The organism is Pseudomonas sp. DWRC2-2 (genome assembly GCF_049897885.1).
Taxonomy (GTDB): Bacteria; Pseudomonadota; Gammaproteobacteria; order Pseudomonadales; family Pseudomonadaceae; genus Aquipseudomonas; species Aquipseudomonas azotoformans_A.
In genome coordinates, this window is record NZ_JAFCXD010000006.1 from 228,219 (window position 1) to 285,642 (window position 57,424).

At 62.1% G+C, this 57,424-nt stretch carries 51 protein-coding genes (2 of these 51 only partly in view); 34 read left to right on the forward strand and 17 right to left on the reverse strand.

The window, feature by feature from the left end:
* Positions 1-316 carry the beginning of a tartrate dehydrogenase gene (locus ACP7EW_RS24880; RefSeq protein WP_426220579.1) on the reverse strand. The gene continues 740 nt to the left of window position 1, outside the view, so only the first 316 of its 1,056 coding nucleotides appear in the window; it begins with the start codon at positions 314-316; its stop codon lies beyond the left edge, outside the window.
* A 137-nt stretch (positions 317-453) separates the two neighbouring features.
* On the opposite strand from ACP7EW_RS24880, the gene ACP7EW_RS24885 reads away from it, so the two are divergent.
* Positions 454-1,374, forward strand: coding sequence for a LysR family transcriptional regulator (locus ACP7EW_RS24885; protein ID WP_426220582.1), 921 nt, complete (start codon positions 454-456; stop codon positions 1,372-1,374).
* 6 nt (positions 1,375-1,380) lie between these two features.
* Here ACP7EW_RS24885 and ACP7EW_RS24890 read toward each other — a convergent pair whose 3' ends face one another.
* Positions 1,381-2,763, reverse strand: a complete 1,383-nt coding sequence (locus ACP7EW_RS24890; RefSeq protein ID WP_426220585.1) for an APC family permease — start codon at positions 2,761-2,763, stop codon at positions 1,381-1,383.
* 139 nt (positions 2,764-2,902) lie between these two features.
* Between ACP7EW_RS24890 and ACP7EW_RS24895 the strand changes: the two genes are divergently transcribed.
* Both ACP7EW_RS24895 and ACP7EW_RS24900 read left to right on the forward strand, forming a co-directional pair.
* Positions 2,903-3,661 carry a helix-turn-helix transcriptional regulator gene (locus tag ACP7EW_RS24895; protein ID WP_426220588.1) on the forward strand — a complete coding sequence of 253 codons (759 nt, stop codon included), beginning with the start codon at positions 2,903-2,905 and terminating at the stop codon, positions 3,659-3,661.
* 81 nt (positions 3,662-3,742) lie between these two features.
* Positions 3,743-4,633, forward strand: a complete 891-nt coding sequence (locus ACP7EW_RS24900) for a proline iminopeptidase-family hydrolase (protein WP_426220590.1) — start codon at positions 3,743-3,745, stop codon at positions 4,631-4,633.
* Positions 4,634-4,666: 33 nt separating this feature from the next.
* Here the strand turns inward: ACP7EW_RS24900 and ACP7EW_RS24905 are convergent, their stop codons facing one another.
* Positions 4,667-5,887 (reverse strand): MFS transporter, encoded by a 1,221-nt coding sequence (locus ACP7EW_RS24905; RefSeq protein WP_426220592.1) that lies wholly within the window; start codon positions 5,885-5,887, stop codon positions 4,667-4,669.
* Positions 5,884-6,558 (reverse strand): RraA family protein, encoded by a 675-nt coding sequence (locus tag ACP7EW_RS24910; RefSeq protein ID WP_177114722.1) that lies wholly within the window; start codon positions 6,556-6,558, stop codon positions 5,884-5,886. Before ACP7EW_RS24910 ends, ACP7EW_RS24905 begins: the two co-directional genes overlap by 4 nt.
* A 276-nt stretch (positions 6,559-6,834) precedes the next feature.
* Between ACP7EW_RS24910 and ACP7EW_RS24915 the strand changes: the two genes are divergently transcribed.
* From ACP7EW_RS24915 to ACP7EW_RS24935, 5 genes are all read left to right on the forward strand, one after another.
* Positions 6,835-7,803, forward strand: a complete 969-nt coding sequence (locus ACP7EW_RS24915) for a hydroxyacid dehydrogenase (RefSeq protein WP_426220594.1) — start codon at positions 6,835-6,837, stop codon at positions 7,801-7,803.
* Positions 7,804-7,866: 63 nt separating this feature from the next.
* Positions 7,867-9,195, forward strand: coding sequence for an MFS transporter (locus ACP7EW_RS24920; RefSeq protein ID WP_426220596.1), 1,329 nt, complete (start codon positions 7,867-7,869; stop codon positions 9,193-9,195).
* A gap of 189 nt (positions 9,196-9,384) precedes the next feature.
* On the forward strand, positions 9,385-10,125 hold the full coding sequence (locus ACP7EW_RS24925) for an IclR family transcriptional regulator (protein WP_177074334.1): 741 nt from the start codon (positions 9,385-9,387) through the stop codon (positions 10,123-10,125).
* A gap of 178 nt (positions 10,126-10,303) precedes the next feature.
* Positions 10,304-12,712, forward strand: a complete 2,409-nt coding sequence (locus ACP7EW_RS24930; protein WP_426220598.1) for a glucose/quinate/shikimate family membrane-bound PQQ-dependent dehydrogenase — start codon at positions 10,304-10,306, stop codon at positions 12,710-12,712.
* Positions 12,713-12,768: 56 nt separating this feature from the next.
* Positions 12,769-14,034: a carbohydrate porin gene (locus ACP7EW_RS24935; protein ID WP_426220600.1), complete on the forward strand. Its 1,266-nt coding sequence runs from the start codon at positions 12,769-12,771 to the stop codon at positions 14,032-14,034.
* A 6-nt stretch (positions 14,035-14,040) separates the two neighbouring features.
* On the opposite strand, the gene rpiB is transcribed toward ACP7EW_RS24935, so the two are convergent.
* Positions 14,041-14,523 carry a ribose 5-phosphate isomerase B gene (rpiB, locus tag ACP7EW_RS24940; protein WP_426220602.1) on the reverse strand — a complete coding sequence of 161 codons (483 nt, stop codon included), beginning with the start codon at positions 14,521-14,523 and terminating at the stop codon, positions 14,041-14,043.
* Between the two features lie 256 nt (positions 14,524-14,779).
* Here rpiB and ACP7EW_RS24945 point away from each other — a divergent pair, with 256 nt between their 5' ends.
* The 5 genes from ACP7EW_RS24945 to dhaL are packed head-to-tail and all read left to right on the forward strand — an operon-like array spanning position 14,780 to position 19,703.
* Entirely contained in the window at positions 14,780-16,267 is a 1,488-nt protein-coding gene (locus ACP7EW_RS24945) for a sugar ABC transporter ATP-binding protein (protein WP_177074331.1), read from the forward strand.
* The gene (locus tag ACP7EW_RS24950; protein WP_071494913.1) at positions 16,264-17,241 is read left to right on the forward strand and encodes an ABC transporter permease; all 978 of its coding nucleotides are present in this window, start codon (positions 16,264-16,266) and stop codon (positions 17,239-17,241) included. Before ACP7EW_RS24945 ends, ACP7EW_RS24950 begins: the two co-directional genes overlap by 4 nt.
* A 14-nt stretch (positions 17,242-17,255) precedes the next feature.
* Complete coding sequence (locus ACP7EW_RS24955; RefSeq protein WP_269133650.1) at positions 17,256-18,014, forward strand: SDR family oxidoreductase; 759 nt, start codon at positions 17,256-17,258, stop codon at positions 18,012-18,014.
* 36 nt (positions 18,015-18,050) lie between these two features.
* Entirely contained in the window at positions 18,051-19,052 is a 1,002-nt protein-coding gene (locus ACP7EW_RS24960) for a dihydroxyacetone kinase subunit DhaK (RefSeq protein ID WP_426220605.1), read from the forward strand.
* A gap of 3 nt (positions 19,053-19,055) precedes the next feature.
* A complete protein-coding gene (gene dhaL, locus ACP7EW_RS24965; protein WP_033903114.1) occupies positions 19,056-19,703 on the forward strand; it encodes a dihydroxyacetone kinase subunit DhaL in 648 nt (215 codons plus the stop codon).
* Between the two features lie 71 nt (positions 19,704-19,774).
* Here the strand turns inward: dhaL and ACP7EW_RS24970 are convergent, their stop codons facing one another.
* Together ACP7EW_RS24970 and ACP7EW_RS24975 are read right to left on the reverse strand one after the other, a co-directional pair.
* Positions 19,775-20,752, reverse strand: a complete 978-nt coding sequence (locus ACP7EW_RS24970) for a sugar-binding transcriptional regulator (protein ID WP_033903113.1) — start codon at positions 20,750-20,752, stop codon at positions 19,775-19,777.
* Between the two features lie 88 nt (positions 20,753-20,840).
* On the reverse strand, positions 20,841-22,013 hold the full coding sequence (locus ACP7EW_RS24975; RefSeq protein ID WP_426220608.1) for a XylR family transcriptional regulator: 1,173 nt from the start codon (positions 22,011-22,013) through the stop codon (positions 20,841-20,843).
* Between the two features lie 139 nt (positions 22,014-22,152).
* Between ACP7EW_RS24975 and xylA the strand changes: the two genes are divergently transcribed.
* The 4 genes from xylA to ACP7EW_RS24995 all read left to right on the forward strand — a co-directional run bounded on the left by xylA (position 22,153) and on the right by ACP7EW_RS24995 (position 27,262).
* Positions 22,153-23,469, forward strand: a complete 1,317-nt coding sequence (xylA, locus tag ACP7EW_RS24980) for a xylose isomerase (RefSeq protein WP_426220610.1) — start codon at positions 22,153-22,155, stop codon at positions 23,467-23,469.
* 101 nt (positions 23,470-23,570) lie between these two features.
* Entirely contained in the window at positions 23,571-24,572 is a 1,002-nt protein-coding gene (gene xylF / locus ACP7EW_RS24985; RefSeq protein ID WP_426220612.1) for a D-xylose ABC transporter substrate-binding protein, read from the forward strand.
* Between the two features lie 5 nt (positions 24,573-24,577).
* A complete protein-coding gene (xylG, locus tag ACP7EW_RS24990) occupies positions 24,578-26,125 on the forward strand; it encodes a D-xylose ABC transporter ATP-binding protein (RefSeq protein WP_426220614.1) in 1,548 nt (515 codons plus the stop codon).
* Positions 26,126-27,262, forward strand: a complete 1,137-nt coding sequence (locus tag ACP7EW_RS24995) for a sugar ABC transporter permease (protein ID WP_177061257.1) — start codon at positions 26,126-26,128, stop codon at positions 27,260-27,262.
* Between the two features lie 5 nt (positions 27,263-27,267).
* Here the strand turns inward: ACP7EW_RS24995 and soxR are convergent, their stop codons facing one another.
* Positions 27,268-27,720 (reverse strand): redox-sensitive transcriptional activator SoxR, encoded by a 453-nt coding sequence (soxR, locus tag ACP7EW_RS25000; protein WP_426220617.1) that lies wholly within the window; start codon positions 27,718-27,720, stop codon positions 27,268-27,270.
* Between the two features lie 88 nt (positions 27,721-27,808).
* Between soxR and ACP7EW_RS25005 the strand changes: the two genes are divergently transcribed.
* Positions 27,809-29,224: an MFS transporter gene (locus ACP7EW_RS25005; RefSeq protein WP_426220619.1), complete on the forward strand. Its 1,416-nt coding sequence runs from the start codon at positions 27,809-27,811 to the stop codon at positions 29,222-29,224.
* A 24-nt stretch (positions 29,225-29,248) separates the two neighbouring features.
* Here the strand turns inward: ACP7EW_RS25005 and ACP7EW_RS25010 are convergent, their stop codons facing one another.
* A complete protein-coding gene (locus ACP7EW_RS25010) occupies positions 29,249-29,581 on the reverse strand; it encodes a hypothetical protein (protein WP_426220621.1) in 333 nt (110 codons plus the stop codon).
* A gap of 344 nt (positions 29,582-29,925) precedes the next feature.
* Positions 29,926-31,425, reverse strand: coding sequence for a CoA-acylating methylmalonate-semialdehyde dehydrogenase (locus tag ACP7EW_RS25015; RefSeq protein WP_038844213.1), 1,500 nt, complete (start codon positions 31,423-31,425; stop codon positions 29,926-29,928).
* A 109-nt stretch (positions 31,426-31,534) separates the two neighbouring features.
* Between ACP7EW_RS25015 and ACP7EW_RS25020 the strand changes: the two genes are divergently transcribed.
* From ACP7EW_RS25020 to ACP7EW_RS25035, 4 genes are all read left to right on the forward strand, one after another.
* Positions 31,535-32,473, forward strand: a complete 939-nt coding sequence (locus ACP7EW_RS25020; protein ID WP_426220623.1) for a LysR family transcriptional regulator — start codon at positions 31,535-31,537, stop codon at positions 32,471-32,473.
* Between the two features lie 68 nt (positions 32,474-32,541).
* Positions 32,542-33,486, forward strand: coding sequence for an ornithine cyclodeaminase family protein (locus ACP7EW_RS25025; protein WP_426220625.1), 945 nt, complete (start codon positions 32,542-32,544; stop codon positions 33,484-33,486).
* On the forward strand, positions 33,483-34,616 hold the full coding sequence (locus tag ACP7EW_RS25030; RefSeq protein ID WP_426220627.1) for an NAD(P)/FAD-dependent oxidoreductase: 1,134 nt from the start codon (positions 33,483-33,485) through the stop codon (positions 34,614-34,616). Before ACP7EW_RS25025 ends, ACP7EW_RS25030 begins: the two co-directional genes overlap by 4 nt.
* On the forward strand, positions 34,616-35,242 hold the full coding sequence (locus ACP7EW_RS25035; protein WP_016978348.1) for a helix-turn-helix transcriptional regulator: 627 nt from the start codon (positions 34,616-34,618) through the stop codon (positions 35,240-35,242). Before ACP7EW_RS25030 ends, ACP7EW_RS25035 begins: the two co-directional genes overlap by 1 nt.
* A 77-nt stretch (positions 35,243-35,319) precedes the next feature.
* On the opposite strand, the gene ACP7EW_RS25040 is transcribed toward ACP7EW_RS25035, so the two are convergent.
* A complete protein-coding gene (locus ACP7EW_RS25040; protein WP_426220630.1) occupies positions 35,320-36,096 on the reverse strand; it encodes an ABC transporter substrate-binding protein in 777 nt (258 codons plus the stop codon).
* A gap of 273 nt (positions 36,097-36,369) precedes the next feature.
* Between ACP7EW_RS25040 and ACP7EW_RS25045 the strand changes: the two genes are divergently transcribed.
* On the forward strand, positions 36,370-38,052 hold the full coding sequence (locus ACP7EW_RS25045) for an AMP-binding protein (protein ID WP_426220632.1): 1,683 nt from the start codon (positions 36,370-36,372) through the stop codon (positions 38,050-38,052).
* Positions 38,053-38,056: 4 nt separating this feature from the next.
* Here ACP7EW_RS25045 and ACP7EW_RS25050 read toward each other — a convergent pair whose 3' ends face one another.
* Entirely contained in the window at positions 38,057-40,222 is a 2,166-nt protein-coding gene (locus ACP7EW_RS25050; protein ID WP_426220634.1) for a TonB-dependent receptor, read from the reverse strand.
* Between the two features lie 104 nt (positions 40,223-40,326).
* On the opposite strand from ACP7EW_RS25050, the gene ACP7EW_RS25055 reads away from it, so the two are divergent.
* The 8 genes from ACP7EW_RS25055 (at position 40,327) to ACP7EW_RS25090 (ending at position 49,038) form a co-directional block, all read left to right on the forward strand.
* Positions 40,327-41,499 carry an MFS transporter gene (locus ACP7EW_RS25055; protein WP_426220636.1) on the forward strand — a complete coding sequence of 391 codons (1,173 nt, stop codon included), beginning with the start codon at positions 40,327-40,329 and terminating at the stop codon, positions 41,497-41,499.
* Between the two features lie 36 nt (positions 41,500-41,535).
* Positions 41,536-42,051, forward strand: coding sequence for a sigma-70 family RNA polymerase sigma factor (locus tag ACP7EW_RS25060; protein WP_061436200.1), 516 nt, complete (start codon positions 41,536-41,538; stop codon positions 42,049-42,051).
* Entirely contained in the window at positions 42,052-43,020 is a 969-nt protein-coding gene (locus ACP7EW_RS25065; protein ID WP_177061246.1) for a FecR domain-containing protein, read from the forward strand.
* A 102-nt stretch (positions 43,021-43,122) separates the two neighbouring features.
* Entirely contained in the window at positions 43,123-45,477 is a 2,355-nt protein-coding gene (locus tag ACP7EW_RS25070; protein WP_426220638.1) for a TonB-dependent siderophore receptor, read from the forward strand.
* A 20-nt stretch (positions 45,478-45,497) separates the two neighbouring features.
* Positions 45,498-46,631, forward strand: coding sequence for an ABC transporter substrate-binding protein (locus tag ACP7EW_RS25075; RefSeq protein ID WP_426220640.1), 1,134 nt, complete (start codon positions 45,498-45,500; stop codon positions 46,629-46,631).
* Positions 46,628-47,656 (forward strand): FecCD family ABC transporter permease, encoded by a 1,029-nt coding sequence (locus ACP7EW_RS25080; RefSeq protein WP_426220642.1) that lies wholly within the window; start codon positions 46,628-46,630, stop codon positions 47,654-47,656. The genes ACP7EW_RS25075 and ACP7EW_RS25080 overlap by 4 nt, the downstream gene beginning before the upstream one ends.
* Positions 47,650-48,405 (forward strand): ABC transporter ATP-binding protein, encoded by a 756-nt coding sequence (locus tag ACP7EW_RS25085; protein WP_426220644.1) that lies wholly within the window; start codon positions 47,650-47,652, stop codon positions 48,403-48,405. Before ACP7EW_RS25080 ends, ACP7EW_RS25085 begins: the two co-directional genes overlap by 7 nt.
* A 336-nt stretch (positions 48,406-48,741) precedes the next feature.
* The gene (locus tag ACP7EW_RS25090) at positions 48,742-49,038 is read left to right on the forward strand and encodes a DUF6124 family protein (protein WP_016978361.1); all 297 of its coding nucleotides are present in this window, start codon (positions 48,742-48,744) and stop codon (positions 49,036-49,038) included.
* An 80-nt stretch (positions 49,039-49,118) separates the two neighbouring features.
* Here the strand turns inward: ACP7EW_RS25090 and ACP7EW_RS25095 are convergent, their stop codons facing one another.
* Genes ACP7EW_RS25095 through ACP7EW_RS25105 form a run of 3 tightly spaced genes read right to left on the reverse strand, consistent with a single transcriptional unit; the run spans position 49,119 to position 50,725 of the window.
* Positions 49,119-49,712 carry a LysE family translocator gene (locus tag ACP7EW_RS25095; RefSeq protein WP_426220646.1) on the reverse strand — a complete coding sequence of 198 codons (594 nt, stop codon included), beginning with the start codon at positions 49,710-49,712 and terminating at the stop codon, positions 49,119-49,121.
* The gene (locus ACP7EW_RS25100; protein ID WP_426220648.1) at positions 49,713-49,880 is read right to left on the reverse strand and encodes a rubredoxin; all 168 of its coding nucleotides are present in this window, start codon (positions 49,878-49,880) and stop codon (positions 49,713-49,715) included.
* A gap of 17 nt (positions 49,881-49,897) precedes the next feature.
* Positions 49,898-50,725 carry an iron-containing redox enzyme family protein gene (locus tag ACP7EW_RS25105; RefSeq protein ID WP_426220650.1) on the reverse strand — a complete coding sequence of 276 codons (828 nt, stop codon included), beginning with the start codon at positions 50,723-50,725 and terminating at the stop codon, positions 49,898-49,900.
* A 667-nt stretch (positions 50,726-51,392) separates the two neighbouring features.
* Here ACP7EW_RS25105 and ACP7EW_RS25110 point away from each other — a divergent pair.
* Genes ACP7EW_RS25110 through ACP7EW_RS25120 form a run of 3 tightly spaced genes read left to right on the forward strand, consistent with a single transcriptional unit; the run spans position 51,393 to position 55,427 of the window.
* Positions 51,393-51,848 (forward strand): (2Fe-2S)-binding protein, encoded by a 456-nt coding sequence (locus tag ACP7EW_RS25110; protein ID WP_033903091.1) that lies wholly within the window; start codon positions 51,393-51,395, stop codon positions 51,846-51,848.
* Positions 51,848-54,067: a molybdopterin cofactor-binding domain-containing protein gene (locus tag ACP7EW_RS25115; RefSeq protein ID WP_426220652.1), complete on the forward strand. Its 2,220-nt coding sequence runs from the start codon at positions 51,848-51,850 to the stop codon at positions 54,065-54,067. Before ACP7EW_RS25110 ends, ACP7EW_RS25115 begins: the two co-directional genes overlap by 1 nt.
* Before the next feature lie 16 nt (positions 54,068-54,083).
* Positions 54,084-55,427: a c-type cytochrome gene (locus ACP7EW_RS25120; protein WP_426220654.1), complete on the forward strand. Its 1,344-nt coding sequence runs from the start codon at positions 54,084-54,086 to the stop codon at positions 55,425-55,427.
* Positions 55,428-55,429: 2 nt separating this feature from the next.
* On the opposite strand, the gene ACP7EW_RS25125 is transcribed toward ACP7EW_RS25120, so the two are convergent.
* Together ACP7EW_RS25125 and gabP are read right to left on the reverse strand one after the other, a co-directional pair.
* A complete protein-coding gene (locus ACP7EW_RS25125; RefSeq protein ID WP_426220656.1) occupies positions 55,430-56,506 on the reverse strand; it encodes a GlxA family transcriptional regulator in 1,077 nt (358 codons plus the stop codon).
* Positions 56,503-57,424: the 3' portion of a GABA permease gene (gene gabP, locus ACP7EW_RS25130; protein WP_426220659.1), read on the reverse strand. Its footprint extends 488 nt past the window's final position; only the last 922 of its 1,410 coding nucleotides appear in the window; the start codon falls outside the window, past its right edge; its stop codon occupies positions 56,503-56,505. Before gabP ends, ACP7EW_RS25125 begins: the two co-directional genes overlap by 4 nt.

Genomic DNA, 57,424 nt, shown 5'->3' on the forward strand with positions numbered 1-57,424 from the left:
CCGGGCGCACGTTGGCGTATTGGTCGAAGCCTTGGCAGATCGGCAGACGCAGTCCCCACAGCGAGATGTGGTCCGGTACATTCAGCGCGCCCACGGCGCCGAAGAAGATCGCATCGAAGGTTTTCAGTTCGGCCAGGCCGCCTTCGGGAATGTAGTAGCCATTCTTCAGGTAATTGTCGGAGTTCCAGTCAAAATGCTTGAAGTGCAAGGCGAAACCGGCTTTTTGCGCCAGGCTTTGCAGCACTTCGACACCCGCCGCGATTACTTCCACACCAATGCCGTCACCCGGGATTGCTGCAATGTTGTATGCGCTCATTCGATCACTCCACTTCGTCACGTTGTTGTTTTTGCCGTTGGACGAGGCTGTCCAAACGGGGTGTGATCGGAGTATATGTAGCGATCCAAGCCGCATGATCGACTCGAAATCACTACATAATTAACTTTGAGTTATGAATGAGCCAGACTCTGGATTTGTCGTTTTTCTACCTGCTGGCCAATAAAGGCAGCCTGGTCGCCACCGCCCGCGAATTGGGCGTGACCCCACCGGCAGTGAGCAAACGCCTGACGGCGCTGGAGGCGCGCCTGGGCATCCGGCTGGTCAACCGCACCACCCGCTCCATGAGCCTGACCACCGAGGGCGAACTGTATTTCAGCCAGGCGGCGCGCATCCTCACCCAGATCGACGAACTGGAGCAGCAGCTCAGCAGCAGCCGCGCCACGCCCAAGGGCCTGATCCGGGTGAATGCATCCCTGGGCTTTGGTCGCCGGCATATCGGCCCGGCCCTCGCCGCGTTTTTTGCGCAGTACCCGGAGGTGGAGATCCAGCTGGAAATCAGCGACCACCCGCTGGACCTGACCACCCACGGCTTCGACCTGGGCATTCGCTTCGGCAGCCTGCCGGATGCGACCTTCCATGCACGCAAGATCGCCTCCAACCGCCGCTTGCTGTGCGCATCGCCGCTGTACCTGGACAAATACGGCACGCCGCAGAAACTCGCCGACCTGCACCAGCACAACTGCATTTTCATCCGCCAGAACGAATCGCCCTATGGCGTGTGGTCGTTCACCCACGGCGGTCACACCGAGAACATCAAGGTGCAAGGCGCACTGGGCTGCAACGACGGCGAAGTGGCCCTGAACTGGGCGCTGGAGGGCTACGGGATTTTGCTGCGCGCCGAATGGGACATCGCCCGCTACGTGCGCAGCGGACGCCTGCGCCTGGTGCTGGAAGACAAGACGCCGACCCGCGCCGATGTGTATGCGGTGTACCCGCAGCAATTGCACCTGTCGGCGCGGGTGCGCAGCCTGATCGACTTTCTGATCGAGCGTTTCAAGCACCTGGATAAGGTGGATGACGCGCTGATGCCTGACTGAGGTGCGTCAGCCCACGGAGGCATCCACCTTGAGTTCCGTCGAACGCCCGGTGGCCTTGAAAAACACCAGCACGGCAATCCCCAGCGCAATCCAGCACGTGCCGCCGACCTTGGCATAGCTGTCGGAGTTGACCAGCACGTAGCTGATGATCACAAAGCCGATCAGTGGCACCAGCCCGTGCAACAGTCGGCGACCGGCGCTGCGGTAGTGCCAGGCCACGGCCACATGGAGCAGCAAAAACGCGGTCAGCGCACCAAAGTTGCACATCGACGCCAGCAGGTTGATCTGCCCCACGAAGAACAGACCCAGCACCAGGCTCAAGCCCGCAACCAGCAATGTCGCGCGCTGCGGCACGCCGGTGACGGGGTGCACCTGGCTGAGAAACTGCGGCAATTGGCGGTCCCGCGCCATGGCGAATAACAAGCGCGAAGTGGCGGCCTGAGCCACCAGGGAGTTAGCGATCGCTGCGCCGATCGCTACGGCCAGGGCGATCACCACCTGCAACCAGGGCCCGGCCACCAGGCGGCCGATTTCATAGAAGGCGTTGTTCGACGCATCGGCATCCGGGTACTGCACCAGATTGGGCTGCAACAGCGCCGCCAGCCAGGTCTGCACCATGAACAACGCCGCCACCAGCGCCAGTGCCCATAAGGTCGCACGTCCCACCGCTCGGCTGCCGCCACGGGTTTCTTCCGACAAGGTGGAGATCGCATCGAAGCCCAGGAACGACAGCACCGCCACCGACAACGCGCTGAAGATCAGCGGCAGGGAAAACTCCTCCGGGTTGTACAGCGGCTTCATGGTCCAGCTGGCGCCATTCACGCCGTTGCTGATCGCGATACTCGCCAGCACCACGAACACCACCAGCACCACCAGTTGCCCGTAGAGGAACAAGCGGTTGGCGCGGGCGGTGGTCTGGATACCGCGCAGGTTGACCAGGGTGTTGAGCACCACGAAAAACACGATCCACAGCGGCTGAGGCACGGCGGGGATCACGTTGGCCATGGCGTTGGCGCCGATCACGTAGAGCAAGGTGGGCACCAGCAGGTAGTCGAGCAGGATCGCCCAGCCCGCCAGGAACCCCAACTGGCTGTTCAGCCCACGCCCGACGTAGGCATACACCGAACCCGCCACCGGGAACGCATGGGACATCTGCTGGTAACTGATGGCGGTAAACAGCATGGCGACAAAGCCGATCAGGTAGGTCAGCGGGACCATGCCGTGGCTGGCGTCAAACACCCCGCCAAAGATCGAGAACGGCGCCAGCGGCACCATGAACACCATGCCGTAGATCAGCAGGTCACCCAGGCTGAGCTGGCGCTTGAGTTGTTGGGTATATCCGAAACGCGCCAGCTGCGCGCTGTCACCGGGGGTGGAAGGATCGATCATGATGACGCTCCGCAAGGGTTGAACAGAAGCCTCACTCTAGGGCGGTACAGGCTGGCAGCTCTATCCTGAAAAATACTAGGTTTTGGCCTTGGCAGACTGTTTGCTTGAAAAACCGCGCAACCCCACGCCCGGAGGCGCCATGCACACCGACCTGATGCGATTCAGCGAGCAACTCGCCCACACCACGACGCTGGATGCGTGCCTGGCCGAGGTTCAGGCCGCCACTAACTCACTGGGTTTCAAGACGCTGATCTACGACTATGCCCCCGTGCCAGTCAGCCATGAAGGCGCGCTGATCACGCCGTCAGTGTTCAAGACGCTGAATGCCCCGACGGACATGCACGCCCTGTGGTGCGAGCGCGGCTATTACCAGATCGATCCGGTGCAGCAATGCGCGGCACGCCGCACCACGCCATTTGTCTGGTCATTTGGCACGGACACGCACTGGAACGGCGCCCTCACCGAGGCCCATCGCCCGGTGGCCCACTACATTCGCGACTATGGCCTGAGCACTGGCTTGACCGTGCCGCTGCACTTGCCCGATGGCGGCTTCGCCACGCTGACGGCGATTGTCGACGGCACGCCCAACGGCGCCGAGCAGCAAGCCCAGCACAACCTTGGTGAGATGCTGGTGCTGGCCCACGCCTTCCAGGCCAGGGCCAGCGAGTTACTGGCGCCGGCCGAGCGCTGCTGCACGCACATCCACCTCACCCGCCGCGAACGCGAGTGCCTGCAACATTCGGCCAAGGGGCTGACCGCCAAAGGCATTGCCGCCACCCTCAACCGCTCCCAGGCGACGGTCAACCTGCACCTGGTCGGCGCCGCGCGCAAACTGGGCGCGCGCAACCGTGTGGAAGCGGTCGTGCGCGGCCTGCATTACCGGCTGGTGGAAGTCTGAGAACCTAGCATTTTTGCCAGTGCCGCTGACGGCACGCTTTGGCTAGCCTGTACCTCATTGATCCCCAAGGAGGTACACAGCATGCAGGTTCGCGAAGGTTATGCCGATTTCCGTGGACATCGGACATGGTTCCGAGTCACCGGCGATCTGGACTCGGGGCGCCTGCCCCTGATCGTCGCCCATGGCGGCCCCGGCTGCACCCACGACTACGTCGACAGTTTCAAGGATTTGGCGGCCACCGGCCGGGCGGTGGTGCACTACGACCAGATCGGCAATGGCCGCTCGACTCACCTGCCGGATGCCCCCAGCGAATACTGGGTGGTCGACCTGTTCCTCGCTGAACTGAACAACCTGATCGCCCACTTGGGCATCCGCGATTACGCCCTGCTCGGCCAATCCTGGGGCGGCATCCTCGGCGCCGAGCATGCGGTACGCCAGCCGGCCGGCCTCAAGGCGCTAATCATCGCCAACTCGCCGGCGTCCATGGCGTTGTGGTCCGAGGCGGCGAATGAATTGCGCCAGGCGTTGCCCGCCGAGGTGCAGGCCATGTTGCTGCAACATGAGAGAGCAGGCACTACCGACAGCGCCGAATACCGCGCAGCCTCGGACGTGTTCTACGCGCGCCATGTATGCCGCGTCCAACCGATGCCCGCCGAAGTCGCGCGTACCTTCGCCGCCATCGACGCCGACCCCACGGTGTATCACGCCATGAACGGCCCCACCGAATTCCATGTGATCGGCAGCATGCGTGACTGGACGATCATCGATCGCCTGTCACGCATCCAAGTGCCGACGCTGTTGATTTCCGGCCGCTACGATGAGGCCACGCCCGCGACGGTGCAGCCGTTCGCCGACGGCATTGCGGATGTGCAGTGGCAGATTTTCGAGCATTCCAGCCACATGCCCCACGTGGAAGAGCGTGACGCGTGCATGGCGTGTGTGGCGCGGTTTCTGGAACAGCGACTGAGCTAGCAGGCCGGGTCAAGCCGCGGGCCGTCGGTGCTTTCAACCGCGCCGGCGGCTGATCTGCCAACTCGCCAGCTGATAAAACCCGAGCAAACCGCCCGCCAGCAGCAGGGTCCATTGCACGTTCAGCGCCGCCGCCAACAGACCGGCAAGTAACCCGCCGATGGCTTCAAAACCGAAGCGCATGGCGATGTAGAACGCGATCACCCTGCCCCGCAAGGCTTCGGGCGCGGCGCTTTGCAGCGTCATGTTGCTGCTGACATTGCTCACCGTGATACCAAAACCCAACCCGGCCAGCGCAACCAAGGTAAACCACAGCGGCGGGTTGGCCGCCACCGCACACAACGACACCGCACACACCACCGCGCCCATGGCGATGATACGGCTCAACCGCGAGGTGCTGCCCGCGAACGCAAGAAAGATCGTGGCCACAAAAGCCCCCGCGCCCGCAGCGCCCCAGAGCCAGCCCAGGGTCTGTGCATCGCCGCTGAACGTGTGCTTGGCCAGGATCGGCAGCAGCACCGTGTAGCAGGAGGCAAGCAGGTTCACCATCACCACGCTGATCAGCAAGCGCCGGATGGACAATGTGCCCCACAGGTAGCGCAGGCCTTCGCGGAAGATCTCCGCGGTAGAGCCCTTGGCGCGCACTTGTGCGCGACTCTTCACCTGACCCAGCCCGATCAGCAACATGCCGAAGGCGATGGCGGTGAGCAGGAAGCAACCGGCCTCGCCGCTCCAATTGATCAGCAAACCGGCCAGCGGCGGGCCGATAAAGCGCGCGGCGTTGATCAGCATCGCATTGAGTACGAGGGCATTGGGCAGGTCGTTGGGGTCATCGACGAAACTGGCGATCAAGGCTTGGCGTAGGGGCGTTTCCAGCGCATTGAGCAAGCCCAGCAGCAGCGCCATGGCGATGATGACCTCGCGGCCCATCCACTGCTGCCAGGTGAGCACGGCGAGCGCCACCGATTGCACTGCCAGTATGGCCTGCACCGCCATCAGCAGGCGGCGCTTGTCGTGGCGGTCGGACCAGGCGCCCGCCAGCGGCCCGACCAACAGCTGCGGCAACAGCGTCAGAAACGCAATCGCGCCCAGCAGTACGGCCGAGCCCGTCAGGTGGTAGGCCAGCCACGACAGCGCGACCTGTTGCACCCATTTGCCCAGAGTGGAGAGGCCCTGGCCAACAAAGTAGATCTGGAAATTACGATGGCGCAACGCGCGGATGGGCGCGGGCCATCGGGGGGTAGACGCAGGATTCAAATAAACTCGCAGCCCTTTTGTGTCAGGGATTTAAGGACCCAGGAACGGTCGTTTTCGCCCAGTGCAATCTGTTCCAGCTGCTTCTGTTCGGCGGCATGTTTGGCATAGGCGCGATCATACACCTCGCCGACCTGCTCGAACGGCACGCAGAGCAAACCGTCCTCATCCCCGATCACCAGGTCGCCCGGTTCGATCACCATGCCGGCCAGGGCAATCGGCACGTTCACCTCGCCAGGGCCATCCTTGTAAGGGCCACGATGGGTGATACCGGCGGCGAACACCGGGAACTCCCCGGCGCCGATGCTGGCGGCGTCGCGAATCGCGCCGTTGATCACAATACCCGCCACGCCCTTCTTGATCGCGTAGGCCACCATCATCTCGCCAATCAGCGCGTTGCTCAGGTCACCGCCGGCATCCACCACGATCACGTCGCCAGGCTCGGCGATGTCCAGCGCGTGATGCAGCATCAGGTTGTCCCCCGGCCGTGCCTTCACGGTCAGCGCCGGCCCGACCAATACGCCCGTGCGGTGCATCGGTTGCAGGCTGGCGCCACCGGCGGTCATGCGGTGCATGGAGTCGCTGATGTTGGCGACGGGCACGGTGCGGTAACGCTCGACCCACTCGGCAGCGACCTTGCGTTGCTGCTTGAGCACTCTGAATCCGATGGACATGGGGCATTCCTCTGATGATTTTTGTTTGTTTTGAAACGTCGTTTCGAAATTAACATCGCAAATTCAAATCAACAAGACCCAAACCCGAGTCATCCGCCAAATGACGAGCGGCAAACCCCCGCAGAAACAATTTAAACCCCTGATAAAACGAGGCCAAGCCTCAAATACAGCTCGATTTTAAGCGGCCACTGAAAAATTTATTTATTGCAACGACGTTTCATTATGCTAATTTCCAGCCACTACCGCACACCGACAAAAACACCAAGGTGCACAGAAATGACCCGAACCCTCCTGCTGACCGGCCCGGAATTGACCGCCGACGCCATGGCCCACGCTGCCTCCCACGGCGTGCGCATCATCCCCACCACGCCCTACGCACCGGCCGATGAACTCATCGCGATCATTGCCCGCGAACAACCGGACGCGATCATCGTGCGCCAGGGCCAACTGACCCGCGAGATGATCAACGCCTCCGCCGCACTGAAAATCATCGCCAAGCACGGCGTGGGCTACGACACCATCGACATCGCCGCCGCCGCCGAGCGCCAGATCCCGGTGACCATCGCCCTGGGCGCCAACGCGCAATCGGTGGCCGAACACGCCTTGGCATTGATGTTCAGCGTGGTGCGCCAGACCGCCCTGCTCGACGCGCGGATGCGTGACGGGCATTGGGACAAGGCCACTTCGGTGGGTATCGAACTGTCCGGCAAGACCCTGGGCCTGGTGGGCCTTGGCGCCATCGGACGGATCCTGATGGAACTGGTGGCGCCACTGCGCATGACCATCAAAGTGTTTGACCCCTACCTGGCGGACCTGCCGAACGTGGAGCGCGTCGACACCATTGATGACCTGCTGGCGAGCTGCGATATCATCAGCCTGCATTGCCCGCTGACCGAGCAAAACCGCAACCTGTTTGGCGCCGCGCAGTTCAAGCGCATGCGCCCAGGCAGCATTCTGATCAACACGGCACGCGGGGAGCTGATCGATACCGAAGCCTTGGTCCACGCCCTGAGCACCGGGCAGATTGCCGGCGCCGGGCTCGACACCTTCAACCCCGAACCGCCACCCGCCGACTCGGCGCTGTGGGGCTTGCCGACCCTGGTGGCCACCCCTCACGTGGGCGCCAATACCGCCGAAGCACGGGACCGCGTGGGCCTGCTGGCCCTGCAACACATCATCGATTTCTGGGACGGCATCGCGCCGCCGCCGCGTGCGGTGGTCAACCGCCATCTCTACGCACACTGACATCGCCCGCCAATTACGCGGGCTCATCACGCTTCTCCAAAAAAAACAACACGGGAGAGAGTCATGCCTATCAGTTCTACCGACATCAGCGCCCTTGAGCGCTCAACCATGCGCAAGGTGGCGTGGCGACTGCTGCCATTCCTGATCCTGTGCTACCTGCTGGCGATCATCGACCGTGGCAACATCGGCATGGCCTCGTTGCAAATGAACCAGGACCTGGGGCTGACCCCGGCAATCTTCGGCTTTGCCAGCAGCCTGTTCTTTGTCTCGTACTTCCTGGTGGAAGTGCCGAGCAACCTGGCCCTGCAGCGCTTCGGCGCGAGGGTGTGGATTGCGCGGATCATGATCACCTGGGGCCTGATTTCCGCCGGCACCGCGTTTGTCACGGGCGCCAACTCGCTGTATGTGATGCGCTTCCTGTTGGGTGCGGCCGAGGCCGGCTTCTTTCCGGGCGTGCTGTTGTACCTCACCTACTGGCTGCCAGCGGCGTACCGTGGGCGCATGGTCGCTATTTTCATGGTGGCGATTCCCGGTGCCAACTTCATCGGCTCGCCGCTGTCCGGCTTGTTGTTGAGCCTGGACGGCTGGTTCGGCATGCGCGGTTGGCACTGGCTGTTCATCATCGAAGGCATTCCCGCTGTACTGCTGGGCATCGCCTGCCTGTTCGTGCTGACCGATCGCCCGGAACACGCCAAATGGCTGAGCCACGAGCAACGCCACTGGCTCACCAGTCGACTCGACGAAGAACGCAGCCGCAAGACCGCTATCGGGCATATCTCATTGTGGAAACTGCTGCGCCACAAACACATCTGGGTGCTGGCACTGATCTACTCCGGCGCCTCGGCGGCCGGCAGCACCATGAGCGTGTGGGCGCCGCAACTGCTCAAGACCTTTGGCTTGAACAACCTGGAAATCGGCCTGGTCAACGCGATCCCCTACGGGCTGGCATCGATCCTGATGATCCTGTGGGGCCGAAGCTCGGATAAAACCGGCGAACGCCGCTGGCACACCGCGACCACCTTGTTGCTGATCACGGGCGGCCTGCTCTTGGCACTGGTCACCTCATCCCTGGTGGCGACGGTGATCATGCTGTCGATGGTGCTGATCGGTGCTTACTCCATGAAAGGACCGTTCTGGGCACTGGTCTCCACCTGGCTCTCCTCCTCGACCGCCGCCGCTGGCTTGGCGGCGGTGGGCGCGATGGCCAACCTGATTGGCGGCGGGATCATGGTTAACGTGTACGGCACGATTCATCATGCTACGGGCAGTTACGCGATTGCGCTGCTGCCATTGGCGGCGCTGTGTGCGGCAGGTGCGGTGATGGTGTTGTTGATGGGGCGCAAGCAGATGAAGGAAACCGTGGAATTCAATAAAGCCGCCAACGCCAACTGAAATCCTAATGCCACCCACCTGTGGCGAGGGCGCTTGCTCCCGTTGGATCGCGAAGCGGCCCCAGACAATGGGACTGCTACGCAGTCCAACGGGAGCAAGCTCCCTCGCCACAGGTACAGTGCTCAGTCAAGATTGCCCCCACCCGCCAATACCAGTATTTTGCAGCCTACCCCCAACAAGGAGCACCCCATGGTAAAAACCCGCCCACGCCCCGCAGTCACCGGGGTGGCCTCGGCCGATCGGGTGCTCACCGTGCTCACTGCCTTCCGTATGGGGGATACCGCCCTGGAGCTGGCCGAACTCGCCGCCCGCACCGGGCTGATCAAAAGCACCATCATGCGCTTGATGGTCTCGCTGGAGGATCACGGCCTGATCACCCGCCTGGCCGACGGTCGCTATCAGTTGGCCACCGAGATCATGCGCTTGAACACCGTGTATCAGGACGGCCTCGACCTTGAACGCCACATCACCCCACTGCTGCACCGCCTGACCCAGGAAACCGGCGAAACCGCGTCCTTCTATGTACGCCACGGCGCTTATCGGATGTGCCTGTACCGCGTGAACTCCCCCCACCACCTGCGCCTGCACCTGCAACCCGGCGACACCCGCCCCATGGACGGTGCCGCCGGGGCCGAGGCGTTGCGCACGCCCTATTCGCTGGCCGCGAAGATGATCAAGCCGATTTTCTCCCACGGTGCCACCGACCCCCACGCCTCGTCCATGGCCCTGCCGATCTTCGGCCCAGGAGAAAACCTGATCGGTGCGCTGGTACTGTCCGGCCCCGCCAGCCGCCTGACCGCCGAACAAGCGCAGACGCTGCACCCGCTGTTCCAGCAAGCCGCCGTCGAACTGACCCGTAGCCTGGGTGGCGACGCACTGGCCGACACCGACGCCCCGCAGAAAAAGCTGCGCGGCAAAAAAGCCGACTAAACTCATCACGGATGCGCAGAACAGCAGGGTGCGAGACGGATCGCACCCTGAGCGACATTCCACCACATCCCATCATCGCAGCACCTGTAATAGTCTATTGCAGGACTCTAATGTACTAACCAGTTACTTATCTTGCTAAAATCGCGTCTTTGCCCTCTCACATTCGAGTCCTGTCGACATGAAACGAGCATCGCGCGCCGCTGGCGCCTCTAGATTATTACTGCTGGGCCTGGGCGTGGTCATCGCCCTGCTCGGCCTCGCGCTGGCCATTGGCGGCGTCAAACTGGTCAGCCTGGGAGGTTCCTGGTACTTCCTGATCGGCGGCGCAGTCATGACGATTGCCGGGTTGCTGATCGCCGGCCGCAAGCCGGCCGGCGCCTGGTTGTTCGCCGCCTTTTTGATTGGCACGGCCATTTGGGCGGTGGCGGACGTGGGCCTGGTGTTCTGGCCGTTGTTCTCTCGCGTGTTCATGTTCGCGGCCATCGGCATGGTGGTGGCGCTGGTGTACCCGCTGCTCGTCAACCGGCCTGCACGTGGCGCCTATGCGGTGGCTGGCGTACTGGCGTTGGGCGTGGCAGTCGCGGCGGGCAACATGTTCGTCGCCCACCCGAGCGTGGCGCCGACCGGCGCCGGCCCTGGCACCACCCCGGTGGCTGCGGCCGACGCACAGAAAGACTGGGCGCATTACGGCAACACCGAAGGCGGCAGCCGCTTCGCCGCGCTGGACCAGATCAACCGTGACACAGTCAACAAGCTCAAAGTGGCCTGGACCTACCACACCGGCGACGTCGCGATCAGCGACGGCAACGGTGCCGAAGACCAGCTGACGCCCCTGCAGATCGGCAACAAGGTGTTCATCTGCACGCCGCACAACAACCTGATCGCCCTGGACGCCGACACCGGCAAAGAGCTGTGGAAGAACGAGGTCAACGCCAAATCGGCGGTGTGGCAGCGTTGCCGTGGCATGGCCTACTTCGACGCCACCGCGCCGATTGCCCAGCCGACCCAGCCGAATAGTTCACCGATCATTGCCGCCAGTGTTCCGGCCGGTGCGCAATGCCAGCGTCGCCTGCTGACCAACACCATCGACGCGCGCTTGATCGCCGTAGATGCCGACACCGGCAAATTCTGCGAAGACTTCGGCACCCACGGCCAGGTGGATTTGAAAGCCGGCCTGGGTAACGTGCCGGACAGCTACTACCAACTGTCTTCCGCGCCCCTGATCGCCGGCACCACCGTGGTAGTCGGCGGCCGCGTGGCCGACAACGTGCAGACCGACATGCCCGGCGGCGTGATCCGTGGCTTCGACGTGATCAGCGGCCAGATGCGCTGGGCCTTCGACCCCGGCAACCCGGAAGACAAAAAAGCCCCGGCTGACGGCAGCACCTACGTGCGCAGCACGCCGAACAGCTGGGCGCCGATGTCCTACGACCCGCTGATGAACACGATCTTCCTGCCGATGGGCAGTTCGTCCACCGACATCTACGGCGTGGAACGCACCCAGCTCAACCACAAATACGGCGCTTCAGTGCTGGCGCTGGACGCCTCCACCGGTACGGAAAAGTGGGTGTACCAGACCGTCCACAATGACCTGTGGGACTTCGACCTGCCGATGCAGCCAAGCCTGATCGACTTCACGCCACCGGGCGGCGACAAAGCCGTGCCTGCGGTCGTGATCGGCACCAAGGCCGGGCAGATCTACGTGCTCGACCGCGCCACCGGCAAACCGCTGACCGACGTTAAAGAAGTACCGGTCAAGGCCGCCAACATCCCCAACGAACCCTACTCTCCGACCCAGCCGAAATCGGTGGGCATGCCGCAGATCGGCGCGCAAACCCTGACCGAATCGGACATGTGGGGCGCCACTCCCTACGATCAGCTGCTGTGCCGTATCGACTTCAAGGGCATGCGCTACGACGGCCTGTACACCGCGCCGGGCACTGATAAATCCCTGAGTTTCCCAGGCTCCCTGGGCGGCATGAACTGGGGCAGTATTTCCACCGACCCGGTACACGGCTTTATCTTCGTCAATGACATGCGCCTGGGCCTGTGGATCCAGATGGTGCCGTCGCAGAACAAGGCCCAGGCCGCGTCCGGTGGCGAAGCACTGAACACCGGCATGGGCGCCGTGCCGCTCAAGGGCACGCCGTATGCCGTGAACAAGAACCGATTCCTGTCGGTGGCCGGCATTCCGTGCCAGGCGCCGCCGTTCGGCACCCTGACCGCCATCGATATGAAGACGCAAAAGGTCGCCTGGCAAGTGCCGGTCGGCACCGTGGAAGACACCGGCCCGCTGGGCATTCGCATGCACCTGCCGATCAAGATCGGCCTGCCAACCCTCGGCGGCACCCTGTCGACCCAGGGCGGCCTGATCTTTATCGCCGGCACCCAGGATTTCTACCTGCGCGCCTTCAACAGCGGCAACGGTGATGAAGTCTGGAAAGCCCGCCTGCCCGTGGGCAGCCAAGGTGGCCCGATGACTTACGTGTCGCCGAAAACCGGCAAGCAATACATCGTCATCACCGCCGGTGGCGCACGCCAGTCCACCGACCGTGGCGACTACGTGATCGCCTACGCCCTGCCATAACCCCTGTTCGCGCGGCGCCTCCCTCGGCGCCGCGCCTTCTGCCTGGAAAAACCCGCATGACCCCCACTTCTCCTATTCCCCTTGGGCGCCTGTTGCTGGGCCTCGCCCTGGGTGCCGCCCTGCCCGTGCAAGCCGATGACACCACCCTGACCGGCGACTGGGGCGGCCTGCGCCGTGAACTCGACGCGCAAGGCATCCGCTTTACCGGCGACTACAGCGGCGAAACCGCCTACAACGCCCACGGTGGCCAGCACCGCTCGGCGCGCTACTCGCAGAACCTCAAGCTGGGCGTGCAGTTCGACCTGGGCAAGCTCTACGGTTTCAATAATGGCGACCGCATCCAAGTCACTATTAACGACCGTCGCGGCAACAGCGCTTCCGAGGATTTGGTGGGCAACCGCCTGCCGATCCAGGAAAACTACGGTGGCCTCTACACGCGCCTGACCGAATTGAGCTACGAGCGCACGCTGTTCACGCCGGCCCTCAACGTCAAGCTCGGCTACATGGCCATGGGCAATGACCTCGGCGGCTTGGACAGCGGCATCCTGTGCAACTTCATGAACGCCGGTTTCTGCGGGCACCCGCTGAACATGTCCGGCGGCAGCGGCTGGACCAACTACCCCAATGCACGCCTGGGTGCGCGGGTGAAATACGACTTCGCACCCAACTGGCAACTGCGCGTCGCCGCGTTCAACGTCGACCCGCAAAGCAACGGTAACTCCAGCCGCGCCTGGAAACTGGGACCCAAACACACCACCGGCACCGTGGTGCCGATCGAGCTGGTGTACAAACACGCGGGCAACCTGCCGGGTGAATACAAGCTGGGCTATTACTACGACAGCTCCGACGTGAAACGCATCGGCAGCAGCAAGGAAGTCAGCGGTCGCGGCGGCCACTACCTGCTGATCGACCAGGCCGTGTGGGCCTCCGACTCCTCCGCCGGCCGCGTGCTGCACGCCTTCGGTCAATACTCTGCCGCCAGTGAAGCGGCTTCGCCGTTCAGCAAGTGGTATGGCGCGGGCGTGGTGCTGTACAAGCCGTTCGAAGGCCGGCCGCGTGACACCCTGGCACTGGGTTACGGTCGCGCCGTGCCCAACCCGCGCAGCCGCGAGGTGCAGGAGCTGGCAGCCTTCAACGCCGGCAACGAATACCCCAACCTGAGCAATGCCGAACAGCTGATCGAACTCAGCTACGGCTACCAGGCCACGCCCTGGCTGACCCTGCGCCCGGATGTGCAATACATCATCGAGCCGGGTGCGTTTTCCGGTGACAACATCGACAACGCCCTGGTGCTGGGCCTGCAGGTCAAGGCGGTGTTCTGAAACGGCTCAGTCGTCTGACGGCAACGCCCTGTTCGCCTGTTCGAGCGCAGTGATGCGCTCGACTTTCTTGCCGGAGCGCTCCGCTTCGAACTCCGATTCCAGAAACACTTTGACGATGCTCTTGGCCAGCTCGGGCCCGATCACCCGCGCACCAATGGACAGGATCTGCGCATCGTTGCTCTTGCGCGCACGCTCGGCCGAATACGTGTCGTGAGCCTGTGCAGCCCGCACGCCTTTGATCTTATTGGCAGAGATCGCCATGCCAATGCCGGTTCCGCAAATCAACACGCCCAGGCGCTGCTCACCCGCCCCCACCGCCATGGCCACCGCCGCCGCGATATCGGGATACAGCACGGGGGTGGACGAATGACAGCCAAAGTCCTCGACCCCATGCCCCAGGCCTTCGATAAAGCGCTTGAGCAATTCCTTGAGTTCGAAGCCCGCCTCGTCGCATCCGATGGCCACCGAAAACGTCGTTTGTGCACCCATTACTGTTTCTCCATCAGACCGATCATATGATCACTCGTTGAAATTATGCACAATCATTAGCGGGCGATGAGCAGGTCGCTGTCAAGGCTTATTTAAAGACCCAAACACTAAATAACGCCAAAACCTCGGCGAGAGCCGTGGGCAAAGGATTGACAAAACCGCCTCAACCAGTTTAAACATATGATCACTATCCGATCATATGATCAGGCTGTTGGTTAAGCCTACCTAATAAGAAAATCAGCAAGAGGACACACCGATGGCCACGCCATTACTGCTCCAGGCTGAACAAGTTTCCAAAGCCTATGCCGGAGTCCCCGCTCTGCGCGATGGGCGTCTCTCCCTGCGGGCCGGCAGCGTGCACGCACTGTGCGGCGGCAATGGCGCCGGCAAATCGACCTTCCTCAGTATCCTCATGGGCATCACCCAACGTGACGCCGGCACCATCCTGCTCAACGGCCAGCCGGTGCAGTTCGACCGCCCCAGTGCGGCACTCGCCGCGGGCGTGGCGATGATCACCCAGGAGCTGGAACCCATCCCCTATATGACCGTGGCCGAGAACATCTGGCTGGGTCGCGAGCCGCGCCGCGCTGGCTGCATCGTCGACAGCAAGGAACTGAACCGGCGCACCCGCGAATTGCTGCACAGCCTGGAATTCGACGTTGACGCCACCAGCCCCATGCATCGCCTGAGCGTGGCGCAGATCCAGCTGGTGGAGATCGCCAAGGCGTTCAGCCATGACTGCCAGGTGATGATCATGGACGAGCCCACTTCAGCCATCGGCGAGCGCGAAGCCGAAACCCTGTTCAAGGCGATCCGCCGCCTGACGGCGCGTGGCGCCGGCATCATCTACGTGTCCCACCGCCTCAGCGAATTGGCGCAGATCGCCGATGACTACAGCATCTTTCGCGACGGCGCCTTTGTGGAGAGCGGGCGCATGGCCGATATCGACCGCGCCCACCTGGTGCGCGGCATCGTCGGCCAGGAGTTGCAACGCATCGACCACAAAGTCGGCCGCGAATGCGCCGCCACCACGTGCCTGGACGTCAGTGGCCTGAGCCGCGACGGCGAGTTCCAGGACATCAGCCTGCAACTGCGCCAGGGTGAAATCCTCGGCATCTACGGCCTGATGGGCTCGGGACGCAGCGAATTCCTCAACTGCCTGTACGGCCTGACCCTGCCGGACGCTGGCAGCGCCACCCTGCAAGGCCAGCCGTTGCCGACCGGCACGCCGGCGGCGACGATTCGTGCCGGTATGTCCCTGGTCACCGAAGACCGCAAAGACAGCGGCCTGGTGCTCAGTGGCAGCATCCTCGCCAACATTGCGTTGTCGGCCTACAAGCAGCTGTCGAGTTGGTCGGTGATCAATGCGCGCAAGGAGAACGCCCTGGCCCAGAGCATGGTCAAGCGCTTGCAGATCAAGGTCTCGTCCCTGGACCTGCCAGTGGAGTCCATGAGCGGCGGTAACCAACAGAAAGTGGTGCTCGCCAAATGCCTGTCGACCCAGCCGATCTGCCTGCTCTGCGACGAACCCACACGCGGCATCGACGAAGGTGCCAAGCAGGAGATCTATCACCTGCTGGACGAATTCGTGCGCGCCGGTGGCGCGGCCATCGTGGTTTCGTCCGAAGCCCCAGAACTGCTCCACCTGAGTGATCGCATCGCCGTGTTCAAGGGCGGCCGGCTGGTGACCGTCAGCACCGACACCGCCCTTTCCCAGGAAGCCTTGTTGAGTCTTGCCTCATGAATAGCAAAGTCCTCGCCGCCCCCGTTACCGCCGCGCCGCGCAATCGCCTGCGCCTGTCCCTCGACCGTTTTGGCCTGCCGCTGGTGTTTATCCTGCTGTGCCTGGTAATGGCGTTTTCCAGCGAATACTTCATGACCTGGCGCAATTGGATGGACATCCTGCGCCAGACCTCCATCAACGGCATCCTCGCCGTGGGCATGACCTACGTGATCCTGACCAAGGGCATCGACCTGTCGGTGGGGTCGATCCTGGCGTTTGCCGGTTTGTGCAGCGCCTTGGTCGCGACCCAGGGCTACGGCCTGCTGGCGGCGGTAAGTGCCGGGATGTTTGCCGGGGCCATGCTGGGCGTGGTCAACGGGTTCATGGTTGCCAACCTGAGCATTCCGCCGTTTGTCGCCACCCTGGGCATGCTCAGCGTGGCACGGGGCATGACCTTTATCCTCAACGATGGCAGCCCGGTCACCGACCTGCCGGACAGTTTCCTGGCCCTGGGCATCGGCAAGCTCGGCCCCATCGGCGTGCCGATCATTATCTTTGCGGTGGTCGCGCTGATCTTCTGGATGGTGCTGCGTTACACCACTTACGGGCGCTATGTGTACGCCGTGGGCGGCAATGAAAAAAGCGCGCGCACTTCCGGCATTGGCGTACGCAAGGTGACGTTTTCGGTGTATGTGATTTCGGGCCTGCTGGCGGGACTCGCGGGCGTGGTGCTGGCGGCGCGGACCACCTCGGCCCTGCCCCAGGCCGGCGTGTCGTATGAGCTGGACGCGATTGCCGCCGTGGTGATCGGCGGCACCAGCCTGTCCGGCGGCACCGGCAGCATCGTCGGCACCTTGTTTGGCGCGCTGCTGATCGGTGTGATCAACAACGGCTTGAACCTGCTCGGGGTGTCGTCGTATTACCAACAAGTGGCCAAGGGGTTGATCATCGTGCTTGCGGTGCTGATCGACGTCTGGCGCAAGAAAAAACGCTAAGTGGAGTGTGTGCAATGTCCAATTTCTGGAACCAGGCGTTCGACCTCACCGGCCGTTGCGCCGTGATCACCGGGGGCGCCGCCGGGATCGGCCTGGCCTGCGCGAGTTTGTTGGTGGAGCGCGGTGCCAGGGTGGCCTTGCTGGATCGTGACCCCGCGGTGGTCGAAGTGGCCGCCAGCCTCGGCACGGGGCATTTGGGCCTGGTGGCTGATTTGCGCCAGCTCGATTCGGTACAGGCTGCGATTGATGAGGCCCACGCCGGACTCGGGCGCATTGATTACCTGGTCAACAGCGCGGGTGTCGCGCTGTTGGACAAGGCCCTGGACGTCAGCGAAAACGCCTGGGACACCACCCTGGACATCAATCTCAAGGCCAGCTTCTTCGTGGCCCAGGCCTGTGCCCGGCATATGATCGAACAAGGCGGCGGGCGCATCGTCAACCTGGCCTCCCAAGCGGCGGTGATTGGCCTTGATCGCCATGTGGCCTACTGCGCGAGCAAGGCAGCAGTGGTCGGCATGACCAAAGTGCTGGCCATGGAATGGGCACCCCACGGCATCAACGTCAACGCCGTGTCGCCAACCATCGTCGAGACCGCTCTGGGCAAGAAGGCGTGGGCCGGTGAACTGGGCGAGAAGGCCAAATTGCAGATCCCGGTGGGGCGCTTCGCCCAGCCGGAAGAGATCGCCGGGCTGGTGCTTTATCTGGTCAGCGATGCGGCCAAGATGATCACCGGCGAAAACGTGGTGATCGACGGCGGCTACAGCATTCAGTAATCCGATTCCAGACAGATAAGAACAAGGAAATACCCTATGAATCGAGTCATCAACGATCCGGACCTGGTGGTCGAGGACATGCTCGCGGGCATCCTCCTGGCGCACCCGGAACTGGCGCAGTACGAGAGCAACCCACGGGTCATCGGTAAGCGTAAGACTTCACCGGCCGGCCAGGTGGGCATTGTCACGGGTGGCGGTTCGGGGCATGAACCGGCGTTTCTGGGTTATGTCGGGCCAGGGCTGGTGGATGCGGTCGCCGTCGGCGAGATTTTCTCCTCACCCACCGCCAAGAGCTTCTTCGATGCGTTCCGCGCCGCCGACCAGGGCGCGGGCGTGGCGTGCCTGTACGGCAACTATGCCGGCGACAACATGAATGTAAAGCTGGCGATGAAAATGGCCGCCAGCAAAGACATGAACATTCGCACCGTGGTCGCCAATGACGACGTGGCCTCTGCACCACCTGCCGACATCGCCAAGCGTCGCGGCGTGGCCGGTGAGATTTTCATGTGGAAAATCGGCGGTGCCGCCGCCGCCCAGGGCTACGACCTCGACGGCGTGATCCGTGTGGCGCAGAAAGCCGTGGACCATTGCCGCTCCATCGGCGTGGGCCTCACGCCCTGCACCATCCCCGCAGTGGGCAAGCCAAATTTCCAGATTGCCGATGGCCTGATGGAACTGGGCATCGGCCATCACGGCGAGCCCGGCATTGAAGTGGTGCCGGTGGAATCCGCTGCCGCCATGGCCGAACGCATGCTCGCGCCGATCCTGGCTGACCGCGACTTCACCCAAGATGAGAGCGTGGTGGTGCTGGTCTCCGGCCTGGGCGCCACGCCGGTGATGGAACTGTATATTTTCTACGCCGAGGTCGAGCGCCAACTGCGCGCCAAGGGCCTGCGCATTCACCGTTGCTATGTGGGCAACTATTTCACGTCGCTGGAAATGATGGGCGTGACCCTGACCCTGCTCGGCCTCGACGCCGAACTGAGCAGCCTGATCGACCAACCCTGCCGCTCCATCGGCATGACACAGTCGGAGTAGAGCATGAGCGAGCATTTCCCCAGCAACACCGGTAGCGCCATCGTCACCAACTTGGTGTCGATCATCGTCGCCAACCGCGAATACCTCAGCGAAGTGGACGGCGCCATCGGCGACGGCGACCACGGCATCAACATGGCCAAGGGGTTCTCACGCTGCGGCAAGACCCTCGAAGGCCGCGAGCTGTCTTTGGCCGAGGCACTGGACGAATTGACCCTGGCGCTGATGGAAGGCATCGGCGGCTCCATGGGCCCGCTCTACGGCAGCCTGTTCATCGGCATGGCCGACGAAGTGCGCGGCCGCGACAGCATCGACGCGGCGACCTTCGCCAAGCTGCTGCGCGGTGGTCTCACGTCCTTGCAGGACATCAGCGACGCAGGTGTGGGCGACAAATGCCTGATGGATACGCTGATCCCGGCGGTCGAAGCCTTTGAACAGGCCCAGGCCAGCGGCGCGTCTTTCAGCGAGGCCTTGCGCCAGATGAAAAGCGCGGCCTCCCAGGGCCGTGATTCCACCCGCGACCTGGTGGCAAAAATCGGCCGCGCCAGCCGCCTCGGGGAACGTTCCCTCGGCGTACTGGATGCCGGCGCGGTGTCGTGCTGCCTGATCCTCACCGACCTCGCCGAATCGGTGGAGGCGCGGTTGGTTGCTTAGTTGGCAGCAGACTTCCCGTGGTGAGCGGGCTTTCCACAATAGCCCTGCCCACCACAAGGATGTGGTCGTCGTTAGCGACGCGTCGCATCATCCAGGGCAAGGATCGTGTAGGCATTCGACACGGTCGTCGCCAGGGTATTGATCACCCCGGAGCGCAACGCGCCGAGGGTGGCCGCTGCCTTGGTGTTCTCGCTGGCAATCGCCACCACATCGGGAATGCGCACCAACTCCTGCACCGTCAAGCCGATCACCCTGCCCTGCATGGCGTTGACCGCCGGCTGGCCGTGGATGTCGATGAAGTCGTAGCCCATCATGTCGCCCACCGTACCGGACACACGGGCCTGGGCGATTTCCTGGGGAGAAAACCAGCCCATGCGCACCATGTTGCTGTTCTCGCTCATGTCGCCGATGCCGATCAAGGCAATATCGGCGCGGCGCGCGCGGTCGAGGGTGGAGCGCACGGTGTCGTTGTTGATCAACACGCTGCGCAGTTCCGGATTGGCCACCAGGGCCGGGGCGTACAGGGTTTCGCTCTCGGCACCAAAACGCAGGGCCAGGCGCCGGCAGATATGGTCGGGGTTCATGTATTCGCCCGCCTTGAGCGAGCCGCCAATCGCACACACAAACGTGCAGTTGCGCGTCACCGGCAGGAACACATTCTCGGCCACCGCGCCGACGTTGCGACCCATGCCGACGGCGATGATCATGCCGTCACTGAGGGTCTTGTTCAGGTAGTTGGCGACCAGGCTGGCCACGGCCGAGCGCTGGGTGTCAGGGTCGCCATGGTCCACCGCGATCAACGCGCGGTCCAGCTGGAAACGCTCGACCAGCGCCTGCTCCAGCTCCGTGTTCAACGCCGGATGCTGCAACACCCGCACCTCTACCACCCCTTCATCCCGGGCGCGCTTGAGCAGCCGGCTGACCTTGACCCGCGACAGGTCGAAGCGCTTGGCGATGGCTTCCTGGGTGATGTTGTCGAGGTAATAAAGCATGGCCACTTCGGTCATCAGGTCGATGTCGCTGGCGGCACGCTGGGCACTGTCGGTCATGGGAGCTTCCATTTACGCCACAAAAAACCATTCTCCCTAGTCTGTGCGGTGCAAGTCCAGCGGCGAATGGGCCAAGCCTGCAAAGTTTCTAATGGTTCTGCTGGTATTCCCGTGGCGTGCAGCCGAACTCGCGACGGAACACCGTGTGCAGGTACTGCGCGGACTTGAAGCCGCATTGCTGGGCGATATCGGCAATCGCCAGGTGATCGTCCTCCAGCCCCTTGGCGGCGCTGGCGAGTTTGAAGCGCAGGATCTCGTCATGCACGCTGCACCCGCGCACCTTGCGAAAATGCGCCTCCAGTGACGAACGGGACACGCCAACATAGGCCGCCACCTGGGCGGTCTTGATGCCCTGGCAGGCGTACTGGCGGATAAACAGCAGCGCCTGCATCACATAAGGATGGCCCAAGGGTTGATGCAAGCTGGACGCCTGCACGTTGATCGCATCCGGCGGCACCAGCACCTGCGTGCCCGCGCAGGGCTTGCCGTGCAACATCTGATGCAACAGCGCAGCGGCGGTGCGGCCCATGGTTTCGGTGCCCTGGATCACCGAACTCAACGGCACCCGCGTGAGGGTACGGGTCAGCGGGTCATTGTCGATGCCGATCAGCGCCACTTCTTCCGGCACAGCAATGCCGGCAGTAAGACAGGCTTGCAGCAATTGCCGCGCGCGAGCGTCGGTGACGGCGATAATGCCGATAGGTTTGGGCAGGCTTTGCAGCCAGGCAATCTGTTGTTCGACGGCGCTGTCCCACAGCGGCGCGCTGGTGCCGAGGCCACGATAGATCTGCACGGGCAAGCCATCGCGTTGCAGCAAGCGTTTGAACGCCTTTTCACGCTCCTGGGCCCAGCGATTGGCCTGGGCTTCGGGCAGGCTGAAACAGGCAAACTGCGTCAGGCCGGCTTCGATCAAATGCTCATAGGCCAACTTGATCAAGGCGTAGTTGTCCGTGGCCACGTAGGGAATGCCCTTGGGATAGGCCCGCACATCCTCATAGGAACCGCCCACCGCCACCACCGGCACCTTGCTCCCGGCCAGCGCCTCGCCAATCAGCGGGTCGTCGAAGTCGGCAATGATGCCGTCACCCTGCCAGCGCTCGATGCCTTTGAGGCGGCACAGGAAGTCCTCTTCAAGGAACAAATCCCAGGACGCGCGGGTGCTGCTCAGGTAATTGCCGATGCCGGCGATGATGCCACGGTCGTAGATTTTGCTGCCGTTGAACAGCAAGGCAATGCGGTGCACGGGCGGTAGGGTTTTCATTGTTTTTATCCTGGGGCCGGTCGAAACAGACTAGCCCCTGCTACGCAAAATCGCACTCTCCCTTGATGATTTTCATAATCGGCAGGCCCGACGCCGTTGCTAGTATCGAGCCACCGCCAAGAACAATAAGGAAAACGCCATGCCGTACTTCCCCGGTGTCGAGAAGGTTCGCTTCGAAGGCCCCCACAGCGATGCCCCCCTCGCCTTTCGCCACTACGACGCCAACAAGCTCATCCTCGGCAAACCCATGCGCGAGCACCTGCGCATGGCGGCCTGTTATTGGCACACCTTCGTCTGGCCGGGGGCGGATATGTTTGGGGTGGGCACTTTCAAGCGGCCTTGGCAGCGCAATGGCGACCCGATGGAACTGGCCATCGGCAAGGCGGACGCCGCCTTCGAGTTTTTCTCCAAGCTGGGCATTGACTACTACAGCTTTCACGACACGGATGTCGCCCCCGAAGGCAGTTCGCTCAAGGAATACCGCCACCACTTCGCACAGATGGTCGATCATCTGGAGCGGCATCAGGAACAGACCGGGATCAAGCTGCTGTGGGGCACCGCCAACTGCTTCAGCAACCCGCGCTTTGCCGCCGGCGCGGCCAGCAACCCGGACCCGGAAGTGTTTGCCTACGCCGCCGCCCAGGTGTTTAGCGCGATGAACGCCACCCTGCGGCTCAAGGGCTCCAACTATGTGTTGTGGGGTGGCCGCGAGGGCTACGAGACCCTGCTCAACACCGACCTCAAGCGCGAGCGCGAACAGCTCGGGCGTTTCATGCGCATGGTGGTGGAGCACAAGCACAAGATCGGCTTCAAGGGCGACCTGCTGATCGAGCCCAAGCCCCAGGAGCCGACCAAGCACCAATACGATTACGACAGCGCCACGGTGTTCGGCTTCCTGCATGAGTACGGCCTGGAACAGGAAATCAAGGTGAACATTGAGGCCAACCACGCGACCCTGGCCGGGCACAGCTTTCATCATGAGATTGCCACCGCCGTGTCCCTGGGGATTTTCGGCAGTATCGACGCCAACCGCGGCGACCCGCAGAACGGCTGGGACACCGACCAGTTCCCCAACAGCGTCGAGGAAATGACGCTCGCCACCTATGAAATCCTCAAAGCTGGCGGGTTCAAGAATGGCGGCTATAACTTCGACTCCAAGGTGCGCCGCCAGAGCCTGGACGATGTGGACCTGTTCCACGGGCATGTAGCCGCCATGGATGTACTGGCCCTGGCACTGGAACGCGCGGCGGCGATGGTCGAGAACGACCGGCTGCAGCAATTCAAGGACCAGCGTTATGCCGGCTGGCAACAGCCGCTGGGCCACGCGGTGCTGGCGGGGGATTTCACCCTGGAATCGCTGGCCGAGCATGCCTTCACTCATGAGCTGAACCCGCAGGCGGTGAGTGGTCGGCAGGAGATGCTGGAAGGCATTGTGAATCGCTTTATCTACCGGTGACATTTGCGCGACAAATCTCTGCACGGAGCGTCGAGAGACGCTCTACAGTCTTACCCGCATCACGCTGTGTCTTTCCAAAAACAATAAAAGGACGCACCACCATGAAGTCATTCAAACGCACCCTCATCGCCACTGCCCTGGCCCTGCTCGCCCTGCCCGTCATGGCCGACTCAGCGCACCCGAAAATCGGTTTTTCCATCGACGACCTGCGCCTGGAACGTTGGTCCCGCGACCGTGACTATTTCGTGGCCGCCGCAGAAAAACTCGACGCCAAGGTCTTCGTGCAATCGGCCGATGCCAACGAGCAGAAGCAGATTTCCCAAATCGAAAACCTGATCTCCCGTGGCGTCGACGTGATCGTCATCGTGCCGTTCAACGCCACCGTCCTCACCAACGCCGTCGCCGAAGCCAAGAAGGCCGGGATCAAGGTGGTGTCCTATGATCGCCTGATTCTCAATGCGGACATCGACGCCTACATCTCCTTCGATAACGAAAAAGTCGGGGAGATGCAGGCCAGCGGCGTGTTGCAAGCGGCACCGAAGGGCAACTATTTCCTGCTCGGCGGCGCGCCCACCGACAACAATGCCAAGGTGTTGCGCGAAGGCCAGATGAAGGTGTTGCAACCGGCCATCGACACGGGCGACATCAAGATCGTCGGTCAGCAGTGGGTCAAGGAATGGAACCCCACTGAAGCCCTGAGCATCGTCGAAAACGCCCTGACCCGGAACAACAACAAGATCGACGCCATCGTCGCCTCCAACGACGCCACTGCCGGCGGTGCGATCCAGGCCCTGGCCGCGCAGAAACTGGCGGGCAAGGTGCCGATTTCCGGCCAGGACGCCGACCTCGCCGCGATCAAACGTGTGATCGACGGCACCCAGACCATGACCGTGTACAAACCGCTCAAGTTGATCGCCACCGAAGCCGCCAAGCTCTCGGTGCAACTGGCGCGCAATGAGAAGCCAACCTACAGCTCGCAGTACGACAACGGCAGTAAAAAGGTCGACACCATCCTGCTGACCCCGACGCCATTGACCAAGACGAACATCGACCTGTTGGAGAAGGACGGGTTCTATACCAAAGAGCAGATTGCCGGGCAGTGACCGCCATGGCCGACTACCTGCTGCAAATGAACGGCATCGTCAAACGCTTTGGCGGTGTCAACGCGCTGAACGGCATCGATATCCAGGTGCGGCCGGGGGAATGCGTGGGCCTGTGCGGCGAGAACGGCGCGGGCAAGTCCACCTTGATGAAGGTGCTGTCGGCGGTCTATCCGTACGGCACCTGGGAGGGCGAAATCCTCTTGGACGGGCAGCCACTCAAGGCCCATTCCATCAGCGAAACCGAGGCCGCCGGCATCGTGATCATCCACCAGGAACTGACCCTGGTGCCCGACCTGTCGGTGGCTGAAAACATCTTTATGGGCCACGAACTGACTTTGCCGGGTGGGCGCATGAACTACGCGGCCATGTTCCACCGCGCCGAAGCGCTGATGCGCGAGCTCAAGGTGCCGGACATGAACGTGGCGCTGCCGGTGTCGCAGTATGGCGGCGGCTACCAGCAACTGGTGGAAATCGCCAAGGCCCTGAACAAGCAGGCACGGCTGCTGATTCTCGACGAGCCCTCCTCGGCCCTGACCCGCTCGGAAATCGAGGTGCTGCTGGACATCATCCGTGGCCTCAAGGCCAAGGGCGTGGCCTGCGTGTACATCTCGCACAAGCTTGATGAAGTGGCGGCAGTCTGCGACACCATCGCTGTGATCCGCGATGGCAAGCACATCGCGACCACCGCCATGGCCGACATGGACATCGCAAAGATCATCACCCAGATGGTCGGCCGCGAGATGAGCAACCTCTACCCCACCGAGCCCCATGCGGTCGGTGAGGTGATGTTCGAAGCGCGCAACGTCACCTGTTATGACGTCGACAACCCCAAGCGCAAGCGCGTGGACGATGTGTCCTTTGTGCTCAAGCGCGGGGAGATCCTCGGCATTGCCGGGCTGGTCGGCGCCGGGCGGACAGAACTGGTGTCGGCGCTGTTCGGCGCCTACCCCGGCCGCTACAGCTGCGAGGTGTGGCTGGACGGCCAGGTGATCGACACGCGCACACCGCTCAAGTCGATCCGCGCCGGGCTGTGCATGGTGCCCGAGGATCGCAAGCGCCAGGGCATCATCCCCGACCTCGGCGTGGGCCAGAACATCACCCTGGCGGTGCTCGACACTTACGCCCACCTGACCCGCATCGATGCCGAGGCCGAACTGGGCAGCATCGACCAGCAGATCGCGCGCATGCACCTCAAGACTGCCAGCCCGTTTTTGCCGATCACCAGCCTGTCCGGCGGCAACCAGCAAAAGGCGGTGCTGGCGAAAATGCTAATGGCCAAGCCCAAGGTGCTGATCCTCGACGAACCCACACGCGGCGTCGACGTGGGCGCCAAGTATGAGATCTACAAGCTGATGGGCGCGCTGGCGGCCGAAGGCGTGGCAATCATCATGGTTTCCTCGGAGCTGGCCGAAGTGCTCGGCGTGTCCGACCGCGTGCTGGTGATCGGCGACGGCCAGTTGCGTGGTGACTTTATCAACGAGGGGCTCACCCAAGAACAGGTGCTCGCCGCCGCGCTCAGCCAACACAACAATAATGATCGGAAGACCGCGTAGATGAATCAGGTCAAACACCTTTTCACCCGCTACAAAATGCTCGCCCTGGTCATCGCCGTGGCGGTGATCTGGGTGTTTTTCAGCTGGCAGACCGAGGGGGGGTTCCTTACACCGCGCAACCTGTCCAACCTGCTGCGGCAGATGTCGATCACGGGAATATTGGCGTGCGGCATGGTGCTGGTGATCATCAGCGGCGAGATCGACTTGTCGGTGGGGTCATTGCTCGGTTTGCTCGGCGGGTTGGCGGCGATCCTGGATGTGGTGTATCACATTCCATTGCTCGCCAACCTGAGTCTGGTGGCGTTGTGCGGGTTGATGATCGGATTAGCCAACGGCTACATGACGGCCTATCTGCGCATCCCGTCATTCATTGTCGGCTTGGGTGGAATGCTGGCGTTTCGCGGGATTCTGCTGGGGATTACCGGCGGCACCACCATTGCGCCGGTGTCGCCATCGTTGGTGTATGTGGGCCAGGGGTATTTGCCGCATTCGGTGGGTATCGGGCTGGGCGTGCTGTTGTTTGCGCTGACGGTTTTTTTGACCTGGAAGCAGCGGCGCAATCGCGCATTGCATGGTCTGGCGGCACATTCGTTGGTACGTGATCTGGTGCGCGTGGCGGTGATCGGCGCCGTGCTGGCCGGGTTCGTCACGACCCTCAACAGCTATGATGGGATTCCCGTCCCCGTCTTGCTGCTGCTGGTGTTATTGGGCGTGTTCAGCTACGTCACCAGCCAGACCGTGTTTGGCCGTCGCGTATACGCGGTGGGCAGCAATATGGAAGCCACGCGCCTGTCGGGCATCAATGTGCAGGCGGTGAAGTTGTGGATCTTCGGCATCATGGGCGTGATGTGTGCACTCGCCGGTTTGGTCAACACGGCTCGTCTGGCGGCCGGATCGCCGTCGGCGGGGAGCATGGGTGAGCTGGACGCCATCGCCGCGTGTTTTATTGGCGGCACATCAATGCGCGGCGGCTCGGGCACGGTGTACGGCGCGTTGCTCGGGGCGTTGGTGATCACCAGTCTGGACAATGGGATGTCGATGCTGGATGTGGACAGTTATTGGCAGATGATTGTCAAGGGCAGCATCCTGGTGCTGGCGGTGTGGGTGGATGTGAGTACGCGCACGGGCAGACGCTGACCGCCTCACTTGCCCAGCAACACCGCCCCGTCCCCGACCTGCCCCAACCGATCTCCCGGATTGCGCAGCGGGCAGTCATCCAGGGACAGGCACCCGCAGCCAATGCACCCGTCGAGTTGGTCGCGCAGTTGCGTGAGGCTGTTGATTCGCTCATTCAACATGTCTCGCCAACGCGTGGAAAGCCGCGTCCAGTCCTTGGCCGTCAGCGGTCGCCCCGACGGCAGTTCCTCCAGTGCAGCCTTGATGGTTGCCAATGGAATCCCCGCGCGCTGAGCCACCTTGATCACCGCAATGCGGCGCAGGACATCACGGTGGTAGCGCCGCTGATTACCTGGGCTGCGTTGGCCATGAATCAAACCCTTGGCTTCGTAAAAGTGCACAGTCGCCACGGTCACCCCGCTACGCCGCGCCAACTCGCCTACCCCGAGGGGGATGTGCACATCGATTTTCGGTTCCATCGGCGGCTTGACCTCATCTATACATGAGGTCTTATAAAGAGTGTCGGCCTGCCCTGGCAAGCCTTCATTCCTTTGACATGGAGTCTCCATGAACACAACGCAACCCTCTCCCTCCAACTGGGCCGCCTTGCTGTCCGGTGCAAATGGCGTACGGTCACTGGCCCTGGCAGGCGGCGTGGTGCTGCATGCGATCAACGTCTACATCGCCACCACGATTCTGCCGTCAGTGGTCAAGGATATCGGCGGCATCGACTACTACGCATGGAATACCACGCTGTTTGTCGCCGCCTCGATCCTCGGTTCAGCGTTGTCCGCGCGTTTGCTTGGTCGCCTGGGGCCGCGTGGTGCTTATCTGGTTGCCAGCCTGGTGTTCGCCGGCGGAGCCTTAGCGTGCGCGTTTGCGCCTTCCATGCCGGTGATGCTGGTCGGACGGCTGGTACAGGGTCTGGGCGGAGGGCTCTTGTTTGCGCTGTCCTACGCGATGATTCGCCTGGTATTCGACGAACCCTTGTGGCCACGCGCAATGGCGTTGGTCTCGGGGATGTGGGGCGTTGCGACGCTGGTCGGGCCAGCGGTGGGCGGCGTGTTTGCCGAACTGGGCATCTGGCGGGCGGCATTCTGGTCGTTGATTCCGGTGGCCGGGTTGTTCGCCGTGCTGGCCGCAACCGTACTGCCCAGGCGCAGCACAGAGAGCGTTGAACCCACACCGTTGCCGCTCACTCAGTTGTGGCTGCTGACGGCAGCGGTACTGGCGGTGTCGGCCGGCAGTGTCTCTTCCACCCTGCCCCTGAACCTGTTGGGGCTCGCAGCGGCAGCAATGTTCACGGCGCTGCTGATCTTCACAGAAAGCCGATCCCGCCATCGACTGCTGCCCGCTGGAGCCTTTCGACTCACCACCGCGCTTGGCGCGCTGTACGCCACGATGTCGTTGTTGGCGGTCGCTGTGACCAGTGGCGAAATCTTTGTACCGCTGTTTCTTCAAGTCCTGCTCCACCAGTCACCGCTGGTGGCCGGTTATCTGGCAGCACTGATGGCGGCCGGCTGGACGCTGGGGTCAATCGCCAGCGCGGGAATGACAGGCGCGAATGTTCGTCGCGCGATCCTGGCCGGGCCGATCCTGGGTGTTGTCGGCATGCTGGCGCTGGCTCTTTTAATGCCTCGCGAAAGCAATGGCGGTGCGCAGACGCTTACGCCGATTTGCCTGGCCCTTACCCTGATCGGCCTGGGGGTGGGCCTGGCCTGGCCGCATTTGTTGACCCGGGTATTCCAGGTCGCACCCGACGGCGAACAGGACCTGGCCTCTGCGTCGATTACCACGGTGCAACTGTTCGCCACCGCGTTTGGCGCAGCACTGGCGGGCATGGTAGCGAACATCGCGGGCCTGACTGAACCCGGCGGCATTGAAGGCACAGCAAGCGCTGCGGTGTGGTTGTTCGGGGTGTTTGCGCTGGCGCCGGTGATAGGTATTCTGATTGCCAGGCGGGTCGTTCAACCGATCGGTTAGCGGCCGCTGATGCTTGACAGCCGACTAAAAAATGTAACAGCTGCTACGGTCTTCATTCTCATAGCGCCACGACTGGATAATGCCTTCACCCGAAACGAGCACGGAGTATCGACAGTCGCGGATCCAGGTCACGAAGTAGCGCTGGCTGTCGCCCTCCTTCACTACCTGGTCATAGACCTTTTTCTTGTTGACCGGGGACCAATAGGAATCGCTACAGCCACGGCTGCAATCGTCATAGAGGTGGGCATCGAAGCGTGTGCCGACAAACGCGTTCCTGACGCCCGTCCATGCCGAGTGAGACGGCGCACAGCCCGCCAGCAACGTGGCCAACAAGGCGACACCCATGATTTTTTTCAAAGCGTTCTCCAATGGACGGGGGCAGGGATCCATTCCCTGCCTGGAAAGTCATTTATAGGCTCAGGATTGACAGCAGCGCCCCCGGCAAGGCCAGCAGTGCTCCGAATCTTACTCAGCTCAACGTCGCATTTCCCTAGTGATTGCCTTGACTGTGTTCGCTCGCTGGGTGAGCGTGCCAAGTTCCTCTAAGTAGAGCAAGCGAAGTCAAGACTTGCGCCCGTTCCAGACGCCAATGTGGGAGCTGGCTTGCCTGCGATTGCGGTGTATCAGAACCAAAAAGGTTGACTAACACTCCGCTATCGCGGGCAAGCCCGCTCCCACAGTTGACCGCGTACTGGCTTGAGTTATTTGGAGACGGGCATGGCAAATTCGGCGCCTTGCTCGATGCTCTCCGACCAGCGCTGCATGATCGACTTCTGCTTGGTGTAGAAGCGCACGCCTTCGGTGCCATACGCGTGCATGTCGCCAAACAGGCTCTTCTTCCAGCCACCGAAGCCATGCCAGGCCATTGGCACCGGGATCGGCACGTTGATGCCGACCATGCCCACTTCGATACGCCGCGCAAATTCACGGGCGATGTTACCGTCGCGGGTGAAGCAGCTTACGCCGTTGCCGAACTCGTGATCGTTGACCAGCTTGATCGCCTCGGCAAAGTCATTCACACGCACACAGGCCAGCACCGGACCAAAGATTTCTTCGCGGTAGATGCTCATTTCTTGGGTCACATGGTCGAACAGCGTCGCGCCCAGCCAGAAGCCGTTTTCCAGGCCCGCTTCGGTGGGCACGTAGTCACGCCCATCCAGCAGTAATTGGGCACCGGCCTGTACGCCTTGCTCGATGTAGCCGCTGATACGCTCAAGCGCCGCGCGAGACACAATCGGGCCCATCTCGGCTTTCAAATCACGGCCGTCGGTGATGCGCAGTTGCTTGGCGCGTTCGGTCAGGGCGGCGATGACTTTATCGCCCACATCGCCTACCAGCACGGCGACGGAAATCGCCATGCAGCGCTCGCCAGCACTGCCGTAGGCGGCGCCCATCAGGGCGTCGACGGTTTTTTCGATATCGGCGTCGGGCATCACCACCATGTGGTTTTTCGCGCCGCCAAGGCCTTGCACACGTTTACCGTTGCGGGCGCCGGTTTCGTAGATGTACTGGGCGATTGGCGTCGAGCCAACGAAGCTCACGGCCTTGACGTCCGGGTGTTCGATCAGCGCATCCACCGACTCCTTGTCGCCCTGAACCACGTTGAACACGCCTTTGGGCAGGCCGGCTTCACGCAGTAGTTCGGCCATGAACAGCGAGGCGCTTGGGTCGGTCGGGCTTGGCTTGAGGATGAAGGTGTTGCCCGCCGCGATGGCGATCGGGTACATCCACATCGGCACCATCACCGGAAAGTTGAACGGCGTGACACCGGCCACAACGCCGAGGGGCTGGCGCATCGTCCAGTTGTCCATGCCACGGGAAACCTGGTCGGAATGCTCACCCTTGAGCAGATTGGGAATGCCACAGGCGAATTCGAGAATGTCGATGCCCCGGTCGACTTCGCCCTGGGCGTCGGTGAAGACCTTGCCGTGCTCAGCGACGATAATGCGCGCCAGGTCGTCCTTGCGTTCGCGCAGCAGGTGCAGGTATTCGAACAGCACGCGGGCGCGGCGGATCGGCGGGGTATCCGCCCAACCGGCAAACGCGGCTTGGGCGGCGGCAACGGCTTCGGACACGGTCTGGCGGCTGGCCAGGGCGACGCGGCCGGTCTTTTCGCCGGTGGCGGGGTTGAAGACGTCCTGATAGCGATCATCGCGGGACACGCGTTGGTCGTTGATGTAATGCTCGATTGTGGTTGTCATGGCAGTAGATCCCAGGTGGGTAGCGTTGGGGATCACGATAGACTTTCGCTTTGTTCCAAACCAGAGCAGAATCCAGAACTTATTGTCCACATACGCGAACAATCTACTCATGGAAAAGGCTGAAATCGAAGGGCTTTGGACTCACATCCACTGGCTGTCAGTGCTGGAAGAACAAGGCACCTACACCGCCGCCGCCGCACGCCTGGGCGTGAGCAAGTCCGCCGTAAGCCAGCGTATTTCCGACCTGGAAAAGGCCACCGGCACGCGCCTGGTGACGCGCACCACGCGCAGTGTGCGGCTGACCGATGCGGGGCTGTCGTTGACTCGCGAAGTGCGCAGCGCTTATGAGCAGATAGCACGCAGTTTTTCGTCGGTGCGCGACTCGGTCGGAGAGATTCGTGGATTGGTGCGGCTGACGGCACCTGTGGCGTTTGCCCGTCAGCAACTGGTGCCGCATCTGTCGGATTTTTTGCAGCAGTACCCCCAGGTACGTATCCAACTGGACGTATCAGATGCCCTGAGTTCACTGGCCGCCGAAGGCTACGACCTGGCCGTGCGCCACGGTTTCCAGGTGCCGGAAACCCATGTGGCCTGGAAGCTGTGTGACACCGGCTCGGTACTGGTCGCCACCCAGGATTACCTGCAACGCCACGGCGAACCGCGCGAACCCGGCGATCTTTCTACACATAACTGCCTGTTCTACCCACGCGGCACCGACCAGCCCGCCTGGACGTTCGAGCGCGGCACTAAAAACGTCGAACGCCTCACCGTGCCCATCGCCGGCAGCTTCGCCACCAACAACAGCGAAGCCCTGCGCGATTCGGCGCTCAATCATCTGGGCATCGCTCTGCTACCGGACTTCAGCGCCCACGCCGCGCTATCCAATGGCACGCTGGTGCAGGTGCTCAAGGGCTGGACGCTCAAAGGCGCGTTTGCCGATGAGATCTACCTGATCCGACCGTATTCGCCGCATGTGCCGAAGGCGGTGAGTGTGTTGGTCGGCTACCTGAAGGACAAACTGTCGAGTGGATTTCGATTTACGAGGTGAGGTTTACCTCTTGCTCAGCAGAACTAAAAGTCCATAATGGACAAATTAGTTTACCTGTGGAGACACTCATGCCCAGCACACCTCACGTGATCCACCAGGCCCAGGCCCGCGAACTGCTCGCCAAAGTCGATGTGCCGCAGATCCTGTGCAAGCTGTTCCATGACCTGGCGGCCGGGCAAGCAGTACAGCCCGCGCAGCAACTGGTGGAGTTTCCGCAAGCGGCCGGCGACTTCATCAATTACCTGGGCGTGCTGGCCGAGGACGGGGTGTACGGGGTCAAGACCTCGCCGTATATCGTGCGTGAGCAAGGACCCCTGGTGACCGCATGGACCTTGTTGATGTCGATGCAGACCGGCCAGCCACTGCTGCTGTGCGATGCCGCCGAGTTGACCACGGCACGTACGGCCGCTACCACTGCACTGGCGGTGGATGCGTTGGCGCCTTTAGCCGCGCGGCGTTTGGCGATTATTGGCAGTGGCAAGGTGGCGCAAGCGCATTTGCACTATGTGAAGGATTTCAGGGGTTGGCAGAACATCAGCGTGTATTCGCCAAGCCTGACCAACGCGCCCGCCGAGACCATCGAGCAGCTCAAAAGCCTGGACCCACGAGTGGTCATCGCCAAGAGCTGCGATGACGCGGTAGAAGATGCCGACGTGATCCTGCTGTGCACGTCGTCGGCCGGGCCAGTGCTCGACCCGTCGCGCCTGAGCAAACCGGCGCTGATCACCTCGATCAGCACCAACGCCCCGCGCGCCCATGAAGTATCGCCGCAGTCCCTCAACGGCATGCAGGTTTTCTGCGATTATCGCCAGACCACCCCAGGCTCGGCCGGTGAAATGCTGATCGCCGCTGAACAACACGGTTGGGACCCGCGCGCTGTGGTCGGCGACCTGCCCGAACTGCTCAGCGACCACGTCCAGCGCCCGTCCTACGACCGCCACGTATTTTTCCGTGCCATCGGCCTGGGCCTGGAAGACATCGCACTGGCCAATGCCCTCTGGAGACAACTATGAGCCACGCAGACTTCATCATTATCGGCGGCGGGATTGCCGGAGCTTCCACGGGGTTCTGGCTGTCGCAGCACGGCAAGGTGATTGTGCTGGAACGCGAAAGCCACCCGGCCTACCACTCCACCGGGCGTTCAGCGGCGCTGTATACCGCCGCGTATGGCACCCCGCAGGTGCGTGCGCTGACCCTGGCCAGTCGTGAGTTTTTCGACCACCCGCCCAGCGGTTTCTGCGAACACCCACTGCTGACGCCACGCGGCGAGTTGACGGTGGATTTCATCGGCGATGCGGCCGAGTTGAACGCCCAGTACCTGAGCGCCAAGGCCACTGTGGCGCAGGTGCAATTGCTCAGCGCCGACGAAGCCTGTGGGAAGTTGCCGATCTTGCGCCGCGAAAAAGTCCACGGTGCGCTGTATGACCCCACCGCCAGCGACATCGACACCGACGCCCTGCACCAAGGCTACCTGCGTGGCATCCGCCGCAACGGCGGTGAGGTTCGCACCGACAGTCATGTGCTCGGCTTGAGCCGCGATGCTGACGGCATCTGGCACGTGCAAACCCAGGATTCAACCTGCACCGCGCCCGTCATCATCAACGCCGCCGGCGCCTGGGCCGACCACATCGGCGGGCTCGCCGGCGCCGCGTCCATCGGCTTGCAGCCCAAGCGGCGCTCGGCGTTCATCTTCGCCGGCCCCGAAGGCGTCGACAGCCACCACTGGCCAATGCTGGTGGCGCTGGACGAATCCTTCTACATGAAACCCGACGCCGGCATGTTCCTCGGCTCACCGGCCAACGCCGACCCGGTCGAACCCCAGGATATCCAGCCCGAAGAACTGGACATCGCCATGGGCATCTACCAGATCGAAGAAGCCACCACCCTGACCATCCGCCGCCCGACCCGCACCTGGGCCGGCCTGCGCAGTTTTGTGCACGACGGTGATTTGCTCTCGGGGTTTGACCCGCAGGTAGCGGGGTTTTTCTGGGTGGCAGCACAAGGCGGCTATGGCATCCAGACCTCACCGGCCATGGGCCAGGCCAGTGCGGCCTTGGTACGCGGCGCGCCGCTGCCGGAGGCACTGACGCGGTTCGGCCTCGACGCTGGTATGCTCTCCCCTGCCCGCCTGGAGCCCCATTGATGAACACCGCTGAACAAGACAAGGTCATGCAGAACTTCCGCGCGATGGCCGACGCCATCGCCACGCTGTTCTTCCCCCACGCCGAAGCGGTGCTGCACGACCTGCGCTCGCAAAAAGTCGATTACATCGCCAACAACCTGTCCAAGCGCAGCATCGGCGATGACTCGGCGCTGGAGGACATGCTCGACGCTGACGTCAGCGAAGTGAACATCGGCCCGTACGAAAAGCTCAACTGGGACGGCCAGAAAATCCGCAGCCTGAGCACCGTGCTGCACGACCACAAAGGTCGTCGCCTGGCGGTGCTGTGCATCAACCTGAATATCTCACTGTTTGAAAACGCCAAGGCGGCGCTGGACCTGTTTCTGTCGCCAAGCAAGCTGATCCCGCAACCGGACTCGTTGTTTCGCGATGACTGGCAGGAGCGCATCAACACGTTTCTGCATGCGTGGATGCGCGAGCGCCAGTTGAGCCTGAACCTGCTGACCCGTGACCACAAGCGCGAGCTGGTGCTGGCGCTGCACGCCGAAGGGGCGTTCAAGGGCAAGAGCGCGTCGAACTATGTGGCCAATGTGCTGGGCATGGGGCGGGCGACGGTCTACAAACATTTGAAAGAATTGAAGGGATAACGTGAGCGGGCTGACTAGCAAATGCACTTGTGGCGAGCGGGCTTGCCACAAGGGTTCGAATATGTTGTGCGACAGCGCTAGTCGCCGTAGATGTCGGACTTGAAGTACTGCTGCGAAATCTTCTGATACTCACCACTGGCGCGAATGCCATCGATGGCCGCATTCAACTCGCCCACCAATTCGGTGTTGCCCTTGCGCACCGCAATCCCTGCACCCTCGCCCACGTATTTCGGGTCCTTGAGTTCCGGGCCGACAAACGCGTAGCCCTTGCCGCGTGGCATCTGCAGGAAGTCGTTCAGGGGAATGGTGTCGGCAAAGATCGCATCCAGGCGACCGGCCGCCAGGTCCATGTAGATCTCTTCGTTATTGCTGTAGCGCTTGACGTTGATGCCCTTGGGTTCGAACACCTCGGTGGCATACCGGTCGGTGGTGGTGGCGCGCTGTACGCCGATGGTCTTGCCCTTGAGGCTGGCGTATTGGTCATCTACCACGGCGCCTTCCTTCATCACCAAACGCGATGAAGTGAAATAGTACTTGTGGGTGAAATCCACTGACTTCTTGCGGTCTTCGTTGATGGTCATGGACGACAGGGCCATGTCGATTTTCTTCACCTTGAGGGAAGGAATCAGACCGTCGAACTCACCTTCTACCCACACACACTTGACCTTCATCTGCGCGCACAGCGCATTGCCGATGTCGTAGTCGAAGCCGACGATCTTGCCTTCCTGCGTCTTGGACGCAAATGGTGGGTAAGCAGCCTCGATGCCAATGCGCAGGGTTTTCTCGGCAGCCATCACATGGCTGGAGGCAAGCAGGCCCAAGGTCAGGGCGGTGATGAGGGAGCGCTTCTTCATGGGGGTGTTCTCGCAAGTTGTTGTTGGTTTGGCAAGCCTGAAGAAAGAGATGAAGCTATTTTTTGTACTTATAATTCCATATTGGACTTTTACGTCTTGATCGTCAATCACGCTGCATGACGGTGCAATACCCATGACTTTTTTGCACAACGCACTGGTGTTTTTGAGCGTTCTGCTCTGATTTCTGCGTGCCTATACTCGGTCCAGCCTCTCGATCCAACCTCTCGGTTCAGCCGAGGGAACGTCCCACAACAATAATTAAGGACAGCCACCATGACCCAGCCCTTCCTGGCCGCTCGGGATTTTCTGCTCGCTCACCGCACCGACTACGCCACCGCCGTACGGAATTTCCGCTGGCCGCAACTGGGCGAATTCAACTGGGCCCTGGACTATTTCGACGCGATGGCCGAGGGCAATGCGGCGGATGCGCTGTGGATCGTCGAGGAAGACGGCAGCGAGCAACGCTACAGCTTCCAGCAACTGGCGACGCGCTCCAACCAGGTGGCCAACCACCTGCGCGCCCTCGGCGTGCGCCGGGGTGATCGTGTGTTGTTGATGCTCGGCAATGATGTGGCGCTGTGGGACACCATGCTCGCTGCATTCAAGCTTGGCGCGGTAGTCATCCCCGCCACAGCGTTGCTGAACCCCGATGACCTGCGTGATCGCATTGAGCGCGGGCAGGTACGTCACCTGGTGGTGGGTGAAGCGCACGTGCACAAATTCGTCGGGCTGGCGGACGGTTGCAGCCGCGTCTGCGTGGGGTCTGCGCCTGCCGGCTGGGTCGCGCACAACGCAGCGTTTGAACACCCCGAGCAGTTCGAGGCCGAAGGCCGCACCCTGGCCACCGACCCGATGTTGCTGTACTTCACCTCCGGCACCACATCCAAGCCGAAGATGGTGCTGCACAGCCACCAGAGCTACCCCGTCGGGCACCTGTCGACCATGTACTGGATCGGCCTGCAACCGGGCGACCTGCACCTGAATATCTCGTCACCGGGCTGGGCCAAACATGCCTGGAGTTGCCTGTTCGCCCCATGGAATGCCGGCGCGTGCATTTTTATTCATAACGTCGCGCGGTTCAGCGCGCCGGCCCTGCTCAGTGCCTTGGAACGCTACGGCGTGACCAGCCTGTGCGCGCCGCCCACGGTATGGCGCATGCTGATCCAGGAGGACCTCGCCAGCTACAAATCACGCCTGAGCCTGCGCGAACTGGTCGGCGCCGGCGAGCCGCTGAACCCGGAAATCATCGAACAGATCCAGCACGCCTGGGGCCTGCCGTTGCGTGATGGCTTCGGCCAATCGGAAACCACCGCGCTGGTCGGCAACACGCCCGGCCAGTTGCTCAAGCCTGGTTCCATGGGTCGCCCGTTGCCGGGTTATCAGGTTGCGCTGCTCGACCCGGACGGCATTCCCGGCAACGAAGGCGAAGTCGCCCTGCCCCTCGACGTGCGTCCGCTCGGCCTGATGCTCTGCTATGAAGACAGCCCGGAGAAAACCGCCGAGGTCATGCGTGACGGCTACTATCGCACCGGCGACACCGCGCAGATCGACGCCGACGGCTACATCACCTTCGTCGGTCGCGCCGACGATGTGTTCAAGGCCTCCGACTACCGCATCAGCCCGTTCGAGCTGGAAAGCGCGTTGATCGAACACCCGGCAGTCATGGAAGTGGCCGTAGTGCCGAGCCCCGACCCGTTGCGCCTGGCGGTGCCCAAGGCATTCCTGATCCTGGCCCACGACGCACCGGGCAGCCAGGAACTGGCCCGGCACATCCTCGCCTTCGCCCGCGAAAACCTCGCCCCCTACAAACGGGTGCGGCGTATCGAATTCGTCACCGAATTGCCCAAGACCATCTCCGGGAAAATCCGCCGCGTGGAGCTGCGGCAGATGGAGGTGGTGCGACGCCAAAGCGACACGCGCGGTGAACAGGAGTATTTCGAAGAGGACTTTGCCTGACCGGTCAGAAGTCCACCGTGGCCGACAGCTGCAAAGTGCGCGGATAGCCTGGCGAAAACGCGCCATACGACGCCACGCCCGACCAGTACTCACGGTCAAACACGTTCTGCACGGTCGCGCGGAAGGTGGTTGGCCGGCCTTCGATCTTGGTCGCATAACGCGCGCCGGCATCGATGCGCGTCCACGAATCGAGTTCCTGGGTGTTGGCCTGGTTGATGTACTGGCTGTCGGTATAGATCGCACCGCCGGTAAGGGTGAAGCCTTCCAGCCACGGCGTGTCCCACTCGGCCCAGAGGTTGGCCTGGATATCCGGCACGCCCACCGGTTTGTTGCCACGGTTGGCGGCGGTCGCGGACCGGGTCAGCTCACCATCGAGGAAGGTCACGCCGCCCATCAAGCGAGTGCCGGGCGCCACTTCGCCGAACATGCTCAGTTCGAGGCCACGGTTACGCTGTTCGGCCTGCACTGAATACACGCCGTTGGCACCCAATTCGCCGCTGGGCTTTTCAATCTGGAACAGCGCCACAGTGGTCATGAAGGTGCCGTGTTCGTACTTCACGCCCACTTCGTGTTGCTTGGATTCATAGGGTGCAAACGTCTCGCCGGCATTCGCCGCGGTGCCGGGGGCGATATCACCTTTGCTCAAGCCTTCGACATAGTTGTAGTAGAGCGACACATCCTCCCAGGGCTTGACCACCACCCCCACCAACGGCGTGGTGGCGTTGTCTTTGTAGCGCGAGCTGACCACGCCGTTTGCACTGTAGTTGCGCGACTCGATGTCCTGGCGGCGCACGCCCAACGTCAGTTGGATACGGTCATCCAGAATCCCCAAGGTGTCGGTCAGCGCCACGCCGGACAGTTCCGATTCGGAGATGCGCAGCACCTTCGGCGTGTTGATTGATTGTTTGGGCGTGTCCACCGGGTGGTAGATATTGGAGCGGATCTCCGTGCCGTTGGTGATGCCCCGTGACAGTTCATCCTGGTAACGGGTCGCCATCAATGTGGTGGTATGGGTCACTGGCCCCGTGGCGAACAGCCCGCGCAAGCCCACGTCAGCGGTCGAGCGGTCGACGTTGAATTTGTAGTACCCCGGAATATTGCTGGTATCGCCGGCCTCGTTGAGGATGCGCGGCACCTGATCAGACATGCGCTTCACATCCGACTTGCCGCCACCGGCATGGGCGAACACGGTCAGGTTGTCGTTGAGGTCGTATTCGCCGCCGAGCAAGGCCGATTGCTCCTTGGTGTCGGACCAGCCCCATTTCTGCGGCAGGCTGGTGCGGCCATTCGGTGCGGACGGCACTTCCACTCCTGGCGCAAGGGTGAAGGGCCGCGAGGCACCCTCCCAGCTTTCCTTCTGGCTGATGTAGTCGAGGTTCAGGCGCAGGCGCTCGCCGCGATAATCCAGGGCAATGGCGCCGATGCCGACGTCGCGATTCTGGTCGTCCACGGCAGTATCGCCGCCCTGCAGGCTGCCGTTGAAGCGCACGCCAAACTGGTTTTCGTCACCGAAACGCCGGCTGATATCCAGGTGACCGCCCACTTGTGTGTCCGAAGCGTAGCTGCCGGTGAAGCGCGTCAGATCCTGGTCCAGCGGGCGTTTGGGCACGACGTTGATCACCCCGCCGACGCCGCTGTTCGGTGAAATCCCGTACATCAACGCGCCCGGTCCCTTGAGCACTTCAACGCGCTCAGCGTACTCGGTAAACGCCCGGTAGTTGGGCGCCACGCCGTACACACCGTCGTAGGCCAACTCGCCCAGGTTGCCCTCGCCGATGGCAAAGCCCCGGATGAAAAAGGAGTCGACGATACCGCCAGTCTGGCCGGTTGAGCGCACCGAAGGATCACGTTCCAGGGCATCGGCCACGGTCACCGTTTGCAGGTCGGCCAGGGTCTTGGCGGTGTAGCTGGTGACGCTGAACGGCGTGTCCATCACGTCCTTGTTGCCCAGCATGCCTAAACGCGCGCCACGGGCGACCTGGCCACCGACGAGCACCTCCGGCAAGTCGGTAGGGCCGTGGTAAACGGCGTTGACGTTCGTCGCGTCAAGGGTCAGGCTTTGCGCGCTGTCGTCGGTCGACGCCTGGGTGGCAGCCCAGGTGTTGGTGCTGGCGGCGGCGAGCATCATGGCAGTACGGACGGCGAGGGTTAACCGGCTGGCAACGGGCATGGCATCAGGGTCCTTTCATCGTGAGAAATGAGCATTACTCCTGATGCCAGCCGACGCGGGAAAAAGTATCAGCGTCCCGCGCGTTTTTTTACCGAGACCGATTCATGCCAACCACCCGTGTCCTGATTTACCTGCTGTTCACGATCCAACTTGTGTCGATGGGTGCCATGGAAATGAGCGGCCCATTCTGGCCCTTGCACCTGCGCGAGCTGACCGATTCCGACACGTTGTTCAGCTTCGCCAGCATCGCGGTGTACGTGGGGCCGATGCTTGGCATTTTGCTGACCAGTGCGTTCTGGGGCCGTATCGGCGATCGCTACGGCCACAAGTGGATGATGATCCGTGCGCTGGTCGGGCTGACCCTGACCCAATTGGGGCTGGCGCTGTTCAGCGACCTTTGGACGATTCTGGTCCTGCGCTTCCTGCAGGGTGCCTGCGCCGGGTATATCGCCCCGGCGCAGGCGTATGGGGTGAGCATCGAGGCGCCTTCGCGGCGCGCGCGTTTGTTTGCGCTACTGCAGATTTCCACCAATGTCGGCTCATTGCTGGGCGCGGTGGTGGGCGGCTTGATCCTCGACCATGCCACGTTCTTCTGGATCAACCTCAGCGCCGCCGCACTCTGCGCGGTGTGTACGCTGGTGGCGGCGGTGACCCTGCCGGATGTCGCGTCGGTCAAAAAAACCGCGCCTGCTGCCAAGAACGGTGTGTGGCAAGGGTCCGCACTGTTACCGCTGCTGAGTGTGATGGGCATTCTGCTGCTCGCGCGGATGCTGCCGCAAACCTCGTTCTCGCTGTATGTGAACACCACCTTCAACGTGAGCAACGCGGTGGTCGGCCTGTGCTACGGCTTGCTGGCGCTAGGGTTCATCCTGTCGGCCACGGCCTGGTCGCGGCATTTCGAGGGCCGTACGCAAGCCGACACGTTGCGGCGCATCGGTTACGTGGTGCTCGGCTGTATCGTCCTCACCGGCCTGGCCGGGGTCACTCGCGAACCGGTGGTGTTTGTGTGCACCTACTTCATCTGGGGCGTGCTGTTGGGCGCGACCACGCCGGTGCTGACCGCGCTGATCTCCAAGACCGCCGACAGCGCCCGTCAGGGCCATGTGCTGGGGATCGCCCAAGGCACCGCGCAGTTCGCCTCGATTGCCGGCATCTGCCTCGGCGGGTTGCTCAGCCAGGTGTATGGCCTGGCGTACACCTACCTGTTCGTGTGCCTGGCGTACGCGGTGGCCTGGGTTGCGATTCTCGCGTTGCGTTACCGCAGGGTTGTCCCTTAGCATTGGGAATACTTCTCAATTGCACGGATCCGCGCCATGAGCGAAATCCTTACCGCCGATAACCAGCAGCACCTGCGCGTGATCGAGGCCCTGTACAGCGGCCATCACGGTTGGCTGTACGCCACGCTCAAGCGCAAACTCGGCAACGCCATGGATGCGGCCGACCTGGCCCAGGACACCTTCACGCGCATCCTCGCGTCCCAGGTCACGGTGATCGACCAGCCGCGGGCGTACCTGAGCTGTGTGGCCAAGGGCATCCTGGTCAACTGGTATCAGCGCAAGGCGTTGGAACGCGCTTACCTGGAGGCGCTCGCCAGCGTGCCGACCCATGAAGTGCCTTCGCCGGAAGCGCATTTCGTGGTGCTGGAGACCCTGCACGAGATCGACGCAATGCTCGACGCCCTGCCACCACTGGTCAAGCGTGCCTTCCTGCTGTCGCAGCTCAACGGCCTCAAATACCAGGACATCGCCGAGCAACTGGGCGTGTCGCTGATCACCGTCAAACGCTACATGAAACAGGCTTTTGTGCAGTGCCTGATGCTGGTGGAATAAGTGCTCAGCCTGCGCAAGCAACCCCCGTTAGCCCCCGAAGTCCTCGAAGAAGCTGCCGAGTGGCTGATGCGCTTGAGCGAGGGCGGCCTCAGCGACCACGAACGCGCCGAATGGGAGCGTTGGAAAGTCAGCAGCCCCGAGCGTGATCGCGCCTGGGCCCGCGCGCAGTTGCTGCAAAGCAAGTTGGGCGGCCTGCCGCCAGCCCTGGCCATGTCGGCACTGGATCGGCCAAGCCACCCGGAACGCCGTGCAGCCCTGGGCAAGCTGGCCCTGCTGCTGGCGGTGATGCCGGTCGGCTGGGGCAGTTGGAAACTGGCGCAGACCCAACAGTGGACCGCCGACTACCGTACCCGTGTGGGCGAGCGGCGCGAATGGGTCCTGGCCGACGGCTCGCGCATCACCCTCAATACCGATTCCGCCATCGACGTGCTGTTCGACAGCCAGCAACGCCTCGTGCACCTGCGCGCAGGTGAAATCCTGGTGCAGACGGCCCAGGATGCATCCCGCCCGTTCCTGGTCAGTACCGGCCAGGGCCGCATGCAAGCCCTGGGCACGCGTTTTACCGTGCGCGAATGGAACGCACGCACCCACCTGGCCGTGCTCGAAGGCGCCGTCAAAGTGATGCTGGCCGACAATCGCCAGGTCGCGCCGTTGGTGGTCAACGCCGGGCAACGCACAGACTTTTCCGCGCAGACCTTTGGCTCGCTCACCCCCACCGACCGCAATGTCGGCGCCTGGGCCCAAGGCATGCTGATGGCCGACAAGATGCGCCTGGCGGATTTCGTCGCCGAGCTGACCCGCTATCGCCGAGGCTTCGTGCGCTATGACCCGGCGATTGCCGACCTGCGCATTTCCGGCGCCTTCCCCATCAGCGATACCCAGCGCACCTTGAACATGCTGGTGCAGACCTACCCGGTGCTCGTCAGCGGCCACTTGAACGGCTATTGGGTCACCCTGTCGCCCGCCTGAGCGGGCGCGAAAAATAAAACACCGCTCGGGTGATACTTTTTCCGATCTCGACTGGCACACACAGGAACACCCCTTTTCCTCTCGTCCACAGGGCTCCCTTTGATGCTTGTGATTCGCAGCGCGCTGCTCAGCCTGGCCCTGGCCAGCGCCGCCATGGCCGCGCAGTTGGATGCGGTCGCGGTCCGTGCCTACCAGATCGCGCCAGGCCCGCTCGGCGCCACGCTGTCCAGCTTTGCCGTGGACGCGGGCATCGCCTTGTCGTTTGTCCCGGCCCTCACCGAAGGCCTGACCAGCCCAGGGCTGTCCGGTACTTACTCAACCCAGGAAGCCGTCACCCGCCTGTTGGCCGGCAGCGGCCTGGACATGGTGCTGCGCAGCGACGGCACCTACACGCTGGTGCAGCGCCAAGTCACCCTCTCGGACACCACGGTCAGTGGCGTCGAGCAACGCGCCGACAGCCTGCCACCGGTGTATTCAGGCGGCCAGGTGGCCGTCGGTGGGCGACTCGGCATGCTCGGTAATGCGGATGTGATGGACGCACCGTTCAGTGTCAGCACCTACACCGCCTCGTTGATCAAGGACCAGCAAGCCACCACCGTGGGCGATCTGCTGGAGCGCGATTACTCGGTGCGCTCCACCGGGCAGACCGGCGGCATTGTCGACTCGTTTTTCATCCGTGGGTTTCCGGTGGGCGAAGGCAACCTCGGCGAATTGGCGTTCGACGGCGTGTACGGCGTGGCCTCCAACTACCGGGTGTTCACCGAATACGCCGAACGTATCGAAGTGGTGAAAGGCCCCGGCGCGCTGCTCTACGGCATGTCGCCCAACAGCGCGGTGGGCGGAGTGATCAACGTGGTGCCCAAGCGCTCGCTGGAGGAAGACCTGACCCGCTACACCGCCAGCTATGCCCAGGATGCCCACGTCGGTAACCGGATCGATATCAGCCGGCGTTTTGGCGAAGAACGCAGCTTCGGTATGCGGCTCAACGGCGGCGTGCAACAAGGCGACACGGTGATCGACAAGCAATCCCGTGAAGTCGGCATCGGTGCGCTGTCCCTGGATTATCAAGGCGAGCACCTGCGGACCAGCCTGGATCTGATTTCCCAGGAAGAAACCTTCGACGCCGCCTCCCGCCCCTTCCTGATCGCCTCCGGCGTAAAGATTCCCGACGCCGCCAATGGCCGTACCAACGTCAGCCAGGACTGGGGCTGGTCGCGCACCCGGGACAAATCCGCCCTGCTCAGCGGCGAGTACGACCTCACTGACAACCTGACGGTGTTCGCCCATGCCGGTGGCGGCAAATCGGCAGTGGCGCGCCTGTCCGACCAGACCCCAAGCATTGTCAACACGGCCGGCGACACCTCGTCGATCCCCGGTTACTACCGCTTCGAAGTGCAGCGCTACACGGTGGATGCCGGTGCGCGCCTGCGCTTCGACACGGGGCCGATCAACCACAGCAGTACCCTGCAAGTCACCCGCTATCGCGATGAGCTGTCGCGGGGGATTATCTCCGGCGCGCCGGTGCTATCGAATATCTACCACCCGGTCGAGCGCCCCAAACCCTCCATCGCCAAGCCGGACGCGCCGAAAGTCTCCGCCACCGAGTTATCCGGCGTGGCCATTGCCGACACCTTGTCGATACTCGACCAACGCGTGCAGGTCACCGTAGGCTTGCGCAAACAGAACATCCAGTCCCATAACTACAACGCCGCTGGCGCGGTGACCACGGCCTACGACGCGAGCAAGACCACGCCGCTGTTCGGCGCGGTGGTCAAGCCCTGGGAGCATGTGTCGTTTTATTACAACTACCTCGAAGGCCTGAGCAAAGGCGACGTGGCGCCGTCCAATGCGGCCAACGCCGGGGAGATCTTTGCGCCCTATGTTTCCAGGCAGCATGAAGTCGGGGTGAAGCTCGATTACGGCACCTTCATGTCGACGCTGGCGCTGTTCCAGATCCAGAAACCCACCGGCGAACTGGCCCAGGGGCGCTTCTCGGTACAAGGCGAACAACGCAATCGCGGCCTGGAGCTGAGCCTGTTTGGCGAAGTCGCCCCAGGCACGCGCCTGCTCGGCGGCGTGACCCTGCTGGATGCACAGCTCACCAAAACCAGCATCGCCGCCAATCAGGGCAACACCCCGGTTGGCGTGCCCGAAGTGCAAGCCAACCTCTGGGCCGAATGGGACACCCCGTGGGTCGAAGGGCTGACGTTGACCAGCGGCGCGATCTATACCGCCAGCCAGTACGTCAACCAGGCCAACACCCAACAGCTGGACGCCTGGACTCGCTTCGATGTCGGCGCGCGCTACAGCACGCGCATCGCCGAGCGTCCGACCACCTTCCGCGCCACCGTGCAGAACCTGTTCGACCGCGAATACTGGTCCGGCGTGGCCTCCTACGGCGCGTTTTCCCAGGGTTCGCCACGCACCCTCCTCCTGTCGGCCACGGTCGACTTCTGATACCTGCAAGGGCTCACATAATGCGTTCGATTGTTCGATGCGGCCACGTTTTGGCGGCACTGTTGTTCACCGGGTTGCTGGGCATGCCTGCGCTGGCGGCGCCTACCACCGTTACCGATCTGCTCGGGCGCCAGGTCAAGGTCAACCTGCCGGTGCAGCGGGTGATTCTGGGTGAAGGCCGCCAGCTGTACCTGGTGGCGGCGCTGGATACGCAAAACCCCATCGAGCGCATCGTCGGCTGGCGCAAGGACCTGATCCAGTCCGACCCGGACACCTACAACGCCTACCTGCGCAAATTTCCCGAGATCGCCAACATCCCCACCTTCGGCGGTTTTGAAGACGGCACCTTCGACATCGAACAAGCGATTTCCCAGCGGCCCGACGTGATCATCCTCAATATCGAGGCGCAACACGCCACCGAGGACGCGCGCTACATCGAGAAGCTCGACGCCCTGGGTATTCCGGTGGTGTACGTGGACTTTCGCAACCAGCCCATGACTAACACCGAACCGACCATGCGCCTGTTCGGCCAGTTGTTCGGCAAGGAAGACCGGGCCGAGGCGTTTATCGCGTTCCGCAACCAGCAGATCCGCCGCGTGACCGAGGTGATTGCCGCGCAGCAACCCAAGCGCCCCGCCGTGTTCATCGAGCGCATCGGCGGCTACACCGACGATTGTTGCCTGAGTTTCGGCGATGAAAACTTCGGACTCTTTGTCGAGATGGCCGGCGGCAACAACGTCGCCAAAGGCATCATCCCCAGCACCTTTGGCCAACTGAATCCCGAGCAAGTGATCGTGACCAACCCGGACCAGGTGGTCGTCACCAGCGCCAACTGGGAAGCTTTCGCGCCGGGTGGCCATTGGGTCGGCGTCGGCCCCGGCGCAGACATGGCCCAAGCCCGGCACAAGCTGGCGTGGTACACCCAACGTCCTGCCTACGCCGGGATCAAGGCCCAGCAGACCCAGGCCTTCCACGCAATCTGGCATCAGTTCTACAACAGCCCGTATCAGTTCGTGGCGATCCAGCAATTGGCCAAATGGTTTCATCCGACGCTGTTTGCCGCCCTCGACCCGGAAGCCGCATTTCGCGAGTTGCATGAACGATTCCTGCCGGTGCCCTACGCGTCTGGCTACTTCGTGAGCCTCAAGCCATGACTGCCTACCGTCAATTGGTGCTGCGCAAACGCCTGATCCTGGTCATCCTGACCCTGCTGTTGCTGTGCAGTGTGTTGCTGGATCTGGCCCTCGGCCCGGCGCGCTACAGCCTCAGTGAAGTGCTCGGCGCGCTGATGTCGCCAGACAGCGCAGCGCCCCAGGTACGCGTGGTGATGTGGGATATCCGCCTGCCGGTCGCGCTGATGGCGGTGGCGGTCGGCGCGGCGTTATCCCTGGCCGGGGCACAGATGCAGACGATCCTCAACAACCCGTTGGCCAGCCCGTTCACCCTCGGGCTTTCCGCTGCCGCCAGCTTTGGCGCGGCCATGGGACTGGCCTTCGGCGTGGCGCTGTTTCCGTGGGCGGCGCAGTACATGGTGCCGGTCAACGCGTTCATCATGGCGATGCTGTGCGCACTGCTGATCCACTTCCTGAGCCTGCGCCGTGGCGTCACCGCCGAAACCATCGTGCTGCTCGGCATTGCCCTGGTTTTTACCTTCAATGCGCTGTTGGCGCTGGTGCAGTTTTTCGCCACCGAGCAAGCCGTGGCAGCCGTGGTGTTCTGGACCATGGGCAGCCTGACCAAGGCCACCTGGCCCAAACTGGGGGTGATCTGCCTGGTGATCCTGATCACCCTGCCGATCTTCGCCAAACGCGCCTGGGCCCTGACCGCCCTGCGCCTGGGCGACGACAAGGCCGCCAGTTTCGGCATCAACGTGCGCAGCCTGCGCTTCCAGACGCTGATCATGGTCAGCCTGCTCGCCTCGTTCCCGGTGGCGTTTGTCGGCACCATCGGCTTTATCGGCTTGGTCGGTCCGCACATCGCCCGCATGCTGATTGGCGAAGACCAACGCTTCTTCCTGCCCGCCTCGCTGCTCACCGGCGCGTTGATTCTGTCGGCCAGTTCGGTGGTCAGCAAAACCCTGATCCCCGGTGCGATTTTCCCGATTGGCGTGGTCACCTCACTGATCGGCGTACCGTTTTTTATCTCCCTGATCCTGAGCGGGAAGAAAACCCCATGGTAAGCATTCAGTTGCAGGACCTCGGCGCCACTTATGGGCAACGCAGCATCATCCGCGGCGTGACCACCGCCCGTTTTGTCGGCGGCCAAGTGGTGGCGGTGGTCGGGCCCAATGCGGCCGGCAAGTCCACCTTGTTCAAGCGCATGGCCGGGCTGATCGACGGGCCTGGACAGGTGATCCTGCAGGACTCGCCAAAAGGCCTCCAAGGCATCAGCTACATGCCCCAGGGCCTGAACGCCAGCGCCCGCTTGACGGTGTATGAATCCGTCTTGCTGGCACGCAAGCAGCTAGCACCCGGCTGGACGGTGCATGATGACGAGCTGAAGTTGGTCGATGAAATCCTCACCGCCCTGGGCATCACCGAGCTGTCCTTTCGCAACCTCGGTGAACTCAGCGGAGGCCAGCAACAACTGGTGTCCATCGCCCAGACCTTGGTGCGCGAACCCGAAGTGTTGCTGATGGACGAACCCACCAGCGCCCTCGACATGCACCGCCAGGTGCAGGTGCTGAACTTCATGCAGGCCCTGGCGCGCAAACGGGAGGTGATTGTGTTCATCGCCCTGCACGACTTGAACCAGGCGCTGCGTTTTGCCGACCAGGTGCTGGTGATCGCCGACGGCACCGCCAAGGGCAGCGGGCCGAGCCATGAGGTGATCAATGAGGCAATGCTGCGCGAGGTGTACAAGGTCGAGGCGCGGATCGAGCGGTGCAGTCGCGGGCAGCCGCATATTTTGATCGACGATATTGTGTAAGGCTTGAGTCCGTAGGGTGGCGTTTTGTCATGGTTTGTAAAGGGCCAGCAAGGCGCATCGCTTTTAATTGCAGGACGTTTCCTAGACAATCCCTGCCGCCTTGTGCCTGCTGGAATCGGTGGCTAGTCTGCGGTCCGTCACTGCCTATTCAGTGATCGGGTTTAGTCGCCCGGATTTCGAGCAAGCGTAGGGCCCCATGAAGCTTATGGTGGCTGTGCGCAGGGCGCCCTCGGGCGCGCCGGATGCTCCTGACCGGTCGACTAACCTGCGTACAGCCGCCACCCTTCGTTTAGTCGCGAAGCGTGCCGACTCCATGATCATCCAGGAGCTGCACAAATGAACAAAGTCCTACCCGATCCACCCATCGACCCCGCAAAAGACCGCGCCGCCTTCAACCGCGCCATCGACCATTACCTGCCCACCCAAGGTTTCCACTCGGTCAACGAAGACCTCAGCTTCGAAGACGCCCTGCTCTACACCGCCAGCTTGCTCGACAGCGCGTCGGCCACCGCACTCGATTGTGGTGAGCAATTGGCAAGCCCCGAACGGGCGAAGATCCTGGCGGTGTGGCATTTGCTGGAAATCGCCAAGACCACGGTGGACCGCTCTATCGAATGCCTGAAACACAACTAAAACAGATGGGAGCGGCCATGTAGTGAGCGGTGCGACGATTCGACAAGCCCGCTCACTACAAATGGCTGCGTAGGCGAGGGTCATAGCACTAGAACACGAACCATCTGCCAAGCGGCAAAGCCGATCAGACATAGTCCGCTGGCCCGGTTAAGCCAGCCAAAGTCCAGGCGCTTGGCCAGTGTCTTGTTGATCATCGCCCCCACCATCACATAGAGCATTTGCCCTAGTAACGATCCCACTAGTACCCCCAGCAAATTCAGGTAAATCCCGCTTCCATCTAGCTGGGCACCACTGGCAACGGCATAGGAGGAAATCGCCGCGATGGTAAGTGGACTGGTCAACGTCAATAAAAAAACCGGGAGAAACCCCGCCGCTCGCTGCGTGGACACCGCGCTGGTGGTTTTCTTGAAGGTGATAGCACCAAGACAAAGCAGGTAGGCAATCGCTGCCCACGTTAATAACTGATTGTGTGCAACCCAAACGGTTTCAATTGACCTCAGCCCAATAAAAGCGACAGCTGCAAACACTGCGTCGGCAACTGCCGCACCAAGCGCCCCAGGCAATGCACTGCGACAGCCATAGGTGATGGATTGCCCCAGAATAATCAAGGCCACCGGGCCGAAGCTTATTGAAAGCAGTGTGGAAAACACCATTGCACTCAGAAAATCGTGCATCTAATCCACGACTTCCCTAAACATCTTTTTCTTTGCCTGACAATGCGGGCACTGAAATTCGTCGCCCAGCTCATCCCATGGCACACCTGCTTCAATACCGACTATAGGTTCACCCGAGGCCTCCGAGTAAACGTAGTGACAGATTGTACATTCATAATCTTTATACATATCAATGCCCCACGAATCTAAATTACCCGAGGATCCCCAAGGTGGCGATTAAGTGCTGCAAACATCTGCTCAAAACCATCCATAAACGCCATCGCACCGCGCATTGCTTGTGGTGCAATACTTGGATTTTTCTCCAAATACGAAATCATGATCTCCCGCCCGGTAGCTACATGCATGGGCTCAACTTCACAATGGATAGCAAAAAAAGCCAACACGGGATCATCCTCATCAACCAACCCGTATTCACTGGCATATAGTTGAAAACCTTTAAGAAAGTACTGAAACTCTCTCGACGAGGTCATCTCTGAAGCCAAATGAAAACCCAATGCCTCACCCAAAAACTCAGAACGGTACATCCGATGGGTATTGTTCCCCATGGCAGTGCCTTCCGGGAGTACGTTGTGAGAATTAAATAGCTCGGCGTCAGAAAGCCCCAAATGAGTGGTCAGTTGTTTAAACATTTGGTGATGAGTGGGAAGCATATGCTTACTATGCTGGTGTAAACCATACTCATCGACAGAGGCGTACAGGATATGCGCTGCTTTAGCGGTGCCATTCCACATATCCTCCCTTATCCATTCATCCGTGACACGTGCAGCCAACGCAACGATTCCAGCAGGAACATCTTTAAAAAAAGCCCAGATCGTTCCAAAAAACAGAGCCATGTCTTGATGAGTTAAAGGACGAGCAGAAATAACCTCTCCGAACCTTCCAAGCTCCTTGAATGCAGCATGTCGAAGTATTGCGTTAGCCACCTCATTGTAGCCAGCCTCACACACCTTATATATCTCACTCCGAGTAACCCTTTCACCTGATCTGATTACCGCTGAATTTTGAATACTCATAGCCTTTATCCTTGCTTTGATAAAACATGAGGGTTTGAACCATTTATTCAAAAACCAAACGAAGAAATTATTTCCCAATCAATAATTTTGTCAACCCCAAAATCGAAAACACCACCACTGACTTCAAGACACTCACTCTAGAGCCCTCTCATCCAGCACAAAGCAGAAACTCACCTGCAACAGTTAATTAACTCAAGCAAAGACTTACATACAATACTGTAGGCTCCAGTCGTCAGCCTCTCATTATCTGAAAGGAATTTCCTACTTTTAAAATAGCGTCTCTTCAGTTATACCGACCATAATGACAACAAGTAACCCTATAAATTAACTGAAGCCTATCCTTTACAGCCCCAACTTATTTGTAGTTTGCTTTACCGCTGCGATAGCGGTGCATTGATCCATCCATTCATAGGCTGACACATCGCAATCGGAGGTAAGTCGAATCGTCGCACCGCCCCTCCCACATTTGATCTGCGGCGTCTGTATGGCTGCAAGGCGCGACGCTCGCTTACACAGTCACCCGATCCTGTTGAATCCTTGCCCGATCCTCCGATTTGTCGACCACCGGGTATCTGCGCCCTTGCACTCTGGTCTAGAGTTCGACAATAAGCGGCCACTGCGTTCATCACTAAAAAGGCCGCACCTACCGTTGATCAGCAGGTGAGCCATGGAATTACGAATCAACCAAAAGGCCTATCAGGTCGATGCCGACGCGGACACGCCCTTGTTGTGGGTGATCCGCGATGACCTGGGCCTGACCGGCACCAAGTACGGCTGCGGCCTGGCCCAGTGCGGCGCCTGTTCGGTGCTGGTGGATGGCAATGTGGTGCGCTCCTGCGTCACGCCGGTGGCCGCCTTGGTCGGGCGTGAGATCACCACCATCGAGGCGATTGAAACCGATGAAGTGGGCAAGCGTGTGGTCGCGACCTGGGTCGAGCATCAGGTGGCGCAATGCGGGTATTGCCAGTCCGGGCAGGTGATGGCGGCCACTGCGCTGCTCAAGCACACCCCCGCGCCGAGCAAGGCGCAGATCGACGCGGCGATGATCAACCTGTGCCGCTGCGGCACCTATAACGCCATCCACGCGGCGGTCGACGCCCTGGCCAAGCAGGAGGGCGCTTGATGAGTATTCTCGACGAACTGCTTGATGCACCGGTCAACCTGTCGCGTCGCCGCTTTCTGGCGAGTACGGCGGTGGGCGCGCTGGTGATTGGTTTTGGCCTGCCCCTGGGCTCGGGCCGGGTGCAAGCCGCGACCACCGCTGAACGCGGCACCCAAGTGCCGGCGTTCCTGGAGATTCGCCCGGACGGCACGGTGCGCCTGCTCAGCCCGTTCATGGAAGGCGGACAAGGCACCCACACCGCCATGGCGCAGATCGTCGGCGAAGAGCTGGATGCCGACCCCGCCACCTTTATCGTCGAAGCCGCCCCGCCCGGCGAAGCCTATGTGGTGATGGAAAACGGTATGCGCATCACCGGCGGCAGTATGTCGGTGCGCATGAGCTACCCGACCATGCGTCGCCTCGGCGCCCTGGCCCGCGCGATGTTGCTGCAGGCTGGCGCTAAACAATTGGGCGTGCCGGTGGGCGAACTGACCACCCAGCCTGGTCGCGTGGTGCACGCGGCTTCCGGTCGTTCATTGGGGTATGGCGAGCTGGCCAGCAGCGCCCTCGACATGCCTGTGCCCGATCCATCCAGCATCACCCTGCGCGACCCGAGCCAGTTCCGCTGGATCGGCAAGCCGGTCAAGCGCCTGGACGCCTACGACAAATCCACCGGCAAGGCGCTCTATAGCATCGACCTGAAAGTCGACGGCATGCTTCACGCCGCCGTCCAGCACGCGCCACGCCTGGGCATGACCGTCGGCACCCTGCGCAACCAGCCTCAGGTCGAAGGCATGAAAGGCGTGCATTCGGTGCACGTGCTACCCGGCGCGGTGGCGGTGGTGGCTGAACGTTGGTGGCACGCCAAGCGTGCGGTAGAAGCGATCCAGGTCGACTGGCAGGAAGCCGCCGCCGACTCGGCACTGCGCGTCATGCCAGCGGACTTCTCCAGCGACAAGCACTTCGAGTTCCTCGCTGCCCAGCAAGGCCCGGCCCGTGACGACGAGAACGAAGGTGACGTCGCCGCCGCGTTGAAAGGTGGCAAGACCCAGCTCGAGGCGACGTATCACAACCAATATCTCAACCACGGCCAATTGGAGCCGCCGTCAGCCCTGGCGCGCTTCAACCCGGATGGCAGCCTGGACATCTGGCTGCCCAACCAGGCGCCGGACATGTTCCGCGCCGATATCGCCAAGCGCACCGGCCTCGACCCTGCGCAAATCAACCTGCACTCGCCGTTGCTCGGTGGCTTCTTCGGCCGGCACTTCCTGTATGACTCGGCCAACCCTTATCCGCAGGCCATTGCGTTGGCCAAGGCAGTGGGCCGTCCGGTGAAGCTGATCTGGAGTCGCGAGGAAGAGTTCTTGCGCGATGTGCTGCGTCCCGTGGCGGTGGTCAAGTTCCGCGCCGCGCTGGATGACAAAGGCCTGCCGGTCGCCATCGAAGCCGTCAGTGCAACCGAAGGCCCGACCGAAGCCCTCGCCGGCAAACAGGGCGATAAGATCGACCCCACGGCGGTTGAAGGGTTATCGGGCAAGTCCTACGCGATTCCCAACAAACGCATCGCGCAGATCTACGTCAAAGGCGCGCCGATGCTCGGTTACTGGCGTTCGGTGGGCAATTCGCTCAACGACTTTTTCTACGAGTCGTTCCTCGACGAACTCGCGGACAAGGGCGGGCAGGATCCCTATGAGCTGCGCCTGCACCTGCTGCGTGACAACCCACGGCTGACCACGTTGCTGAAAGCGGCGGGTGAACTGTCCGGTGGCTGGAAGCGCGGCCCCTTCACCGCCGAGGACGGCACTCGACGCGCTCGCGGCGTGGCCATGGCCTCGCCATTCGGTTCCCACACGGCGGCGATCGCTGAGGTGTCCATCGAGAACGGCAAGGTCAAGGTGCACGATATCTGGCAAGCCATCGACCCGGGCAGCATCGTCAACCCGGCGATTGTCGAAGCACAGGTCAACGGTGCGGTGGCGCTGGGCCTGTCCCAGACCTTGCTGGAAGAAGCGGTGTACGTGGACGGCAAGCCACGGGCCCGCAACTACGACCTGTACCCGATCCTGGCGCCCGCGCAGATGGCACGGGTGCATGTGCGGATAGTCGAGAGTGGCGAAAAAATGGGCGGTATCGGCGAGCCGCCGTTGCCTGCCGTGGCTCCGGCCGTGGCCAACGCGGTGGCGCAGTTGACCGGCCAGCGCGTGCGCAGCCTGCCTTTGAGCCGACACACTTTCAGCTGACCTTCAGGAAATGCCCATGAACAACCGTCGATTCGCAAGAACCGCAGGCTGGCTGGCGCTGCCCTGCCTGGTCGCCGCAGGCCTGCTGGCCTGGTACGTCACCCGTGAACCGGCTACGCCGTTCGAACAGGAACAGGCGAAAGCCACCTTCGATCCCGCCCTGGTCAGCCGTGGCGAGTATGTCGCCCGCCTCAGCGATTGCGTGGCCTGCCACAGCCTGGCGGGCAAGGCACCGTTTGCCGGTGGCCTGGAGATGGCCACGCCGTTGGGGGCGATCCACGCCACCAACATCACACCGGACAAGCAGACCGGCATCGGCACTTACAGCCTGGCCGATTTCGACCGCGCAGTGCGCCATGGCGTAGCGCCGGGCGGTCGTCGGTTGTACCCGGCCATGCCCTACCCGTCCTACGTGAAACTCAGCGATGACGACATCAAAGCGCTGTACGCGTTTTTCATGCAGGGCATACAACCGGCCAACCAACCGAATATCCCCAGTGATATTCCCTGGCCGCTGAATATGCGCTGGCCCATCGCCCTGTGGAACGGCGTGTTCGCGCCCACTGCGACTTACGCGGCCAAGCCCAACCAGGACGCGCTGTGGAACCGTGGCGCTTATATCGTCCAAGGCCCCGGCCACTGCGGCAGTTGCCACACGCCGCGTGGCCTGGCCTTCAATGAAAAAGCCCTGGATGAATCCGGCGCGCCGTTCCTCGCCGGCGCCCTGCTCGACGGCTGGTATGCGCCGAGCCTGCGCCAGGATCCCAACACCGGCTTGGGCCGCTGGACCGAGCCGCAGATCGTGCAGTTCCTCAAGACCGGGCGCAACGCCCATGCGGTGGTCTACGGTTCGATGACCGAGGCCTTCAACAACTCCACGCAGTTCATGCAGGACGACGACCTGGCGGCCATCGCTCGCTATCTCAAGTCATTGCCCGGCGACCCGCAGCGCGACGGCGCACCCTGGCAGTATCAGGCGGTGGCGGCGGTTCAAGACGCCCCCGGCGCCCACACCTATGCTACCCGCTGCGCCTCTTGCCATGGTCTCGACGGCAAGGGCCAGCCCGAGTGGATGCCGCCCCTGGCCGGCGCCACGTCGGCACTGGCGAAGGAAAGCGCCTCGGCGATCAACATCACCCTCAACGGCTCGCAACGCGTGGTCGCGGCTGGCGTGCCGGATGCCTACCGCATGCCAGCGTTTCGTGAGCAATTGTCCGACGCGCAAATCGCCGAGGTACTCAGCTACGTGCGCGGCACCTGGGGCAACAATGGCGGTGCGGTGGATGCCAAAGCAGTGGGCAAGTTGCGCGGGCACACTGACCCGGCGAGCAGCAGCCCGATTATCCTGCACATGCGCTGAGGTCAGGACTTCAGGTTTTTCACGCTGGCAAACGTTGCCTCGCCCCGCGCCTGCTCCAACACGTTCATGGGCGCAGGCGTAGGCAACACATGCATCACCGGCTTGAGCACGATGGAGCGCTCGCTGTCGGTTACCGAGCGCTCGTCGCTGGGCGGCACGCCGAAGTATTCGCGGTAGCACTTGGAGAAATGCGGCGTGGACACAAAACCGCAGAGCACCGCCAACTCGACGATGGAAATGGGCGTCTGCTTGAGTAACTGCCGTGCCCGGATCAGCCGCAGCCGCAGGTAGTAGCGCGACGGCGAACAGTGCAGGTATTTCTGGAACATGCGCTCCAGCTGACGGCGGGACAACGCGACATACGCCGCCAGCTCATCCAGGTTGATCGGTTCCTCCAGGTTGGCCTCCATCAACGCGACGATTTCCTGCAGCTTGGGCTGCTGGGTGCCGAGCATGTGCTTGAGGGGCACGCGCTGATGGTCCTGCTCGTTGCGGATACGCTCGTACACAAACATGTCGGAGATGGCCGCCGACAGCTCATGCCCGTGATCACGGCCGATCAGGTGCAGCATCATGTCCAGCGGCGCCGTGCCGCCCGAGCTGGTCAGGCGATCGCGGTCGAGGGTAAACAGGCTGGAACTGACCGTCACCCGTGGAAACGCCTCCTGCATGGCCGCCAACCATTCCCAATGCACGCTGCATTCATAGCCATCCAGCAAACCGGCCCGCGCCAACACAAAGCTACCGGTACAGATACCGCCCAATCGCTTGGCGTAACGCGCCTGGCTGCGCAGCCACTTGACCAGCTCGCCGGTCACGGTGCCCTGGATGCCGATGCCGCCGCAGACAATCACAATATCGGCGGACGGCACGCTGAGAATCGACCCGTCCGGCGTGATGGGCACGCCGTCACTGGCCCACACGGGGTTGCCGTCCGGGCTCGCGGTGTGCCATTTGTAGAGTTCCTGGCCCGACAGCTGGTTGGCCATGCGCAAGGGCTCGACCGCTGAGGCCAGTGACATCAGGGTGAATTGGTCCAGCAGCAGGAACACGATGCTGCTTACGGGGCGGCCACTCATGGCGGTGAGGCTGCGGCCACGGTTTTTTGCGAACGTTCGGGCTGCCGCGCGGTGAGCAAGCCGACCAGGGAAATCATCAGGGCCAGGCCGATGGTGGATGACACCTCAAAACGGTGTTCCGGCGTGACCAGCATTACCGTCAATGCAGCACAGATGAACGCAATGACCAGCCAGGTCAGCCAGGGAAACAGCCACATCTGGAAGGTGAGCGTGACGTTGCGCTGTCGCAGGATCTTGCGCATGCGCAACTGCGACACCGCGATCACCAGGTACACCAGCAAGGCGATGGCGCCCGAACTGGCCAGCAGGAACTGGAACAACCCGGCCGGCGCGAAGTAACTGAACAGGGTCACACCCGCGCCCAGGATGGTGCTGGCAATCACCGCGGCCCTCGGCACGCTGGCCGCCGAGGTTTTCTTCATCAACTTGGGAGCATCCCCGCGCTTGCCCAGGGATAACAGCATGCGCGAGGCAATGTAGATGGAGGAATTCATGCAACTGGCCACGGCGATCAACACCACAACATCAACCAGCAGCTTTGCGTGCGGAATGTTCATCAGTTCCAGGGCGCGCTGATAAGAGCCGACCGAGGCCAGCAACGGGTCGTTCCACGGCACCACGGAAATCACCACGAAGATCGACAACAGGTAGAAAACCCCGATGCGCCACATCACCGAACGTGTGGCGCGGGCGATGTTCTGCGCGGGGTTACTGGACTCCGCCGCCGCGATGGTGACCGCCTCAGTCCCGATAAAGCTGAACATGATGGTAATAAAGGCCCCCACCACCGCCGACAGCCCGTTGGGCGCGAAACCGCCGTGCTCTTCCATCAACCGGCTCAGCCCACTGACCTCGCGCTCGGGAATCCAGCCCATCAGCACCGCAAAGCCCAGGCCGATAAAACCGATGATCGCGATG

Coding starts and splice junctions, on each gene's coding strand:
- ACP7EW_RS25015 (WP_038844213.1), bottom strand. CDS start 31,425: ATGACAACCACAATCGAGCATTACATCAACGACCAACGCGTGTCCCGC.
- ACP7EW_RS25060 (WP_061436200.1), top strand. CDS start 41,536: ATGAGCGAAATCCTTACCGCCGATAACCAGCAGCACCTGCGCGTGATC.
- ACP7EW_RS25095 (WP_426220646.1), bottom strand. CDS start 49,712: ATGCACGATTTTCTGAGTGCAATGGTGTTTTCCACACTGCTTTCAATA.
- ACP7EW_RS25085 (WP_426220644.1), top strand. CDS start 47,650: ATGGTAAGCATTCAGTTGCAGGACCTCGGCGCCACTTATGGGCAACGC.
- ACP7EW_RS25080 (WP_426220642.1), top strand. CDS start 46,628: ATGACTGCCTACCGTCAATTGGTGCTGCGCAAACGCCTGATCCTGGTC.
- ACP7EW_RS24915 (WP_426220594.1), top strand. CDS start 6,835: ATGACCCGAACCCTCCTGCTGACCGGCCCGGAATTGACCGCCGACGCC.
- ACP7EW_RS25005 (WP_426220619.1), top strand. CDS start 27,809: ATGAACACAACGCAACCCTCTCCCTCCAACTGGGCCGCCTTGCTGTCC.
- ACP7EW_RS25025 (WP_426220625.1), top strand. CDS start 32,542: ATGCCCAGCACACCTCACGTGATCCACCAGGCCCAGGCCCGCGAACTG.
- ACP7EW_RS25115 (WP_426220652.1), top strand. CDS start 51,848: ATGAGTATTCTCGACGAACTGCTTGATGCACCGGTCAACCTGTCGCGT.
- ACP7EW_RS25105 (WP_426220650.1), bottom strand. CDS start 50,725: ATGAGTATTCAAAATTCAGCGGTAATCAGATCAGGTGAAAGGGTTACT.
- ACP7EW_RS25040 (WP_426220630.1), bottom strand. CDS start 36,096: ATGAAGAAGCGCTCCCTCATCACCGCCCTGACCTTGGGCCTGCTTGCC.
- ACP7EW_RS24950 (WP_071494913.1), top strand. CDS start 16,264: ATGAATAGCAAAGTCCTCGCCGCCCCCGTTACCGCCGCGCCGCGCAAT.
- ACP7EW_RS24895 (WP_426220588.1), top strand. CDS start 2,903: ATGCACACCGACCTGATGCGATTCAGCGAGCAACTCGCCCACACCACG.
- ACP7EW_RS24910 (WP_177114722.1), bottom strand. CDS start 6,558: ATGTCCATCGGATTCAGAGTGCTCAAGCAGCAACGCAAGGTCGCTGCC.
- ACP7EW_RS24925 (WP_177074334.1), top strand. CDS start 9,385: ATGGTAAAAACCCGCCCACGCCCCGCAGTCACCGGGGTGGCCTCGGCC.
- rpiB (WP_426220602.1), bottom strand. CDS start 14,523: ATGGGTGCACAAACGACGTTTTCGGTGGCCATCGGATGCGACGAGGCG.
- ACP7EW_RS25050 (WP_426220634.1), bottom strand. CDS start 40,222: ATGCCCGTTGCCAGCCGGTTAACCCTCGCCGTCCGTACTGCCATGATG.
- ACP7EW_RS24945 (WP_177074331.1), top strand. CDS start 14,780: ATGGCCACGCCATTACTGCTCCAGGCTGAACAAGTTTCCAAAGCCTAT.
- soxR (WP_426220617.1), bottom strand. CDS start 27,720: ATGGAACCGAAAATCGATGTGCACATCCCCCTCGGGGTAGGCGAGTTG.
- ACP7EW_RS24930 (WP_426220598.1), top strand. CDS start 10,304: ATGAAACGAGCATCGCGCGCCGCTGGCGCCTCTAGATTATTACTGCTG.
- ACP7EW_RS25035 (WP_016978348.1), top strand. CDS start 34,616: ATGAACACCGCTGAACAAGACAAGGTCATGCAGAACTTCCGCGCGATG.
- ACP7EW_RS24900 (WP_426220590.1), top strand. CDS start 3,743: ATGCAGGTTCGCGAAGGTTATGCCGATTTCCGTGGACATCGGACATGG.
- ACP7EW_RS24970 (WP_033903113.1), bottom strand. CDS start 20,752: ATGACCGACAGTGCCCAGCGTGCCGCCAGCGACATCGACCTGATGACC.
- ACP7EW_RS25045 (WP_426220632.1), top strand. CDS start 36,370: ATGACCCAGCCCTTCCTGGCCGCTCGGGATTTTCTGCTCGCTCACCGC.
- ACP7EW_RS25075 (WP_426220640.1), top strand. CDS start 45,498: ATGCGTTCGATTGTTCGATGCGGCCACGTTTTGGCGGCACTGTTGTTC.
- dhaL (WP_033903114.1), top strand. CDS start 19,056: ATGAGCGAGCATTTCCCCAGCAACACCGGTAGCGCCATCGTCACCAAC.
- ACP7EW_RS25100 (WP_426220648.1), bottom strand. CDS start 49,880: ATGTATAAAGATTATGAATGTACAATCTGTCACTACGTTTACTCGGAG.
- ACP7EW_RS24920 (WP_426220596.1), top strand. CDS start 7,867: ATGCCTATCAGTTCTACCGACATCAGCGCCCTTGAGCGCTCAACCATG.
- ACP7EW_RS25090 (WP_016978361.1), top strand. CDS start 48,742: ATGAACAAAGTCCTACCCGATCCACCCATCGACCCCGCAAAAGACCGC.
- ACP7EW_RS25020 (WP_426220623.1), top strand. CDS start 31,535: ATGGAAAAGGCTGAAATCGAAGGGCTTTGGACTCACATCCACTGGCTG.
- ACP7EW_RS24935 (WP_426220600.1), top strand. CDS start 12,769: ATGACCCCCACTTCTCCTATTCCCCTTGGGCGCCTGTTGCTGGGCCTC.
- ACP7EW_RS25120 (WP_426220654.1), top strand. CDS start 54,084: ATGAACAACCGTCGATTCGCAAGAACCGCAGGCTGGCTGGCGCTGCCC.
- ACP7EW_RS25055 (WP_426220636.1), top strand. CDS start 40,327: ATGCCAACCACCCGTGTCCTGATTTACCTGCTGTTCACGATCCAACTT.
- ACP7EW_RS24960 (WP_426220605.1), top strand. CDS start 18,051: ATGAATCGAGTCATCAACGATCCGGACCTGGTGGTCGAGGACATGCTC.
- ACP7EW_RS25110 (WP_033903091.1), top strand. CDS start 51,393: ATGGAATTACGAATCAACCAAAAGGCCTATCAGGTCGATGCCGACGCG.
- ACP7EW_RS24955 (WP_269133650.1), top strand. CDS start 17,256: ATGTCCAATTTCTGGAACCAGGCGTTCGACCTCACCGGCCGTTGCGCC.
- ACP7EW_RS25125 (WP_426220656.1), bottom strand. CDS start 56,506: ATGAGTGGCCGCCCCGTAAGCAGCATCGTGTTCCTGCTGCTGGACCAA.
- xylG (WP_426220614.1), top strand. CDS start 24,578: ATGGCCGACTACCTGCTGCAAATGAACGGCATCGTCAAACGCTTTGGC.
- xylF (WP_426220612.1), top strand. CDS start 23,571: ATGAAGTCATTCAAACGCACCCTCATCGCCACTGCCCTGGCCCTGCTC.
- xylA (WP_426220610.1), top strand. CDS start 22,153: ATGCCGTACTTCCCCGGTGTCGAGAAGGTTCGCTTCGAAGGCCCCCAC.
- ACP7EW_RS25070 (WP_426220638.1), top strand. CDS start 43,123: ATGCTTGTGATTCGCAGCGCGCTGCTCAGCCTGGCCCTGGCCAGCGCC.
- ACP7EW_RS25030 (WP_426220627.1), top strand. CDS start 33,483: ATGAGCCACGCAGACTTCATCATTATCGGCGGCGGGATTGCCGGAGCT.
- ACP7EW_RS24885 (WP_426220582.1), top strand. CDS start 454: ATGAGCCAGACTCTGGATTTGTCGTTTTTCTACCTGCTGGCCAATAAA.
- ACP7EW_RS24890 (WP_426220585.1), bottom strand. CDS start 2,763: ATGATCGATCCTTCCACCCCCGGTGACAGCGCGCAGCTGGCGCGTTTC.
- ACP7EW_RS24995 (WP_177061257.1), top strand. CDS start 26,126: ATGAATCAGGTCAAACACCTTTTCACCCGCTACAAAATGCTCGCCCTG.
- ACP7EW_RS24975 (WP_426220608.1), bottom strand. CDS start 22,013: ATGAAAACCCTACCGCCCGTGCACCGCATTGCCTTGCTGTTCAACGGC.